Annotated in this window: 36 protein-coding genes and 4 pseudogenes; 24 read left to right on the plus strand and 16 right to left on the minus strand. The window is 63.1% G+C overall.

The features are described 5' to 3' along the window. Nucleotides 1–207: 207 nt before the first annotated feature. Nucleotides 208–1,317: a mannose-1-phosphate guanylyltransferase gene (locus tag BLIN9172_RS14180; RefSeq protein ID WP_101555635.1), complete on the minus strand. Its 1,110-nt coding sequence runs from the start codon at nucleotides 1,315–1,317 to the stop codon at nucleotides 208–210. Between the two features lie 345 nt (nucleotides 1,318–1,662). On the opposite strand from BLIN9172_RS14180, the gene sdhC reads away from it, so the two are divergent. The 6 genes from sdhC (at nucleotide 1,663) to BLIN9172_RS18195 (ending at nucleotide 7,183) form a co-directional block, all read left to right on the plus strand. After that, nucleotides 1,663–2,040 carry a succinate dehydrogenase, cytochrome b556 subunit gene (gene sdhC / locus BLIN9172_RS14185; RefSeq protein WP_081770431.1) on the plus strand — a complete coding sequence of 126 codons (378 nt, stop codon included), beginning with the start codon at nucleotides 1,663–1,665 and terminating at the stop codon, nucleotides 2,038–2,040. 1 nt (nucleotide 2,041) lies between these two features. Next, nucleotides 2,042–2,491 (plus strand): succinate dehydrogenase hydrophobic membrane anchor subunit, encoded by a 450-nt coding sequence (locus BLIN9172_RS14190; protein ID WP_025778711.1) that lies wholly within the window; start codon nucleotides 2,042–2,044, stop codon nucleotides 2,489–2,491. Between the two features lie 9 nt (nucleotides 2,492–2,500). Further along, nucleotides 2,501–4,261 carry a succinate dehydrogenase flavoprotein subunit gene (gene sdhA / locus BLIN9172_RS14195; protein ID WP_101555636.1) on the plus strand — a complete coding sequence of 587 codons (1,761 nt, stop codon included), beginning with the start codon at nucleotides 2,501–2,503 and terminating at the stop codon, nucleotides 4,259–4,261. Beyond that, nucleotides 4,261–5,049 (plus strand): succinate dehydrogenase iron-sulfur subunit, encoded by a 789-nt coding sequence (locus BLIN9172_RS14200; protein WP_025778715.1) that lies wholly within the window; start codon nucleotides 4,261–4,263, stop codon nucleotides 5,047–5,049. The genes sdhA and BLIN9172_RS14200 overlap by 1 nt, the downstream gene beginning before the upstream one ends. 375 nt (nucleotides 5,050–5,424) lie before the next feature. Further along, nucleotides 5,425–6,651, plus strand: a complete 1,227-nt coding sequence (locus tag BLIN9172_RS14205) for a D-alanyl-D-alanine carboxypeptidase family protein (RefSeq protein WP_101555637.1) — start codon at nucleotides 5,425–5,427, stop codon at nucleotides 6,649–6,651. Between the two features lie 361 nt (nucleotides 6,652–7,012). Further along, nucleotides 7,013–7,183: a hypothetical protein gene (locus BLIN9172_RS18195; RefSeq protein WP_009885231.1), complete on the plus strand. Its 171-nt coding sequence runs from the start codon at nucleotides 7,013–7,015 to the stop codon at nucleotides 7,181–7,183. A gap of 206 nt (nucleotides 7,184–7,389) precedes the next feature. Here BLIN9172_RS18195 and BLIN9172_RS14210 read toward each other — a convergent pair. Continuing rightward, a pseudogene (locus BLIN9172_RS14210) lies at nucleotides 7,390–9,720 on the minus strand (FdhF/YdeP family oxidoreductase). Between the two features lie 618 nt (nucleotides 9,721–10,338). On the opposite strand from BLIN9172_RS14210, the pseudogene BLIN9172_RS14215 reads away from it, so the two are divergent. Next, nucleotides 10,339–10,818, plus strand: a pseudogene (locus tag BLIN9172_RS14215) (IS1380 family transposase); the annotation flags it as partial. A gap of 217 nt (nucleotides 10,819–11,035) precedes the next feature. Here BLIN9172_RS14215 and BLIN9172_RS14220 read toward each other — a convergent pair. From BLIN9172_RS14220 to BLIN9172_RS14230, 3 genes are all read right to left on the minus strand, one after another. After that, nucleotides 11,036–11,260: a hypothetical protein gene (locus BLIN9172_RS14220; protein WP_009885226.1), complete on the minus strand. Its 225-nt coding sequence runs from the start codon at nucleotides 11,258–11,260 to the stop codon at nucleotides 11,036–11,038. Between the two features lie 105 nt (nucleotides 11,261–11,365). After that, nucleotides 11,366–11,818, minus strand: a complete 453-nt coding sequence (locus tag BLIN9172_RS14225; protein ID WP_145997972.1) for a hypothetical protein — start codon at nucleotides 11,816–11,818, stop codon at nucleotides 11,366–11,368. Beyond that, nucleotides 11,815–12,555, minus strand: coding sequence for a GAP family protein (locus BLIN9172_RS14230; RefSeq protein ID WP_009885224.1), 741 nt, complete (start codon nucleotides 12,553–12,555; stop codon nucleotides 11,815–11,817). The genes BLIN9172_RS14225 and BLIN9172_RS14230 overlap by 4 nt, the downstream gene beginning before the upstream one ends. Nucleotides 12,556–12,640: 85 nt before the next feature. On the opposite strand from BLIN9172_RS14230, the gene BLIN9172_RS14235 reads away from it, so the two are divergent. Beyond that, nucleotides 12,641–13,249, plus strand: a complete 609-nt coding sequence (locus BLIN9172_RS14235; protein WP_029417751.1) for a TetR/AcrR family transcriptional regulator — start codon at nucleotides 12,641–12,643, stop codon at nucleotides 13,247–13,249. A 50-nt stretch (nucleotides 13,250–13,299) separates the two neighbouring features. Here BLIN9172_RS14235 and BLIN9172_RS14240 read toward each other — a convergent pair whose 3' ends face one another. Further along, nucleotides 13,300–13,608 carry a hypothetical protein gene (locus BLIN9172_RS14240; RefSeq protein WP_035279680.1) on the minus strand — a complete coding sequence of 103 codons (309 nt, stop codon included), beginning with the start codon at nucleotides 13,606–13,608 and terminating at the stop codon, nucleotides 13,300–13,302. Nucleotides 13,609–14,026: 418 nt separating this feature from the next. Between BLIN9172_RS14240 and BLIN9172_RS14245 the strand changes: the two genes are divergently transcribed. The 7 genes from BLIN9172_RS14245 to BLIN9172_RS14275 all read left to right on the plus strand — a co-directional run bounded on the left by BLIN9172_RS14245 (nucleotide 14,027) and on the right by BLIN9172_RS14275 (nucleotide 23,480). Next, complete coding sequence (locus BLIN9172_RS14245; protein ID WP_101555638.1) at nucleotides 14,027–14,557, plus strand: glyoxalase superfamily protein; 531 nt, start codon at nucleotides 14,027–14,029, stop codon at nucleotides 14,555–14,557. Nucleotides 14,558–14,797: 240 nt separating this feature from the next. Further along, nucleotides 14,798–15,346, plus strand: a complete 549-nt coding sequence (locus BLIN9172_RS14250; RefSeq protein ID WP_009885220.1) for a PadR family transcriptional regulator — start codon at nucleotides 14,798–14,800, stop codon at nucleotides 15,344–15,346. 61 nt (nucleotides 15,347–15,407) lie between these two features. Further along, entirely contained in the window at nucleotides 15,408–16,157 is a 750-nt protein-coding gene (locus tag BLIN9172_RS14255; RefSeq protein WP_009885219.1) for an ABC transporter ATP-binding protein, read from the plus strand. Beyond that, a complete protein-coding gene (locus BLIN9172_RS14260) occupies nucleotides 16,154–16,939 on the plus strand; it encodes an ABC transporter permease (protein WP_101555639.1) in 786 nt (261 codons plus the stop codon). Before BLIN9172_RS14255 ends, BLIN9172_RS14260 begins: the two co-directional genes overlap by 4 nt. Before the next feature lie 731 nt (nucleotides 16,940–17,670). Then, nucleotides 17,671–18,942 carry a DDE-type integrase/transposase/recombinase gene (locus BLIN9172_RS14265; protein WP_233429231.1) on the plus strand — a complete coding sequence of 424 codons (1,272 nt, stop codon included), beginning with the start codon at nucleotides 17,671–17,673 and terminating at the stop codon, nucleotides 18,940–18,942. Between the two features lie 244 nt (nucleotides 18,943–19,186). Continuing rightward, nucleotides 19,187–19,987 carry a Hachiman antiphage defense system protein HamA gene (locus BLIN9172_RS14270; protein WP_196776656.1) on the plus strand — a complete coding sequence of 267 codons (801 nt, stop codon included), beginning with the start codon at nucleotides 19,187–19,189 and terminating at the stop codon, nucleotides 19,985–19,987. Further along, a complete protein-coding gene (locus BLIN9172_RS14275) occupies nucleotides 19,980–23,480 on the plus strand; it encodes a DEAD/DEAH box helicase (RefSeq protein ID WP_025388056.1) in 3,501 nt (1,166 codons plus the stop codon). The genes BLIN9172_RS14270 and BLIN9172_RS14275 overlap by 8 nt, the downstream gene beginning before the upstream one ends. A gap of 289 nt (nucleotides 23,481–23,769) precedes the next feature. On the opposite strand, the gene BLIN9172_RS14280 is transcribed toward BLIN9172_RS14275, so the two are convergent. The 4 genes and pseudogenes from BLIN9172_RS14280 to BLIN9172_RS14290 all read right to left on the minus strand — a co-directional run bounded on the left by BLIN9172_RS14280 (nucleotide 23,770) and on the right by BLIN9172_RS14290 (nucleotide 29,929). After that, nucleotides 23,770–26,337: an AAA family ATPase gene (locus BLIN9172_RS14280; protein WP_009885242.1), complete on the minus strand. Its 2,568-nt coding sequence runs from the start codon at nucleotides 26,335–26,337 to the stop codon at nucleotides 23,770–23,772. Beyond that, nucleotides 26,334–28,139: an AAA family ATPase gene (locus tag BLIN9172_RS14285; RefSeq protein WP_240812162.1), complete on the minus strand. Its 1,806-nt coding sequence runs from the start codon at nucleotides 28,137–28,139 to the stop codon at nucleotides 26,334–26,336. The genes BLIN9172_RS14280 and BLIN9172_RS14285 overlap by 4 nt, the downstream gene beginning before the upstream one ends. Before the next feature lie 9 nt (nucleotides 28,140–28,148). After that, nucleotides 28,149–28,274: pseudogene (locus tag BLIN9172_RS18870) on the minus strand (AAA family ATPase); the annotation flags it as partial. Between the two features lie 1,025 nt (nucleotides 28,275–29,299). Then, nucleotides 29,300–29,929, minus strand: a complete 630-nt coding sequence (locus BLIN9172_RS14290; protein WP_009885244.1) for a hypothetical protein — start codon at nucleotides 29,927–29,929, stop codon at nucleotides 29,300–29,302. Nucleotides 29,930–31,170: 1,241 nt separating this feature from the next. Between BLIN9172_RS14290 and BLIN9172_RS14295 the strand changes: the two genes are divergently transcribed. From BLIN9172_RS14295 to BLIN9172_RS14325, 7 genes are all read left to right on the plus strand, one after another. Continuing rightward, nucleotides 31,171–32,892 (plus strand): ABC transporter ATP-binding protein, encoded by a 1,722-nt coding sequence (locus BLIN9172_RS14295; protein WP_169731182.1) that lies wholly within the window; start codon nucleotides 31,171–31,173, stop codon nucleotides 32,890–32,892. A 97-nt stretch (nucleotides 32,893–32,989) separates the two neighbouring features. Next, on the plus strand, nucleotides 32,990–35,521 hold the full coding sequence (gene lanKC, locus BLIN9172_RS14300) for a class III lanthionine synthetase LanKC (protein WP_025388061.1): 2,532 nt from the start codon (nucleotides 32,990–32,992) through the stop codon (nucleotides 35,519–35,521). A gap of 259 nt (nucleotides 35,522–35,780) precedes the next feature. Continuing rightward, on the plus strand, nucleotides 35,781–36,515 hold the full coding sequence (locus BLIN9172_RS14305; protein ID WP_009885246.1) for an ABC transporter ATP-binding protein: 735 nt from the start codon (nucleotides 35,781–35,783) through the stop codon (nucleotides 36,513–36,515). Between the two features lies 1 nt (nucleotide 36,516). Continuing rightward, nucleotides 36,517–37,902, plus strand: a complete 1,386-nt coding sequence (locus BLIN9172_RS14310; protein WP_009885247.1) for an FtsX-like permease family protein — start codon at nucleotides 36,517–36,519, stop codon at nucleotides 37,900–37,902. A gap of 9 nt (nucleotides 37,903–37,911) precedes the next feature. Continuing rightward, complete coding sequence (locus tag BLIN9172_RS14315) at nucleotides 37,912–39,768, plus strand: prolyl oligopeptidase family serine peptidase (RefSeq protein WP_009885248.1); 1,857 nt, start codon at nucleotides 37,912–37,914, stop codon at nucleotides 39,766–39,768. Nucleotides 39,769–39,841: 73 nt separating this feature from the next. Continuing rightward, the gene (locus BLIN9172_RS14320) at nucleotides 39,842–40,786 is read left to right on the plus strand and encodes an NAD-dependent epimerase/dehydratase family protein (protein WP_009885249.1); all 945 of its coding nucleotides are present in this window, start codon (nucleotides 39,842–39,844) and stop codon (nucleotides 40,784–40,786) included. Nucleotides 40,787–40,800: 14 nt separating this feature from the next. Next, complete coding sequence (locus tag BLIN9172_RS14325; RefSeq protein ID WP_170286927.1) at nucleotides 40,801–41,481, plus strand: ScbR family autoregulator-binding transcription factor; 681 nt, start codon at nucleotides 40,801–40,803, stop codon at nucleotides 41,479–41,481. On the opposite strand, the gene BLIN9172_RS14330 is transcribed toward BLIN9172_RS14325, so the two are convergent. Next, on the minus strand, nucleotides 41,469–42,383 hold the full coding sequence (locus BLIN9172_RS14330) for an AvrD family protein (RefSeq protein WP_009885251.1): 915 nt from the start codon (nucleotides 42,381–42,383) through the stop codon (nucleotides 41,469–41,471). The two genes, BLIN9172_RS14325 and BLIN9172_RS14330, sit on opposite strands and share 13 nt — an antisense overlap. A 162-nt stretch (nucleotides 42,384–42,545) precedes the next feature. Here BLIN9172_RS14330 and lanKC (BLIN9172_RS14335) point away from each other — a divergent pair, with 162 nt between their 5' ends. Beyond that, nucleotides 42,546–45,149, plus strand: coding sequence for a class III lanthionine synthetase LanKC (lanKC, locus tag BLIN9172_RS14335; RefSeq protein WP_009885252.1), 2,604 nt, complete (start codon nucleotides 42,546–42,548; stop codon nucleotides 45,147–45,149). Nucleotides 45,150–45,173: 24 nt separating this feature from the next. Then, nucleotides 45,174–45,290 (plus strand): class III lanthipeptide, encoded by a 117-nt coding sequence (locus tag BLIN9172_RS18875; protein ID WP_180957271.1) that lies wholly within the window; start codon nucleotides 45,174–45,176, stop codon nucleotides 45,288–45,290. A gap of 217 nt (nucleotides 45,291–45,507) precedes the next feature. Here BLIN9172_RS18875 and BLIN9172_RS14345 read toward each other — a convergent pair whose 3' ends face one another. The 5 genes and pseudogenes from BLIN9172_RS14345 to BLIN9172_RS14365 all read right to left on the minus strand — a co-directional run. Then, on the minus strand, nucleotides 45,508–48,876 hold the full coding sequence (locus BLIN9172_RS14345; RefSeq protein ID WP_009885255.1) for a DNA polymerase III subunit alpha: 3,369 nt from the start codon (nucleotides 48,874–48,876) through the stop codon (nucleotides 45,508–45,510). A 7-nt stretch (nucleotides 48,877–48,883) separates the two neighbouring features. Further along, nucleotides 48,884–49,180, minus strand: a complete 297-nt coding sequence (locus BLIN9172_RS14350; RefSeq protein ID WP_009885256.1) for a DUF6504 family protein — start codon at nucleotides 49,178–49,180, stop codon at nucleotides 48,884–48,886. A gap of 121 nt (nucleotides 49,181–49,301) precedes the next feature. Continuing rightward, nucleotides 49,302–52,868 (minus strand): MobF family relaxase, encoded by a 3,567-nt coding sequence (gene mobF / locus BLIN9172_RS14355; protein ID WP_225868470.1) that lies wholly within the window; start codon nucleotides 52,866–52,868, stop codon nucleotides 49,302–49,304. Between the two features lie 206 nt (nucleotides 52,869–53,074). Then, on the minus strand, nucleotides 53,075–53,710 hold the full coding sequence (locus BLIN9172_RS14360) for a hypothetical protein (protein ID WP_009885258.1): 636 nt from the start codon (nucleotides 53,708–53,710) through the stop codon (nucleotides 53,075–53,077). 219 nt (nucleotides 53,711–53,929) lie between these two features. Next, nucleotides 53,930–54,406: pseudogene (locus tag BLIN9172_RS14365) on the minus strand (IS3 family transposase); the annotation flags it as partial. Between the last annotated feature and the right edge of the window lie 127 nt (nucleotides 54,407–54,533).

A 54,533-nucleotide genomic window follows, 5' to 3' on the forward strand; every position in this document is an offset into this window, starting at 1 on the left:
ACGGGACCAGCGAGTCAACGTCTGGTGTTCTTCATCGGTGAGGATCAGTTCAGCTTTCGGACGACCGGTGCGAGGCATACTCCATTCTACAACTTCTTACACGAATTTACGGCGCAGGACACTAGGCACTCGATGTCATAAATGTGCCCATTGCGACCAATTTCGACATACTTCCCGCTCCACTCCCCCGGGAGCGCCGACTGTGGATCAGAGCAGTTCGTCGAGTCCGCGCTCACCGGCGAGGGACACGGCCTTCTTCACGTCCTGGGCGTGTGAGCGGGAGGTGATGAGCAGGACGTCGTCGGTGTCGACGACGACGAGGTCATCGAGCCCGACGATGGCCACCGTCCGCGGTCCTTCGGAGAACACGACTCCCGAGGCATCGACCTCGAGCAGGTCGGTGTTCCCGCCGATCGAGATCACTCCCCGCGGTTCCCCGGGAACCGGCTGGCGCAGCCTGGCCACCGAATCGAAGTCGCCGACGTCGTCCCAGCCGAAGTCACCGGGGATGACGATGACACGACCGGCTGCGGCTGCCGGTTCGGCCACCACATAGTCGATGGCTCGCTTCTCCAGTCCGGGCCACACGGCACTGAGGACCTCGTCATGGTCTGGGGTGTCCCAGGCCTCGGCGATCCGGGCCAGCCCCGAATAGAGGGGCGGGTCCTCCTCGGCGAGGATGTCGAGCAGGGCGGAGGCCTTGGCGATGAACATGCCCGCGTTCCAGCGGTAGCGGCCGGAGTTCACATACTGACGAGCCGTGCTCGCCTCCGGCTTCTCCGCGAATGCCAGCGCCCGCCGGGCCGTGGGCGCCCCGTCGAGCCCGAGCAGGTCACCGGTCTCGATATAGCCGTAGGCCGTGGCGGGATTGCGGGGCATGATGCCGACCGTGACGATGTCTCCGGTCTCCGCGGCGGCGACGGCCTGATCGATGACGAGCCGGAATTCGTCGACGTTCGTGATCGAATGATCGGCGGAGAACGATCCGACGATGGCCTCGGGATCCTCACGGGCGATGAGCATGGCGGCCAGACCGATGGCGGCAGCGGAATCCTTCGGGGAGGGTTCGGCGATGATCTGGCCGCGGGCGATTTGCGGCAGCTGCTCGGCGACCTGATCGAAGTGGCTCTCGCCTGTGACCACCCAGACTCTGTCGTCGCCGACGATCGGCGCGACGCGGTCCCAGGTGGCCTGGATGAGGCTGCGACCGAGGCCGAGGACATCGTGGAGGAACTTCGGCGTCGCCCGACGCGACAGCGGCCACAGGCGCGTTCCGGATCCGCCGGCGGGGATGATGGCGTGGAAGTGCGTGTTCACGATCTCAGTGTCTCAGAGTTCGGGCACACCTTCCCCGAGGTTGCCCGCCGTGTCGGATGAGCCGATCCCCAAGCGCCCGGTGGGGATCTCCCCACCTCAGGACCGCCTCGGCGAGGGTGTGCCCGTGTTCCCGGGCTGACCAGGTCAGAACGGGAACGAGACAATTTAGAGCACACGACTGTGATGTAAATGAAATTCCGTGAGACGGTGAATCCCAGTTTTGAGGGAATTGCCAGGGTTGCGGTGTGATCCGGGACGCTCACCCGTGTCTCGACTGGCACGGAAGCGGTCTTCGGCGTAGTTTCTAGACGTACACACCCGAATTATCAAGATGGAGGATGCTCCGTGGCCAAAGCGTCTACGGGCACTCTGTACCGAGGAAACGAAGGAATGTGGTCCTGGGTCGCGCATCGCGTCACAGGCGTCGGAATCTTCTTCTTCCTTCTGGTCCACGTGCTCGATACTGCCCTCGTCCGCGTCTCGCCCGAGGCCTACAACGCAGTGATCGGAACCTACAAGACACCGGTCATGGCATTCGGTGAGATCGCGCTCGTCGCCGCCATCGCATTCCATGCGTTCAACGGTCTGCGCGTCATTCTCGTCGATTTCTCGAAGAGTGGCCCGAAAAATCAGAAGAAGCTGTTCTGGGGAGTCATGGTTGTGTGGCTCATCATCATGATCGCCTTCATTCCCCGCCAGCTGATGCACACCTTCGGAGGCTGACATGAGCACAACATCCATTCCGGCTCCGCGGACCGGCTACTCCCGGCACAAGTCGACGCGCTCGAAGTTCGAGATGTTCGCATGGCTGTTCATGCGCATCTCCGGCGTCGTGCTCGTCATCCTCATCTTCGGCCACCTGTTCGTGAACCTGTGGGCCGGCGACGGCGTCCAGGCCATCGACTTCGGATTCGTCGCAGGCAAGTGGGCCAGCCCGTTCTGGCAGATCTGGGATCTGCTCATGCTGTGGCTGGCGATGCTGCACGGCACCAACGGTCTGCGAACCATCATCATGGACTACTCCGAGAAGCCCGGCACACGCATGTCCCTGCAGGTGATCCTCTACATCGCCTCGGTCATCGTCATCGTGCTCGGCACGCTCGTCATCTTCACGTTCGATCCCTGCCCGGCCGGAGCGGACCCCTCGGTCCTGGCTGAGTTCTGCAAGGCCTAAAGGAGAAACATGCAGGTACATCATTACGACGTCGTCATCGTCGGCGCCGGCGGCGCCGGCATGCGTGCGGCGATCGAGTCGGGCCAGCGCGCCCGCACCGCCGTTCTCACGAAGCTCTACCCCACCCGTTCGCACACCGGTGCCGCCCAGGGCGGAATGTGCGCCGCACTGGCGAACGTGGAAGAGGACAACTGGGAATGGCACACCTTCGACACCGTCAAGGGCGGTGACTACCTGGTCGACCAGGACGCCGCCGAGGTGATGGCCAAGGAAGCCATCGACGCCGTCCTCGACCTCGAGAAGATGGGGCTGCCGTTCAACCGCACCCCCGAAGGCAAGATCGACCAGCGTCGCTTCGGCGGACACACCCGCGACCACGGCAAGTCCGCCGTGCGCCGCTCCTGCTACGCCGCAGACCGCACCGGTCATATGATCCTCCAGACCCTGTACCAACAGTGCGTCAAGCACGGCGTGGAGTTCTACAACGAGTTCTACGTCCTCGACCTCCTCATGACCGAGGTCGACGGGGTCAAGCGCCCGGCCGGAGTCGTGTCCTACGAACTGGCCACCGGCGAGATCCACGTCTTCCAGGCCAAGTCGGTCGTCTTCGCCACCGGCGGTGTCGGCAAGGTCTTCAAGACCACCTCGAACGCGCACACCCTGACCGGTGACGGCATGGCCGTGACCTACAACCGCGGGATCCCGCTGGAGGACATGGAGTTCTTCCAGTTCCACCCCACAGGTCTCGCCGGCCTGGGCATCCTGCTCTCCGAGGCGGCACGTGGTGAGGGCGGCATCCTCCGCAACTCCGAGGGTGAGCGCTTCATGGAGCGCTACGCCCCGACGATCAAGGACCTCGCTCCGCGTGACATCGTGGCCCGTTCGATGGCCAACGAGGTGCGGGAGGGCCGCGGCTGCGGACCGAATAAGGACTACGTCCTGCTCGACCTCACCCACCTCGAGCCCTCGCATATCGACGAAAAGCTGCCCGACATCACCGAGTTCGCTCGCACCTACCTCGGTGTGGAGCCCTACACGGAACCGGTGCCGGTCTTCCCGACCGCGCACTACGCGATGGGCGGCATCCCGACGAACGTCGAAGCCGAAGTGCTCGCCGACAACGACACCGTCATCCCCGGCCTCTACGCCGCCGGTGAGTGTGCCTGCGTGTCCGTGCACGGTTCGAACCGTCTGGGCACGAACTCGCTGCTCGACATCAACGTCTTCGGCAAGCGCGCCGGCATCGCCGCCGCGGAATACGCGCAGACCGCCGAGTTCGTCGAGCTGCCCGAGAGCCCGGAGACCGAAGTCGTCGAGATGCTCGAGAAGATGCGCACCTCGGACGGCACCGAGCGCATCGCGGCGATCCGCAAGGACCTGCAGGACATCATGGACGCCAACGTCCAGGTGTTCCGCACCGACGAGACGCTGCGTGAGGCTCTCGACGAGATCGCCAAGCTGCGCGAGCGCTACAACAACGTGGGCATCCAGGACCGCGGCAAGCGCTACAACCTCGATCTGCTCGAGGCCGTCGAGCTCGGCTTCCTGCTCGAGCTCGCCGAGGTCATCTCTGTCGCCGCCATCCACCGCAAGGAATCGCGTGGAGGACACTTCCGCGAGGACTTCCCGGATCGTGACGACGAGAAGTTCATGCACCACACGATGACCTACCTCGATCCCGAAGCGGAGACCGACGGCATCAAGGGCATGCGTCTGGAGACGAAGCCCGTCATCGTCACCCGTTACCAGCCGATGGAGCGTAAGTACTGATGAGCACCGATACCACCCCAGAGCCAGCGTCGAAGATCGACCTGCCGACCCACGTGTCGGGCGAAGGCGGAACCATTCCTTCCTTCGACTGCACCTTCCGGATCGCCCGCTTCGACCCCGAGGTCGATTCGGAACCGCACTGGGAGGAATACAACGTCACGATGTACGGCACCGACCGAGTGCTGGATGCCCTCCACAAGATCAAGTGGGAGATCGACGGTTCGCTGTCCTTCCGCCGGTCCTGCGCCCACGGCGTCTGCGGTTCCGATGCGATGCGCATCAACGGCCGCAACCGCCTGGCCTGCAAGACGCTGCTCAAGGACCTCGACACGTCCAAGCCGATCACCGTCGAGGCGATCAAGGGTCTTCCGCTCGAGAAGGACATGATCGTCGACATGGAGCCCTTCTTCCAGTCGTACCGCGAGGTCATGCCGTTCCTCGTCACCTCGGGACACGAGCCCACGCGTGAGCGTCTGCAGTCGGCCGAACAGCGTGAGGCCTTCGACGACACCACGAAGTGCATCCTCTGTGCAGCCTGCACCTCGTCGTGCCCCGTGTTCTGGACCGACGGCCAGTACTTCGGTCCCGCCGCGATCGTCAATGCGCATCGTTTCATCTTCGATTCGCGTGACGAAGGCGGAGACATGCGCCTCGAGGTCCTCAACGACAAGGAAGGCGTGTGGCGCTGCCGCACCACCTTCAACTGCACCGAGGCCTGCCCGCGCGGCATCGAGATCACCAAGGCCATCGCCGAGGTGAAGCAGGCGATCCTGCAGCGCGCGTTCTGATCGCGTAAGCGCAAGTCAGACCGCAGCGGCCCCGCACCACACGGTGCGGGGCCGCTTTCGTCTGCGTCCCTTCTGAGCGGGTTGGCGGCCGTCTAGCGGGACCTCCTCGGTGGGATCGGGCCGCCTCGGTGGTGGGAACAACTTCCTCAAATACACGGTTGAAGTCAGACAGCACTGATTTGAACATGTGCTATTGGACTTCAACTATGCATTTGCGGAGGTGGCCCAGTCGAGGGTGGATAGGCCACATTTGAACGTGGGCTATCCGCTTCAGACTGGGCTGCCGGCGGACGCTCGCTTCTCGTGTGGGCCGCCTCGAAGAGGGTGAGGGAATCCTGAGGACGAGCTGCCTGCGGCGAAAGTAGACTGGGGCGCATGCGTTTCACCCGCTCGACTGCTTCCTCACCGCGTGCCGCGCTCCTGCGTGTCCTCGGCTTCGCTGCCGCACTGCTCGTGCTCGCGGCCCAGCTCGTCCACTCCCCCGCCCCCGCGCAGGCGGTGGCCCAGCCGGCGGAGTCGACAGCACCGGCGTATGTCAGTCCCGACGACCTCGGTGACGGTGCGAAGCCGCCGAAGCCGACGGGCACGTCCTGGCTTGTCGGCGACCTCGACTCCGGGGAGCTGCATGTGGCGAAGAATGTGGAGAAGCGGCACGCTCCGGCGTCGACGATCAAACTGCTCACGGCTCTCGCGCTCGTCGACGGGTTCGACGACAAGAAGAAGAAGGTGACCGCCGAGTTCGAGGACATGGAAGTCGATGGGACGAAGGTCGGTCTCATGCAGACGAACAAATACTCCATCGACCTGCTCTTCCATGCGATGCTCATGTCGAGCGCCAATGATGCGGCGAATGCTCTGGGTCGTGCAGCCGGCGGGCAGTACAAAGCCGTGGACCTGATGAACGAGAAGGCTGCCGAGCTGGGCATGTCGAATACGCAGGCGAAGAACACCTCGGGACTCGACGCAAAGGGCCAGTACACGACCGCCGAGGACCTCATGAAGCTCGCATGGGCGGTGTGCGAAGACGACTACCTCATGAAAGTCATCGGCACAGAGACTTATCAATTCCCGGGCGGGACGAACCCGGAGACGAAAGAGAAGTTCAAAGGCTACGAGATCCAGAACCACACGAAGATCGTCGGCCAGGTCGACGGCGGGCTGGGTCTGAAGAACGGGTTCACCCGGGCCGCGAAGGGTTCGTATGTGGCCGTGGCCGAGCGTGACGGACACCGTGTGGTCGCGACGATGCTCGGCATCGACAACAACTCGCGTCAGGCCGCCGTCGACCTGCTCGAATGGGATTTCGCCCAGACCGACCCGAAATCGCTGCAGACCGTTCCCGTCGGGGTTCAGGCCACCGCCGAGGCGGTCCCCACCGCCACCGGCAGCTCGAGTGATGCCGGTGGCGCGGATTCGGATGCGAGCGGTGCGGCGGAGTCCAAAGTGACGGATGAGTCGGAGCCGTCGATGGCCGCCCAGACCCTCGGTGCGGCACTGGACAACCCCCTCGCGCTCGGCCTCCTGGCCGGTGGAGTGGTCCTCTTTGTCCTCACCGTGGTGCTGTGGGCACGTCTGCGGGCGCGCATGCAGGGGCGACGATAAGGATATTTCGCGCCGCCTCGGCGAGGATTTCGGAAATCCGGGGCGCCGCCTCGGCGAGGTTTTCGTTGTCCTGATTCGTCGACTCTGCGCTCAGGTGGACAATCCGAGCTTGGGCGCGCTATGCTGTTTCTTTACGTTCGAAGTTGTCCGCATTCATCGAACCGATCGTTGCGTTGCTCCTGACGACAAGCTTTTGAGGTCGTAGGCCCCGATCACGGTTCGACTTTGCAGATGAATGTGCCGGACACTGTGTCTCTTCGACTCGCAGATCCCCATGGCGACCACCCAATCGCCGACTTGAGAACCTGAAGAATAGCGCGCGTCGTTGCCTGCTATTCACAATTGAAGAAAGGAGGGAACCATGTCTGAGTTCCCACAGTGGGTCCAGCGCGGACTCGCACACGCAGGAATGATCGATCCCCAGATCAGCCGACGGGCTCCTGGTGAGATCACGATCGAGGATGCGACCGGCCGCGTTGTGCTGTTCACCGGCACTTCGCTGCGTGAGATCACGCCGATGGCCGCCGCCTGACCTCCAACGAGGTCACCCTGATCTGCAGGGATCAGCACGGCCTATCAGGGCCTGATCCGGACTGATTGAGTAGACGCCCACTTGCTGCCGGGTTTTACGCAGCGGGTGGGCGTCTGCCATTCACCCGGGAGTCGTCCGGGCCCGGCGACGGGCGACAGAGACACGGCGCTCGATCAGACCTGCAGATCCGTCGGCTCGAGCGCGTTTCACGCCTGTGCGTCGACGAGACTGTGCACCTCTGCGGGCTCCTCGTCATCGGCGCGTGGCTCGAACCGCACCATGACGGCTTTGAACCCCGGAGTGTTCGATTCTCTGGCCACGAGGTCCCGATGAACCAGAGCGTTCGCCTCCGGATAGTAGGCAGCGACACAGCCGCGCGCCGTCGGATAGGCAACCATCCGGAATTTCTCCGCCCGTCGCTCCTCCCCGTTGAAGACCGAGACGACATCGACGAGCTGGCCGTCGTCGACACCGGCGGGGCCGAGGTCGGCAGGATTGATGAGAATCACCCGGCGCCCGCCCGAGATGCCCCGGTACCGATCGTCGAGCCCGTAGAACGTCGTGTTGTACTGGTCATGTGAGCGCATGGTCTGCAGAACGAAGTGGCCCTCCGGCGGCGGCAGATACTCGAGTTCGCGCGTGCTGAACTGCGCTCGTCCTTCGGCTGTCGCGAAGGTGCGGTTAGGCAGAACGAAGCCGTACCTGTCCCGCACTCGCCGGTTGAAATCCTCGGCGCCTTCCACGACCTGCGAGATACGGTCACGGATGACGTCATAGTCGTCGGCCATCGCCTTCCAGTCGATGACGTGGTCGGGTCCGAAGACCGCCTCGGCCATCCGGGCGAGCAGCACCGGTTCGGCCAGGAGGTGGTCGGAGACCGGTTCGAGCCGCCCCTGGGTGCGACTGACGACCGACATCGACTTCTCGACCGAGAGGAACTGCGCTCCCCCGGGGTGCTTGTCATCCTTGTCGGTGCGTCCGAGCGTGGGGAGGATGATCGATGTCTTTCCGTGGACGACATGCGAGCGGTTGGGCTTGGTCGAGATGTGCACGGTGAGGCCGGTGCGTTTGAGTCCGGCCTCCATGGCGGCGGTATCCGAGTTGGCCATGGCCAGGTTCCCGCCCAAGGACACGAACACGTCGACGTCGCCTCGCTCCATCGCGTGCATCGCCTCTGTCGAGTCGTACCCGTACTGTAGTGGTGACGTGATTCCGAATTCGTCGTCGAGGCGCTGGAGGAAGTCCTCCTGCGGCTTCTCCCAGATCCCGAAGGTGCGGTCGCCCTGGACATTCGAGTGCCCGCGCACCGGACAGGCCCCGGCCCCAGGCTTTCCGAAGTTGCCCTGAAGGAGGAGCAGGTTGATGATCTCCTTGATGGTATCGACCGAATGTGGCTGCTGCGTGATGCCCAGAGCCCAGCAGAAGATCGTCGCCCGGGAACTCGCCAACAGTTCCGCGACGTGCTCGATCTCGGCCCGCTCGAGGCCGGTGGCCAGTTCAGTCTCTGCCCAGTTGAGCTCCTGCCTGGCTTCCGCATAGGCGGTGAAGCCGTCGGTGGAGGATTCGATGAACTCCCGGTCGACGACCGTTCCCGGGGCCTCTGCCTCTTTCTTCAGCAGCAGATGCCCGAGCGCCTGGAAGAGTGCCTGGTCACCGCCGACCCGGATCTGCAGGAACTCGTCACTCGTCCGTTCTCCATCGGCCAACACACCTTTGGGAGTCTGCGGATCTTTGAAACGGAGCAGTCCCGCCTCGGGCAGCGGATTGACCGCGATCACTTTCCCGCCGTTGCGGCGGCACTCCGCCAGGGACCCAAGCATGCGCGGATGGTTCGTCCCCGGATTCTGGCCGACGACGAAGATGAGTTCGGCCGTCTCGATGTCCTCGAGGGACACTGTTCCCTTGCCGATGCCGATCGTCGGAGACAACGCAGTCCCTGAGGATTCGTGGCACATGTTCGAACAGTCGGGAAGATTGTTCTTGCCCAGGCTGCGTGCGAACAGCTGGTAGAGAAATGCCGTCTCATTCGGGGTCCGACCGGAGGTGTAGAAGACCGACCGGTCAGGGTCGGTGGCGCGGATGTGGTCGGCAATGGTTTCGAACGCCTCGGCCCAGGAGATCGGCGAATAGTGCGACTCGCCTTCGCGGATGATCATCGGATGAGTGATGCGACCGGATTGGCCGAGCCAGTACTCCGTCTTCTCTTCGAGTACGGAGATCGGGTGCTGTTCCCACCAGCCGGGTGTCGCCACGCGGGTCGTGTTCTCCTCGGCGAGAGCCTTCGCGCCGTTTTCGCAGAATTCGATCGTCTTCCGGTCCTCGGTGATCGACTCCGGCCACGCGCATCCGGGGCAGTCGACGCCGTCGGGTTAGTTGACCCGGAACATCGACCGTACGGTCCGGCTCGCGCCGCCTTGTCTGAGTCCGCGTTCGAAAGCCACTTCGCCGGCTTTGAGTCCGGCTGCCGCAGTCTTCGGTTCGCTGATGACGAGGTCGTTCTCGTCGATATCATCGAATTCGACTCGACGTCCACGCACGTTCGACACTGACGATCACCTCTGACCTCGGAGAAAAACTGTTGAACGATCCTATCCGAGCACGGTCGGCGACTCAGAGCCACGGAGTGATCATCTCGCATTCCGGTCAGACTGTCGGGAGTACGCCCCTTCGTCGAACACAGTCGGACGACAGCGACGAATCCGCACGCCTCGGAATCCAAGTGGAACCCCTGTCACCAGCTTGTGAGGCAAGCGGTTGCAGCGGAAGCACTTGAACCTACGACCCGTGGGGGTCGTAGGTGCAGATCCTCAACCCGGTCGTCTCGGAATCCCTCGATTTCCCTCGTGGTGACGGGGTCTGGACGGTTCGCCTGCTCCGAGAGCGCAGTCGCTCATCGGCGGGCCTACCCTGGGTGATTCTGGTGGGTCTCCGGTGGGCGTCTGCGTTCATCTCGCCCGCCGCGGAGCAGCCGATCCCGGACGACTGCCAAGGCCTCCTGCGGGGACATGCCGTCCTCGACAGCCCTCGCACCAGCACGGAATGTGTCATCCAGAGCCTCTTGCCGATAGAGCGTCAACCCTGGCGTTGCCCGGATCGCAGAAGCCGACATGCGAGCTGATCGTACGTCGGATCGGTGATGAGGTCGTCGAGGGCCGCCTGCACCGCCCAACCGGCTGGTCCCGGGAATGGCTGCCGGAGCGGACTCGATCGATGACATGAACATCCTCCGCCACGGCAGCATGAAGCATCTCTTCGACCGTGTCCACGCGCCCTCGACGCTGGGCTCGTTCCTGCGCTCATCTGCCTTCGGTCACGCCAGGCAACTCGACGCGATCTCCTCCCGCTACCTGACCACCCTCAACGAGCACACACCGCTGCTGCCTGCCAGCGAAGACACCGATTAAGCGATGGAGTTCGTCGATGTCGACGACACTGTCATCGATGTCAATACCGCGTCGGAGCAGGGAGCCGGGTTCGACTGCCAAGGCAGTCGTGGACTCAACGCACTGTCAGCCACCACGACTCGAATCCGCTCTGGCACTTCGGTGTCGGTGCGCGGTGATTCGACGTACTACTCATCGACCGTGGCCAAAGCCGCCCACAGTGACGGGGCTCATGTGTCGATCACAGTACGCGCGGTACCGTTCACCCCTTTCACCTCGATAAAGGCGCGGCATGCCACCGGTCGGTGGCGACGGTCGCGAAGATCAATGTGAGCGAAGACTCCAGCATGTCGGCGCGTCCGACATAGATCGGATGGAGTCGTGACTTCTGGGGTCTCCGACAAACCGTCTGGCGAGAGTGTGACATCAATTTTGCCACCATCGAATGATGCAATGGCGCGGCTCTCCGTCAGTCATCAAGCTTTGTGGTCTTTCGTTGGCGCTGCTTCGCGTTCTTTCGTCCCAGCAGGCTTCCGCCGATCAATGCTGCACCTACAGCGGTTGCTCCTATTTGGAGTACGGTGAGCGTTGTGCCATCGGCGAGCCGGTTCAGGAGTCCGAAGTCGTCGCTCCACAAGCCGCCGACTCCGTTGATCATCAGAACGATTCCGATGATTTCTACTACTGCTCGCATGAGTTCTTTCCTTTCAGTGGTTGTTCTTCGGCCCGACCGTGACCGGCTCTGACCGTTGGCGGTGTATGGGTTGTGGGCTGATGGGTCTGCGGCTGTGAAAGTTCATCAGTCCCGTTCGACTTGGAGGTCCTGTGGCACCTCGACTTCAAAGCGGGCGTCGCAGATCGCGATGCCGTGACACCCGGCATCGATCTCCAGGGTGTTGCCGTCGAGTTCCCACTTGAGCCGTTTGACGCCTGCCGTGTGCTCGAACCAGCGGGTGACCTGGATATCCGCACGGTCGGTTGCGATGACATCTGTGGCAACTTCATTCGTCTTGAGAATCAAGGTCTCGCCGGACCAGGGGAAGGTCTTGGTCTCTGGATCGGCATTCGACGCTTCTGTGGTGCAGCCGACCAGGCCAAGTACTATGACGAGGGGCAAGGTAGCCGCGACAGGGAAGAACCTGTTGGCCGGTCGGATGGGGAGAGCGCGTGTCCTATTCATCGATAGTCTCCTGATAGTTCGGTGGGTGTCGACGGTCGGGGCAGCTCTGGATGAAGACGGCGTGTTGCTCATCCGCCGATCCACTCCAGCGCGGATATGGCTCGGAGGGCGAGGATCGCGCCGGCGATGCCGATGATCCATGCCGTCGTGGAGTGGGCATGCCGGGTGAGCCAGCGATCGAGCGTGCTCAGCGGCCCCTCGAGAGCGGAGTTGGCGATGCCTCGCCCGATCGTCAGGGCGAGAGCCGGGGCGATCATGACGAGGCAGTACCCAGCCAGCAGGGCAGTGTCTCCGGGCCGACCCGGACCCTGGACGGTGATGATTCCGATTGCCGCGAGGTAGGGGACCATCGTCGCGGCTTCCGCTAGGACTGCGGTGGCCGCCAGTGCCATCAGGGTTGCTGTCGAGCGGGCCGAGCTCGCGCCCTCCCCCATCGCTTTCGCCCGCCACCGTGAGATGCGCCCTTCGCCGTTCGCCGCCCGTTCAGCGGCTCGTTCCCTCGCGCCCTTGTTGTCCATCCGGATGCTGATGACGAACAGGCCGACCCCGACTGCGAGCTGAACGATCAGGAAGGCATCTGAGGACTGCAGCCCTTTGACCGTGTCGATCAGCGCGGTGGCACCTGCGAGGAGAGCCACCCCGATGGCGAAGTAGGTCGCCGTCACAGTGAGCAGGAACAGCAGCACTCGCCCCGGGCGCATCCGGCCCGGTGCCAACAGCAGCCAGATGGGGATGAGCAGCGTGCCGAAGCTCATGGAGTCGACCAATGCGAGCACGAGCAAGGTGCCCAGGCTTGTGGCGTCGGGCATGGGCGACCCTCCCTTCTCTACGCATTAGTACGAGTGTGCTTCTATTGCTGACGCCAGCGTAGCACGACCGTGCTAGAGTGTGCATATGCCTCGGACAATGGACAGGGATGCACGCAAAGCTCAGCTCGCCGAAGCGGTCTGGCAGGTAATCCTCGATCAGGGCATTTCGGCGGTGTCGGTCCGCACGGTCGCCGAGCGAGCCGGTGTCGCCGTAGGCTCCCTCAGGCACGTCTTTCCGACACGCGCGGAACTCGTGCAGTTCTCCGCCGAACTCATGATGGAACGTGCGACTGAACGCCTTCTCGCCACCACGCCCCGAGATGACCCGCGCGAGTACGCGCTTGCGATCATCACGAACGTCCTCCCTCTCGACTCGGACAGCCGAGCCGAATACGAGGTCAACCTCGCGCTCCTCGCGGAGCGCGCTGCGGTGCCGAGCCTGCAGCAGGTGAGCTTCGACGCACATCAGCAGCTCGCCGACCTCTGCACCCGTCTCGTCGAGATGCTGACAGGGCAGGCGGGGACGCCGGACGGGGCACCACGGGCGCGTCGACTCCACACCCTGATTGACGGGCTCGCGTTCCACCTGTTCCACCAGCCCGCCCACGGCGATGCCACCTGGGCGCTCGACATCATCCAGGACGAGCTGACCGCTACCGCCGGCGATGCGAACAACGACGGAGCCTCGCGCTGAGCCAACAGCCCTCGCTGAGCTCCTTCAGTCGCGAGTCGTGAATCGGGTAGCTATTTCGCAACGAGCAGCTCGGCCCATCGGGACCTGTAATCGGGGTGGTCACTCCACGTCGCCGCAAGAGCCGCCAGGAGCTGATCACTGAAACGGGCGGCTTCCGTCTCGGCATCGGCGCCGAACACATACTCGCCCGCCTTGACCAGTGCGCTGGTGCCGGTGATCCAGGACATCAGGTCGCCGTCTGCGCCGGCCCTGCGCATCTGCCGCGTGATCCTGAGGATGTGCTCATAGGCCTGCAGCACCTCGGTAGGAAGGCCCTCCTCGACAAGCCGGTCTTCCACGAAGCTCATCAGATCGCTCATTGCACAACCTCCCCGACATCAACTGCAGACCCCTGAGGATGCAAACGGCACGCCTCGGGGTGGACAGACCCCAGCCTAGCACGACCGTGCTAGTTTGAGCGTGCGTGAGACCGTGTCATGTTCAGGGCCCTTGTGCACAAGGAGGACTCGACGATCTCGGCGATCTTCCTGCAGGCGAATCCGAACGGCAGTGCGTGAACCCGAGCGCGGAGCCGGCTCGGTCGGATTGCTGGACCCCGGTTCTTGATACACTGCAGGCAGGGTTGCTCGATGGGCCTGCCGCCCGCGCCGAGATTCTCGGTCCGGTGAACACATCGAATGCATCTCCTGCCAGAGGTTCTCGTGACTGTCACGGTGCCCCGGACGGCAACGCGGGCACCGACCACGCCGGCGGCACCAAGAGAGCGATGAACAACTCATGCACCTCACCCTGAACGATGCCAAGACAGCCGCGCGGACGCTGCGACGATGCCTGGCTGCCGCCGACGCCACCATCAGTCACAGCCGCGCCCTGGAAATCGTCGCGCAACAGCTCGGCTTCACCGACTGGAACACCGCATCGGCTCGGCTATCCGCCGTGCACTCCGGTACGGGCGTTTCGGTTCCGGTGCTCCGCATCCACGACGCAGCTCTCGCCCGAGATTTCTACCTGGACTACCTGGGCTTCACCGTCGAGTGGGAGCACCGCTTCGAGCCCGGGATGCCCTTGTACCTGCGAATACATCGCGACGAGACGACTCTCGACCTCTCTGAACATCACGGCGATGGCACGCCAGGAACCGTGGTCTGGGTGCCCGTGGTCAACGCTGCCGCTCTCCTCGCCGAGATCTCTGCACGACCGCACCCACGCCTCAGCCCCGGCATCGACCGCCACGCTCCCGGTGGACCCACGGTCGAGGTCACGGACCCTTTCGGCAACGTCATGCGCTTCTGTGAGACGATCGAGTGACTCGGGCCCCTGAGCGGCAGAAGACCACCTGAGCGAAGCAGGAGCTGCGCACGTCACGACCTCGCCAGCACTGCAGTCGTTGTCGCCGCAGTTGAGTTAGGGCCGGCGCCCGCCGTTGGTCTGCTTCACTCGCCCCTCGCCGACACCGCAGGCAGCAGTCGTGCCGTGCCGAACCAACTTCAGCAGTCAGCGTCGAAACGATAGATGCATAATCATCTAGATGTGTAGTAGACTATCGTCATGGAGCTGAAACATGCGATCCTCGGTCTGCTGTCGATTCGTTCGCTGAGCGGCTACGACTTGAGCCGCGCCTTCGCCGGCACCGTGGCGCACTTCTGGCATGCCGACCGATCCCAGATCTATCGGACACTGGACAGACTCAGCGCGTCCGGGGCGATCACGACCGAGGTGGTTCCGCAGGACGGGAAACCCGACCGCAAGGTGCACTCCCTCACCGACGCAGGGCATCAGGAACTGACCGACTGGCTGTCATCCCCCGTGGAGGCAGACCAGCCCAAGGAGCCGTTCCTCGCCCGGCTGTTCTTTGCGACCCCGATCGGCCGCGATGGAGTGCAGCGACTGCTCGACGAGCGAGACCGACAGGTGAACGACTCGTTGACCGAACTGGCCTCGATCACGATCGAAGACGATGACATGAGAGCGCTGTTGCAGAAGGCGACTCTGCGCAACGGCCTCCTCCACGCCAGGGCCGAACGGGAATGGCTGCGCGAGACGCGACAGCTTCTCGGAATAGCCGAGCCACCCCAGAACCCGGAGGAGCGACCATGACCAGAAGAAGCACTCATACCGCCCCGACTGAGCACGATCCGCGGCCAGAGAGGAAATTAGCATGACAGATACGACTCCGCCTCTGGCCGTTGAAGCCCAGCAGCTGGTCAAGCGATACAAGAACAAGGCAGCGGTCGATAGCGTCAACCTGCAAGTCCCTGCCGGAGAGACCTTCGGTGTACTGGGAACAAATGGGGCGGGCAAGACCACCACGATGGAGATGATCGCCGGGTTGCGCAAGCCCGACGATGGCTCGGTTCGGATTCTGGGCTTGGATCCTTTCACCGACCGATCCGAGGTCCGTCAGGTGCTCGGCGTTCAGCTGCAGCACGCAAATCTGCATGATGCGTTGACGGCTCGTGAGCTCGTGGACCTCTACCGCAGCTTCTATCCGGACCCCCTGGACGCTCACCAGGCCTTGGCCATGGTCGAGCTGCAGGAGAAAGCCAGAACTCGCTTCAGCAATCTCTCCGGCGGACAGATGCAGCGCCTCTCGATTGCTTTGGCGCTGGTGGGTCAGCCACAGGTGGTGATCCTCGATGAACTGACCACCGGGCTGGATCCTGTGGCCCGGCGTCGAGTGTGGTCGACGATCGAGGCCCTTCAAGACCAGACGGTGATTCTCGTCAGTCATGCCATGGATGAAGTCGAACGACTCTGTGACCGGGTGGCGCTCATCGATGCCGGGCGCGTCATCGCCCAGGGCACCCCGGATGATCTGAAGGCTCAGGCCTCAGCGGCGACCCTGGAGGATGCCTTCGTGAAGCTGACCGGCAGAGCGCTTCCGAACGAGGAGGACCACGGCCGATGAGCACCATGACCATGCCTACCGTTCATGCCCGCCGGCCAGGGCCCAGCGCCTGGATGCGGATGGTCCAGGCCGAAGCCAAGATGATCACCCGCTCTACGGCCAACCTCATCGTTCCGCTGGGCCTTCCCATCCTGCTGCTGGTGATGCAGGGCCTGAGAACTGACGACCTCAGTCAGCAAGTGGCTCCTGGCGTCACCGCGATGGACTACTACGCACTGCCAGTCGTGCTGAGCATCGTGGTGACCTATATAGGGGTGATGAACTTCCCCAGTTTCCTCTCGACGTACCGCAAGACCAAAGTTCTGCGCCGCCTGGCGGTCACCCCTGCTTCTCCAGCCATGGTCATGGTGGCGCAGATGGTGGTCGGCCTGGTTCAGGTGCTCGTGGGCATCGCCCTCGCCTTCGGGGTCGCGATGTTGTTCTTCGATGCCAGTCTCCCCGCCGATACGTTCACGGCCCTGCTGGTGCTGCTGACGTGCTGCGTGTCGATGTACGCATTGGGCATGATCGTGGCCTCAGTGGCTCCCACGCCGAACACGGCTGCGGCTATCGGCTTGATCGCGTTCTTCGCTATGGCCGCGCTCGGCGGCATGTTCGGCCCCATGGAGAACCTGCCCGATCAGTTGGCTGAAATCGGCTCGTGGCTGCCTTTCGGCGCTGCCGTCGAAGCGTTCCAGTCCACCTGGATCGGCGAGACAGTGGACTGGGAGAACTGGGTCACCCTAGGAGCCACCACCGTCCTCGGCGTCGGTGTAGCGTCCGCGTTATTCCGGTGGGAATGATCAGGTAAGCGTCGTTGATAAACCGCCACCGACTGCTGGCCTGCCTCCCAAGAGGCGACTCAGGCCTGCGGACGGGCCGAAGCAACCATTCAGGCGGGCTGAAAATGATCAAGGATACGAAATCGGATACCCGGCAGAACGAGGGTTCCGGCGTGTCCTGCCGCCGATGCCAAGTGGCGCGACTTCGCCGGCAGGCCCATCCCGAGTTTCCTGCGGCGGACATTGTCGTTCCCACGTCGTGGGTGGGTACGTGCCACTCGCGTGCCGCTGTGAATGGGTGTTGATGTGCATCGTCGTCCTCTCCTGTCGTCCCGGAGAGGGCACGAGGAAGCCCCGGACCTGCGAAAACTCGCAGATCCGGGGCCCTTGACTACCCCCGAGCGGTCAAGAGGGGACTGGTATCTCTAGAAGTCCCAGTTCTTGTTCTCTCGGGATGCCCAGTCCTCGTCCTCCCTGATGAGAGGCGGAAATCCTGCGGATCCTCCAACTCCAATGGCCGCTCGTGCCATCTACGTGCCACTCGCGATCGAAGCCCCTCTCGCCGACAAGATCGCTGCCGTCGCACATGCCCAGCTTACCGCCGGGCGGCTCCATCCGCACGGGAACGACGAGACTCATAGATAGTCCCCGCGTAGCCAAGGGTCGTGCCTCACATAAATTTCCCCGCCAGACTCTTCACCCGGGGACATAGACACGACGACGATGGGGTCATGGTCGACAAGGACGTTTCCATGAACACCAGAATCGAGATCACGAAGAAATACGCCACCGCGTATGCCAAGGCCGGCAGGCAACAAAAGTCGGCCATCCTCGATGCCGTCACCGACATCACTGGCTGGAACCGCGACCACGCTCGCCAACAGCTCATGCGTCGGACTCGCCAGCCCAAGGGCAGAGCCAACGCCACCGTGGCCGTGATCGATCGACGCAAGACTAAGGCCCGTAAGTACTCCTACGACGCGATCAAGATCCTGCAGTATGTGTGGTCAGTTGCCGGTGGAATCTGCGGCAAATACCTCGCCCAAGCTATGGTCGATCTCCTCAACTCCCTCGAAGCCCACAACCACCTCGTGCCTGGCCAGGGCCGCTACAGCACGAACGTACGCGACGAGCTGGTGTCGATGAGTCCAGCCACGATCGACCGATACCTGGCACCAGCCCGGGCTAGAGACACCCTGCGTGGGAAGTCGGCAACGAAGCCTGGCACACTGTTGCGCAACTCGATCCAGGTTCGTAAGGCCGGTGATGAAGTCGAAGCCGAACCCGGATTCTTCGAAGTCGATACCGTTGCCCACTGCGGACCGACGTTGAAGGGCGAGTTCATCCGCTCGGTCTATTACACCGATATGCACACCGGGTGGGTCTACACCCGAGCAGTCAAGAACAATGCTGCCGTACACATTGTTGCCGCGTGCACTCATTTCGTTGAAGCGGTGCCCTATCTCGTGACCGGGCTCGACTTCGACAACGGTTCAGAGTTCATCAATCACGACCTCATCGACTGGGCGGCCCAGCGGAAGATCTTCTTCACTCGCGGCAGGCCTTATACGAAGAATGACCAGGCCACGATCGAGTCAAAGAACAACCATCTCGTGCGTCGGTACGGGTTCTACTACCGCTACGACACGACAACCGAACTCGGACTCATGACGACGCTCTGGGCACTGGTCAATGACCGGTTGAACTACTTCACTCCGACGAAGAAACCCACCGGGTATTCCACTGATTCGGTGGGTCGTCGCAAACGTGTTTATGACACCCCGCGGACCCCGTTCGTGCGTCTGCTGGATTCCGGGATCCTCAACAGAAAGCAAGTCGCTGAGCTCAGGGCTTACAAGGCTGGTCTTGACCCGGTCCATATCGCGGCCGAGATCGATCGGATCCAGCAGAGGCTGATCAAGCTCGCTGCCGGGAAGACCGCGCGTATGAAACGTGAGATCGAGGCCAAGCAGGCATTGCCCGATTCCTCGGGTATTCGGGTCAGGCCGAGTCGGGTGGGGTGAGAGTTGTTCCCGGGGATAATTTGTGTGAGGCACGACCCTCATTAGCCGGGGGTATTGACATGAGGCACTCCGGGGAACTTGCGCGGCCCACAGGCAGCACGTCGCACGTTCTCCCTCCAGTTAAGTGCCCCTCCCAGGTGGGTCGGTTGCTCGTCCCATCGTTCGGAGTACCACATGCCGCGTCTGCCACCCCTTCGCCAGCTGAGCAGCAAGCTCGCGTCCCCCTCGCCCCAAAGGTCAACCATTGAGTTCAGAGACTGAGACCTCTGGCACCATTGATGACATGGCACCACTTTCATCGTGGACGACTTCCACACACGAGCCGCTTAATCGGCACTCGATGGTGCACATGGTTGCCCCATCGGCGACCATCGGATCGGGAGTCGACTGGGCTGCGTCACAGATCCCAAACCAATACACGGATCCGGATCGCGTCGCCACGATCCTCGCCAAGCTGGGGAAACCTAAAGCAGCCAAGTACCTGAAGGGAAAGCTTCCTACAAGCAAGCGCACCCGCTCGGGCGACCTCGGAGAGATCATCGGAGCGCAGTACGCAACGCTTGAACTGGGCTTTCGAGTGGTGGAGCGGCTGCGGTGGAAGGACCACCGCGAGATGTCGATGCGTGGCGATGATTTGATTGGTGTGCGCGCGAGTACGAACGGAACGCTGGAACTATTGAAGGGTGAGGCAAAGAGCCGTGCAAGGCTCGGAACTGCAACGGTCACGGACGCAGATGATGCACTTAAGCGCGATCGGGGACGACCATCACCTCATGCTCTCAGCTTCGTCGCTGACCGACTCCACGAACTCGGTGAGCACACGTTGGCGGAGCTCATCGACGACGCCCAGTTAATTTCTGGAATCAGTCAACGGCAGGTGGTCCAACTGCTTTTTACCTTCACTGGTAATGATCCGAGGGCCCTCCTCCGCGCAAATACGACAGCGTACCGGGGACGTGTAAAGCGTCTCGCCGTCGGTCTGCAGGTCTCAAAGCATCAGGCGTTCATCGCGAAGGTGTACTCCAAGGCGATCGCTGATGCCTGAAACAGTTGATGAGATTGAGGCAGCGATCGGGCAGGCGACTGCACCCGGATTTCGTGAACAGCTTCTCGCGCGAGGAGAAGCCCGGTCGATGATCTGGCGGGACGGTGTCCTGCCAGAGGACGCGCCCGAATTCGACCAGCTGCTCAGCTACGACCTTCTCTCCTACGGCTACTCGCTCCTAAGCCTGGGGCTGCGCCTCGTGGAGGCGAATGGATCGCGCAGCCTCGCCCAACGCGCCTTTGAGGGCGCAGCCACAGCCATCGAATCAGTGATCGCGAGGGGACCCAACTCGCGCGAACGAGGCTTCCACCGCGTCGTCGCGGCAGCCGCCTACCACCTCGGCGGCTACTCCGCGCGTGCATACTCGCTGCTTCAGACAGCGCTCGATTCCGGTGAAGTCACGATTGGCGAGCGATCCCTCATCCACATCATCCGCAGAGAACTCGACACCCTGGCTGCGCTCATCTTGAGCCACCGCTACGAGGACGCGGCAGCAGACGCCAACCTGGTTGAGACGTTGCGCGGGCTCCTCGAGCCGACGAGCGATGAGGACCAGGCTGATGACAGCGGCGACACCGATGTCGTTGACGTCGTCGACCTCGCACTGACGGACGCGTTCGTCGGTGCGATCAGCATGGCGCTGCTTGCGTTCGAACGGGGCGAGCAAGCGCTGCTGGATGAGGCCCTCAGCACGCTGCAGGTCGGTCTAGGAGCCGCCGGCGAACTGAACATGGTTCCGCAGTGGTGGTGCCATCGACTTGCGATTCACCTGCTTCGCGGTCTGTGGGAGGCCAGTTTCCATCGCCTGCTCCCGGACGCCCCAACCGACGGTGGTGGTGGCGACTGGGCACAACTGCGTGCGACGTTCATCGCATCCCTCTTCCGGAGGCGACGCTCGGAGATCGACCTATGGCCGTCGCAGCTCGCCGCAGCAGAGCGGGTGCTGAATACCAGCGAGAACTTGGTGCTGTCTCTTCCGACGAGCGCCGGCAAGACCCGGATTGCCGAGCTTTGCATCCTCGCATGCCTAGCCGAGGGCCGGCGGGTTGTGTTCGTAACCCCATTGCGGGCGCTGTCAGCTCAGACCGAAACCGCCCTGCAACGCACTTTCACCCCTCTGGGGAAGACCGTCTCATCCTTATACGGCGCGATCGGGGCCAGCAGCGCCGACGAGGATTTGCTGCGAGAGAGGGACATCGTCGTCGCTACTCCCGAGAAGCTCGACTTCGCCCTGCGCAACGACCCAACACTCCTCGACAGCGTAGGGCTTGTCGTCCTCGACGAGGGGCACATGATCGGGGCGGATGAACGTGAGGTCCGATACGAAGTTCAGATCCAACGACTGCTGCGCCGTGGGGATGCGGCTACCAGACGTATCATCTGCCTCTCGGCGATACTGCCAGACGGAGATGAAGTCGAGGACTTCGTCAACTGGCTCACCGATGACCAGCCCGACGGTCTCATCGCGAGCTCGTGGCGGCCGACGAAGCTTCGCTATGGCGAAGTGATCTGGCAAGGCGATCGAGCCCGCCTGAGCATCATCGTGGGAGACGAGGAGCCCTTCGTGCCCCGGTTCCTCGAACCCTTAGTTCCACCGATCGGTCGCAGGAAGACGCCCTTCCCCAAGAATCAGCAGGAGCTGACGCTGGCTACCGCCTGGCGGCTCGTCGACGACGGGCAGACTGTCCTGATCTTTTGCCCACTCAAATTATCGGTGAACGCATTTGCCAGAGTCATCGTCGACCTTCATACACGGGAAGCACTGCGAAGTGTCTTCGAAGGAGATCCGGGCGACCTCGCCTCGGCCATCACGATCGGAGAGGAATGGTTCGGCCGAGATCACCCGATCCTCGCCTGTCTGAGACTCGGCGTAGCGATTCATCACGGATCGCTGCCCGCACCCTACCGACGAGAGGTCGAAAGGCTGCTGCAGCGAGGGGCGCTGAAGGTCACGGTCTCTTCGCCGACCCTCGCCCAGGGACTAAATCTCTCAGCCAGCGCGCTCGTAATGCACAGCCTCTGGCGCAACCGAGAACTGATCAAGGCGTCTGAGTTCCGCAACATCGTCGGCAGAGCCGGCAGAGCGTTCGTAGACTCCGTCGGCCTCGTCGTCCACCCAATCTTCAAGGACGTGTCCCGAGGGAGGCGGAACTGGGGGCAGTTGGTCAAGGACACCGCTCTGCGCGACATGGAAAGCGGCCTACTGCAACTGGTGGCGAACCTGTTTGCCCGGATGCAGGCCAAGCACGGTCTCCGGGACCTGGACTCGCTGCTGGAATACGTCGCCGGCGCAGCGGCGTGGGATTACCCAGAAGTCGCCGCCGAGAGCGAGGAGGAAGCCGAGCGCTCCCGATTTGCGTGGCGCTCGCAGCTCGCTAGCCTCGACAACGCCCTCCTCAGTCTGCTCAACGACTCCGCGATAGCGGAGGACGGAATCGAGGGGGCTCTCGATGACGTGCTCGCCTCGTCTCTTTGGACCAGAAGCTTGGCTCGACGGCAGGAGCCCGTTCAGACAGCGCTTCGAGCCGGCCTGACCGCGCGTGCACGCTTCCTCTGGAGCCAGTCGACCCCGGCGCAGCGCCGAGGGTACTTCCTTGCCGGGGTCGGTCTCGAGACCGGACGCCAACTCGATGAGCACGCCAGCATCTTGGAGCAGCACCTGCGCGACGCCGACGAGGGCATCCGAATCAGCGACCCCGGTGCCGCAATCGACGCCCTGACCAGCTTCGCTGGGATCGCATTCGACATCTACCCCTTCGCGCCCCGCACTCTTCCTCCGCAGTGGGAAGGCATCCTCGCCGCATGGCTTCGCGGCGAGGATGCCACGCAGATTGCGGGAGAGGAGGTCACGGACACGCTGGAATTCATCGAGGATTCGCTGGCCTACCGGCTTCCATGGGCGCTGGAAGCGGTCCGGGTCCGAGCGACCGCCCACGAAGAGCCTGTCAACGGTCTTTGGGCGTTCCTCGCCGATGAGCACGGGCTCGCAGTTGCATCGCTAGAGACAGGGACGCTGAACCGATCCGCCGCGCTGCTCATGCAGGCCGGATTCTCCTCCCGAGCCGGTGCCCTCGCCGCCATCGCAGCCGGACGCGGCACCTTCACAACCGTGTCGGAGCTTCACCAGTGGCTGAACTCGGAGGAGGTGCGGCAACATGCGAACGACCCGCACTGGCCGACCGTGTCATCGCACGATCTCTGGGTCGATTTCATCAGCCGTGGCGCTGCTGCACCGGAGAGAACCTGGATCAACACAGTCGAGGATGCCGCGGTGACGTGGCTTCCCGATCACCAGCCGAGTAGCGGGACTCCCTATCGAGCCGTGTCCCTTGCGAACGGTGAGACCATCCTCCAAGCCGCGGACGGTCGACGAGCCGGTTCGCTTGAGGAACCACTCAATCCGAAAAGGCGCGGGTTGCTCATAGTCACCGGGACGAACGCCGCCAACAGCGTCGAACTCCGCTATCGAGGCCCATCCGACCTTCATGCGTAACTGTGTTGCATGATTCTCAGATCATGTTCGGATTTCTACGGGACAATGGGATTGCAACGGATACCACATGCTTTGCCTGACACCACTACCCAGCGGATCTGGACAGGGATCCTGGTCCGGGGCCGCAGGGCGGTGCCTCTGGAGTAGGAATGGGGCTGCCTGAGCGTGCAGCGTGAGCATGGTGTCTATTCACCCGTCCGTTCGGTGCGCATCGAATGACGGTGTAGGAGTACACGAGCGGATCACGAAGAGCCAGGTAGTCGACCTGCGCACGAGGATGCTCCAAGTCTCACTTCTTATAACCCTTAATCCTTCTGACCCATTCTTTGAAGCGGACCAACTCCGCTTCGAGTTCGTCGGGCTCCGGTGCGGTGAAGTTGGTCTCGGGGGCCTGATCGTGGCGAGGCGCCCACTCCGATGCCTTAGCGTAGCCAGATTGGTAGTCGTTGTCGTCTTGTTCCGTGATTCCTACGAGCATCTTGAACATGCGTGGCCGCACCTCGTTAGTACCGCGATCCACCAGCTCGTTCACAACATCGAGGTTGACCACGCGTTCCCATGCTTGAGACAACCGCCCGCCCCACTCCTGAGCACGCCGCGTGTACTCATCGGAGTCGAGCTGGCCCCGCTCCTTCTTGAGTCGTGCGATCTCGGCTTCCAGGTGGTTGATCCGCGACGGGATGTCTTTGACGCTCCAAGGATGCTTGTCAGCAGTTAGCTCTGGACGCTCGCCCTGTCGTAGAATTGCGCGCTCAGCGACGTCGACCCCAAGGTCCCGTGCCGCCTTGTTAAGGGCGTTCACGAAAGTTGCCTCGTGCGTGAAAACAACGACTTGTCTCGACCGTGCCAGTTCCGCGAGGCGGCGGGCCACGCGGGAACGGCGGCTGGCGTCGAGCGACGACACAGGGTCGTCGAGCACAACGGCTGACTTCGACTCATCAAACTCGACTTCGGTGAGGAATCCGGCCAACCCGAGAGCGGTCTGTTCACCCTCGCTCAGTACATCGTCGATATCGGCGTCCAAGATGGCTCCGAGTAGACGGGGCCGATGCTGGAGCGTGACGTCGCGTCTACCTTTAGTGGGAGCGAGTGTGACCCGGCGCAAGTAAAGCTGCTCAGTCTCGTGAGTGAACTGGTCTCGAACGATGCTCGTCACGTAAGCCGTGGTTAAGGCCGTTGCCTTGCGGGTAATCCCAGTAGTGTCAGTGAGTCGGCGAGCTTCTTCAATCTTGGTTCTCGCCTGGAGCCGCACCAATTCTTTGACAAGATTATCTTTGGCCTTCGCAAATTGCTCTGCCGCTTGGAGATCGGCAACCTCGGATTTCAGCGCTCGGACAGAATCGTTGAAGCTTGTTGAATCAATATTCGCGCTGGCGGTGATCAGCGTTTGTCGCCTCTCGCCGATGGTTGTGCCCGGAGCCACTCCAGAGGTCGTCGGACGCTCCTCTCTGGTGCCGTCAACCCACGCTACTATCTCAGTGGCGACCGTTGCCGCTTCGGTCATCCATGTCTGGCTTGCTGTGACATCCTCGCCACCAGCCTGCAGCTGGCTCAAGGCGGTAGTCACAGCCGCCGGCGCGGACTGGAGACGAGCAATCTCATCGCGACGCTGAATGACGCGACGCTCGGCAGCATCGGCATCACGCGAGGTGGTGTCCTTTATGAAGGCATCGAATCGCCCCAATCGGTTTGATCCATCCGGGCTCAGCGGTTGCTGGCATAGAACACACACGGCGTCATCGGTAGTGACTGGGAAGTCGTGTTCGTGATACGCCTCGGTCGTCGAATACCGACGTGCCGCATCCCAGAGGGCCCGCCACGTCGCCGACCCGACACCAGGCAATGGCTCGGCGTCGAAGTTCTTCGCTGACGCGATCTTTGCCGCCCCTCGGAGATCGATTGCACTTTTCGCGAGCGCGGCCACATTGTCGAACGACTGGTTCGTTACGGCCTCAGCCAGTTGATCGCTATGACTCTTGACTGTCGCCCAATGGGCTGCGAGCTGAGCGAGGCGTGTCTTCTCTGCATTAAGATCGCTGGCTTGCAAGCGCGTGAGTTCCCGCAGTTTGGCGGAGAGCGATACGTCGTGATCCGGGGACAGCGTCGTGGCCTCGTCGATCTGCTCACGCGTGGTGGTAGCACTGAGCTGATCAAGAAACTGCTTTGCCTTCGTGCCTTCCCCAAGGAGCGGAAGTTCCATACGGAGCGCCGCATTGTCACTCAGGCGCTGTGAGAGAGCTTGCCGCACCTGATCGCACGCGGCCGAGAGCCGATCGAGCAGAGTAAGCGCGGATGGGCGATAGCTGATCTCTGAGGCTGTGGTGACATAGGCGTCGCCGCACTCTTCGTCGTAGAACCGTACCGATGACAGATCGCGGCTGGTCCCCTGTGTGAGCGCCCAGGTCGTAGCCGTAGAGCCAACCACGTACTCGAAGACTGCCTTCTGATCGTGCACGCTCTTTGCGAAGACATCACCGAGAAGATCACCCTTGATTCGGGCAGTAACGGCCTGCCGAATGAGACGGGCGTAGCCGGACTTCCCGCTGGCATTGTCGCCGTAGATGATCGTCAGGCCCTTGCTGGCGAAGGTCAACCGCTGGCCCGTGATGAGCGCGTTCACGCCCTCCACGTCGGCTACGGCTGACAGCCGTATCGACTCTCCGCTCTCGGAGGTACCAGGGACATCGGCAGCGGTGATGGCGGCGACGGATGGATACGTCCCTGCGATCAGGTGATCGGCGATCTCGTTGACGGCGTCTTCAGACAGATTCTCGTTCCGGCAAAAGCGCCCGACGGCATCCTTCTGCCAGTCGGTGCGTTCAGCCACCCAGGTCGCCAGGTCGTTCGCGAGTGTCACGGTGTGATCCCCAAAGCGGTGAGTAGCGCAGCATGCGCCTGTTTCAGGGCGAGGATACCCTGCGGTCTGAGGGCCACCTCGTCGAGTTCAATGAGGTGGTTCGCGATCTCCTGCTTCGTCGGTGCCCGCCATCCCTGACTGGCAGCCCAGGCTTCCAGAGTCGTGGACCACGGTGCTGCCGTCGCATCGGGCAGGCTTGGTGGTTCACCTATGGTGACTCCGGCGTTGACGTCGCGGAGCAGCGCGGTAAAAGTGTGCAGGTAGAGATCCGAGTCCAGGGTGTTCTCAATGCCGTGCACGTCGAGGGCGACAATCCGGTCACCAGGTATGGCGCGACCGATCGTCTCGGCGAGCCTTTGTCCCCCGCCGTCGCCGTCGACGAGGAACGCGACCCTAGCCGCCTGGAAGTCGAGCTCCGGGTACGAGTCCTTCGGCATCTCTGAGAGGCCAGGTGCCACCTGATACGGCAGGCTGTCTTGTCCTATGGCGGCGCGCATTAGGGTCGGGAGGAGGATCATGTCGGTGGCGCCTTCCGCGATGACCGCGCAGCGTGCTGGTGTAAATGCTGCGGCCGAGGCACCCATCGCGAACATCAGGGAGGTGAACCCGCCGCCCTCTTGTCGCCAGAAGCTGTTTTCTACGTGGCTCGTCTCGTCGCTGTCGGGCACGACGGCTCGGATACCGACACCAAGATCGGCGGGTAGACAGCCCGGCGAGTGGGTGGTGTAGATGATCTTGTCGGCTTTGTCCTGTTTGGCGAACATCTGCACGAGATCGGCCTGCGCGTCGATGTGAAGGCGGGTTTCCGCCTCATCGATCAGGAGGATCGTCGCGCGTCCACTGTTTCGCGCAGCAAGGAAAGAGTTCAAAGCGACGAACATTCGCAACCCAGCGCTTCGTTCGTCGAACACGGATGCGTGTACACCGTCTTCGACGATGCCAATTCGGAGAAGCTTGTTCTCGACGTTGAGTTCGACCTTTAGGTCGGACTGCTGCCATGCGTTCTTGAAGTAGTTGCCGAGTGTGATGTTCGCCTTGTTCTTGATTGTGTCTCGTCGGGATACCTGTCCGGTCTGCACGGCCTGGGTTAGAGCATTCAGGTCAAGTCCGGCCAATCGCGCCAGGTTCGCAAGCGCTGTTGGCACGTCGCCAAGCAGTGCGTCATCAAGGGTGTAGGCAGAAGCCAGCGTGCGGTCGGCCTCAGTGAACATGACTACGTCGGGGGTGAGATTCCAGAGTGCCTTCTCGGTCCTCTCCGTGGGGTCCTCACGATCAACCCACGCTCCGAGTGAGAGAAGCAGTCGCTGCAGAACGTCGGTTTCGGCGAATGCACTCAATACCTCGACGTCTTTGTCAGCGCGTTCGCGCAAGGCGTCAATCGGTTCTCGCTCCCCGAGCGGGTTAGCGAGGTGGGTATCGAGATCTTGTCGCAGCAGGCGAAGTTCATCGAGCAACGGCGAACCATCCGGGGGCTCTGGTATTTCGTCTTCCTCGGCCATTTCGATGGGAAGCGGTTCTAAGACGCTGATTGCTGACAGGGATTCACCCAGGTCGGCTGCCAGTTGCTTCAGCTGCGCCTCGGACTTGCGAGGTGCGGGCTTGACAGTGAAGTTGGGTCCATCACCGTCGGCACGACGACTAACGAAGAATTCGATTGGAGTGTCCTCGAGTTCAAGGTCCTCCAACTCCTTACGGTCCTCGTCGCTGACGCGGTAACGCAAGCTGACGACCGGGGTGGAGTCGGCGATGCCCGTCGATGCGCGCGACCGCTGTGCGGGTCCGAGAGCGTCGGAGGCGTCCACATAGGCAAGTGACCTGAGGAGCGTCGTCTTACCTGCCTCGTTTGGCCCAACGATTGCGACAAGCTTCTGGTCTAGCTTGATCGTGGTATCAAGGAGCCGGCCGGCACCACGCACTCGTGCAGAAACAAGCCTCATGCAGCATCCCCCGATCCGTTGCGCTGGTCAGTCGCATCCTCTCGATCGGCGGCGTCGACGCTCAGCTGGTCCTAGCCTCGATGGGTGCCCCCAGAGCGTCGGCTCTGGAACCTCGTGGCTCATTGACGAACTCTACCGGCTAGGTCCGACTCAGCGATGCATCTCTGCGCACTCGGTGCTGTCGTTCCGCATGGGCATCGCTGACAAGTCATCCGCACGGCAAGGCTCTCGACCGGCCGACCCCGCGCTTGACCGGAAGGTGCGCTCGTGACACCCCGTGCCATACCGAACGGGTAATGATGTTCATCGGTGCTGTCCTCAGTCCTTCGGACGGAGACACGAAAAGGAGGCCGGACCTGCAGAAACCCGCAGGTCCGGGCCTTCCATCAGCCTTTTCGGGCCTCGGGCAAGCTCTGATCTTTCAGAACGCCCAGTCCTCGTCCTCCCTGATGAGAGGCGGAGAATCCTGCGGCTCCTCCAGCTCCAATGGCCGCTCGTGCCATCTATGTGCCACTCGCGATCGAAGCTAACGGTCACCGGCTCCAACGCTGTTGTCGCACAGCCCAAGTTTACCTCCGGCGCTCGGCACACTCAACGCGTTCAGTATTAAACACAGGCACGTTGGAGGACGATCAGCCGAGCTGCTCTCGCTACGTACGCGGCTAAGCCAAGCCGCTGGAAGTCTATCAACGTGGTGGTCTCAATGCTGCGCAAGTCGTGTCACGGGACGTACTCGACGGCGCCTGGGAATCCGGCAACGAGGGACGTCGACCAACATCTGTCGGCCGACGCGCTCGAGGGTCATTGTGCCAAGAAACAGGCTCCAGTTGAAGCCACCCAATTGGCTCTCAAGACGCTGGCGACCCACCCTCAGCCACCTGCTTACGTCCGATCGCCAACGCTCACCAATCCGGCACGTTCTGTGGTCACTAATGAGCGAGAGCGAAGCGGCGGACAATCCTAGCATCGCGAGCACCACCCTGGAGCAGGCTTGCCCCCGCCTCAAGCCCCGGTCACAACGAGCTTTAGAAACCCAACTCTATCAACGAATCAATTTGCATCCGGAAGGTAGGTAAAAACCCCTGATCTTCGGTCGACCTCTGGATCCTCCTATCTTCCCTGAGGCTCTCTCGAGCTACAGCAATTGCCTTATCTGCGTGGAGCAGAATGGCGCTCAACTCTATTAGGACACTATTGCTTGGAATTTTTGCAATCCTGATCCTTGAGTCATAGCCACGAATGTCAAAATTGGGATCCTCCGACTCGGCAAGAACCAGAGCCTGATTAGGCTGTATAGTTCCAGCCAATTGAGTAAAATCTTGCCTTAAATCCTGCGAATCGAGCTTCTCTGGCGCAATAAGGGGCGCCGCACTCCAGCCGAATATCGGCCCTAGCGGACCCGACATGAGTTCGACAAAAGGTCCTACAAGACCAGATTTGACTATTTCGCTAATGCTGCCCGGATCTTGATCGCCCCTCATTGCCTGTTCGACGATTGGAGGCGCCGTGCAAGATACCTTCTCGAGTTTCCCATCAGAGTTTCGCCCTAGAACCGCCGTGGCAAACACCGATGCATCCTCACGAAATTGCTCGGCAACTAGCTTTGCGTCGGCGTAGGTAGCTGGTGCCGATAGGATCATTGTGCTGGATTTCATCTTTCGCGCTCCTTCATCTCACTCGCACCAGCCTCGCCTGGCGCTCCGTCTTCGTAAGTACGGGATGGCCAAAAGTAGCTTCTGCCTAGAGTATTTGATCGCAGGTAGTTTGCGACCTTCGTGGTTGACATCGACGTTGCATGTCCATCAGGGAGCAGACCTTCACGCATTCTAATTAGTCGCATTAAGAACTGTTGCTCGCAGTCCCAAACGATCCACCGCCCGCCTGGCGCGAGCGAGGCTCGTGCAAGTCTGCTCTGAACGGTGGCCTTGACGTGGACTCTACACGATCGTAGGCTTCGATTAAGTGAGGCACCTCACTTATCGCACTCAGCACACACTCAAGGAGGAGACATGAGACGGCTCGCTACGATCCTGATCTCAGCTTTTACGAGTCTTGGATTGGTGACCTTCGGCGGCTCGACGGCCCTTGCATCAGAGCCCGCGGCTCAGTCTGTTACAGCGCACGTTGCGCCTGCATCGGTGGCCGCCCCGGCAGAGGTCGAACCTGAGATTGATTGGGGGGAGGTAATTAGAACATTTCACGATCAGGGAAGCTGCAACGCCGTCAGGGTCGTTTACGAATCAGTTCGGCCAGATCTTCCCAAGCTGAAATGCATCAAGGGCGACAATGGACTTTGGCACCTCGTTCGCAGGTAGTTCTATCACTAGAAACCGCGTGCGTGGCTGGATCGTACTTCCTGATGGGAGGTGCGATCCAGCTATTTGCCTACGCCCGCACGAGGCATTACCTCGCTCGTCTAGCCATTGTAGGTGCCCACTTCTTGAACGGCCTCCGCGCGAGTCTATTGATACAAGCTGCCACTATCCAGGACCAGTGACCAGTCGTTAGGGCCCCACGAATATATAGAGGCACCTCAACTGGGTGGTGACGTCTCTCGCCATGGCCATCAACCACGGTGCCGCCGTAATGAAGAGGTGTCGGTGCCGGTTCTAGACGCGGCCGTTTGGCCACCGTGGCCACATGATCGTCTGGCAAGACTGATCCGGTCCCCCTCGTTACGAGACTCCCCGTGCTCATCGATTGCCAACGCACGGGGGTCAGCGGCACCGTGTTTCTGATGCTCACATGCCGGGCCAACACGCGAGTCTTGGCCTGTGCTTGGAGTGCGGTCAAAAAACTGCCAGGACCGGTTCGTAGAAAAAGGAGCCATATGCGCAGGAGGAAAGCCAATGCCGACCGTAAACGAGTTGCAGGATTCCGGCAAGCATTCGGCGTGATGAGACCGTACCAGGCGGTGCTATGGTGGGCGCTGCTAATCGGAATATGCGCCGCGGGGATCTCCACCATCCAACCTATTTTCGTTTCCAGGGTCGTCGACGAGTTCAGCGGCGGAATCACCATCGGTCTGCCCATGCTCATCGTTTGCCTGCTTATTGTCGGCGCGGGGTTGACAGGAATGAAGGAACTGCTCATCGAGAGAGCCGGAGAGCGGTTCGCCTACGACACCCGAGTAGCCCTCGTCGAACTCATCTACAACCTACCAATTCCTAGACTCGAGAAACACGACAGAGCCGACATCGTCTCAAGAGTCACCTCCGACGTCACTGCGGCGCGAATGCTTCTGACGTCCGGCATTATCGACCTGGCGGTGGGGGGCGCCACTGTTATCGTCTCGGTGGTGATGATGGCGACGATCGACCCTCTCCTACTCTCGCTCGCCCTCGTCGCTGTGCTCGTCGTGGCGATCGCCGTCTACAAACTGGGCGAGAAGGCGCGCCCCATCGGTCTGAGCATGCAGGACTCGATCGGGACGCTCGCCGGGCACCTCTCTCGAGCGATCGGCTCCATCAAGACGATCCGCGCGGCGAGAGCAACCAAGGCAGAAGGACTGGGAGCGCAGGAACAGGCGGCGGCCGTTCGGCGAGCCGGGCTTGAAGCCGCCAATCTGCGGGCGATCATCCAAGCCACGACCGGCGTCGCAGTTCAGCTCTTGATCGTTGTGGTCGTCGGCATCGGTGCGCTCCGAGTCTCCGTGGGAGCCGTGTCAACAGGCGATCTTGCCGCATTCATCATGTATCTCATGCTGATCGTCACGCCCATCACGATGATGGCGACCATCGTTTCCACGCTGGGTGAGGCCTTCGGGGCGCTCTCGCGAATTCTTGAGCTTCAGAGAGAGCCGATCGAAGACCCAGGTCCCGACCAGGAAGCGGCGGCGGCCGTCCGCCCTCGGCTGGACTCGCCGGCGTTAGAGTTCGACACCGTCTCGTTCGCATACTCCTTGACGCGGGCGTCGAACCAGCCCGTTGCATTGACACTCGACAACGTAAGTTTCGCCGCTGCTCCGGGCGCTGTGACGGCGCTCGTGGGGCCTTCTGGGGCCGGGAAGACCACGGTCTTCTCGCTCATCGAGCGATTCTACGACGTCACGGAGGGAACGATTCGCATCCATGGGCGCGACATGGGATCGATGTCCCGCGACGAGGTGCGCTCGCGCGTCGCCTACGTCGACCAGGACGCAGCAGCGTTGTCCGGCACAATCCGCGACAACCTGCGCCTCAACGCTCCATCGGCCGACGACGAGACCTGTGCGCAGGCTCTCTGGAAAGTTGGCCTCCTAGCCGAGCACGAACAGGCACGCGAAGTGCTTGACAGGAGCGTCGGCGAGCTAGGGTCGCGCCTCAGCGGTGGCGAGCGCCAGCGCCTGGCCTTCGCGCGGGCCATACTCTCCCAGGCGGAGATCCTTCTCCTTGACGAAGTCACCTCTCACCTGGACGGTAGGAACGAATCGGCGATCCAAGACGTGATGCGGTCTGGCGACGACCAGACCGTTCTCGTCATCGCCCACCGCCTGTCAACGATCGCCGACGCGGACCGCATCATTCTCTTCGACGAGGGTCGGATCCGGGATGCCGGAACCCACCGCGAGCTGCTCGGGCGGTCGGAACTCTACCTCAGCCTCGCCCGCACGCAGTTCATCACCAGCGATCCCGACTGAACCAGAGCTCCCACGAACGGGAGGGTTGCCAAGATGCGATCCGGCTGCTAAGTTGGGTAGTCACCTTACTCTTACGCCTAGAGGGGAGGACGGACAGATGCCGCTCGACACTCGCTACCTGCACTACTGTCAGGCGGGGAAGCCCTTCTATCAGCCAGCTGACAATGCGGGCTCGTCCCCGGCGCTGGGCTCAGACATCGTCCAACTCACCGAGTGGACCGTCACCAGGAGTCAGCCATGGACCGTCTACGTCCCGTCCGATAGGCGATTGCCGCGCCAGGGTTGGAAGATCCATCTCTCAGCGACGAGAAGTAATCGCGCAGCAGTCCTCCGCGCAGCCTCTGAATATTGCTATCGCCACGACATTCCCTTCAAGCACCTGTCGACCGAGGCGGACTTCAAGTCGCAGAACAGCAAGTACGCGAACCGGGCATCGTCGGGGAAGTTTGTCACCGTCTATCCCGAATCCGTCGAACAGTTCGAGAAGACCCTGCGCGACCTCGACTCGACCATCGGACACCTCGAGGGGCCCTACATTCTCTCTGATCGACGATGGGGAACCGGCCCAATCTTCTATCGATACGGTGCGTTCGTACAGTCGAACTCGGAGACCACCTTCGTCACGACGCTCATTGCTCCCGACGGTACAGAGGTCGAGGATCCCAGGGAGCCTGCCTTCACGCCCCCCGCCTGGCTCGACTTCCCGACGTTCCTGAGCGAGCAGAGGGACCAGGCGGGTGGGCCTGAATTCCCGTTCGAAATGGTCAAGGCTCTGCATTTCTCCAACGGAGGAGGAGTCTACCTGGCTCGGGCTCTGACCAACGAGTTTGTCGGAGCCGGGACCGATGTCGTCCTCAAAGAGGCACGACCCCACACTGCCGTCGACGACGACGGCCTCGACGCCGTTGACCGCCTAGCACACGAGAACCGAGTGTTGCAGGACCTCGCATCAACCGGATTCGTCCCGCAGGTGCATGGAATCTTCCGGCACTGGGAGCACATGTTCTTGGTCCAAGAGCATGTCGATGGGCTCGACCTCAAGCGCGAGTGGATGAAGCGGACGCCGGTGCTCAAACCGCGACCCTGGACTCTGCAGGAGCCCGATTACCTCAAATGGCTTGAGAGAACGATCGGGCGCCTCGAGGCCGCCATCGGTGCCTTCCATCGTAAGGGCTGGCTCATCGGCGACATCCATCCAAAGAACATCATCATGAGAAACGGTGCGCACCCCGTCTTCATCGACCTCGAGTTCGCCCATGCGATGGACGAGCGGTGGCGGAGCACAAACGGTGCACCCGGATACGAGCCATCCAAAGGCCTGACGGGAGCTGCAGCTGATAGATGGTCGCTGGGCATCGTCGAGCTGGACCTCGTGCTCCCGCAGGCGACGATCGCCGACCAAGGGAACCACCAGAAGATCGTAGATCTAGTAGCGTTCGGGCAGGAGGAGCTCGGAGTTCCGGAGGCAGCCGCTGCCCGAATTCTCCGGAACACCGTCGAGGCGCTCCCTCATTCTGAATCGGCTAGGCCGACGATGCCGCCGCTGGAGATCGACCAGTTGCAGAGACGGTTTGCGACGGCTATCCTCTCGACGATCGACCTCGAGAATCCGCTTGCCCCGGTTCCCTCGGACATTGAAGTGTTCGAGGAGGGAGGAGACGAAGCCAGGATCGGCTATCCATACGGGATCGTCGGAGTGCTGGCGGCCTTAACCGTCTCAGGAGTACCACTGGAGGATCGACTGATCCGCCGCTCCACCGGATGGATTCGTGAACGGCTTTCTCAAATCCGCTCTAGCGGCTTCAAGGGAAGAGAAGGCATCCAGTACGGCCTCGAGCAGATCGGCTTCCACGCTCTGGCCGCCGAGGTGGAGCGGCTTGACCTTGCGCCGCCCTCGGACCACACCTATTGGTCGGGCTGGGCAGGAGTCGGGCTAGGCGCGCTGTCCCGAGACAGTGTCCATGCCAAGGAGATAGAGGCCGCGTCCGACGCACTGAGCCGACTGCTCGAGACCGACGTTGAGACCCCGGTGGCAGGCCTTCTCCACGGCTGGAGCGGCCCGGCGCTCTTCTGGACAACTGCTTTCCGACGCCATGCTCAGCGACCCGAGTACAAGGATCTTGCGAGACGAGCGATCGAGCGCGACCTCAGTGCGTGCGGCGAGACTCTCAACGGCACCATTGAACTCGACGAGGGTTGGCGCACCCTGCCTTATCTGGGCACTGGCTCGGCAGGCGTAGCCCTGGCCATTGAAGAGCTCAACGCCATCAGCGAGTCGCCGAGATTCACGCAGGAGCTCGACAAGCTTCGCCTTGCCTCGACGTATTTTCAGTGCGGCCAGGGCGGCTTCGCCCACGGCCTCACGGGCTTCATCACAATGCTTGCCCGCTACCCGGAGATGCACTCTGGCGCGAGAGAGGTTCTCGAATCTCACATGCGATCGCTCCAGCTGCACGCAGTCCCCTTCGGGGAGGGCCTACTCATCCGGGGGAACCAGAATCTCCGGTTGTCCTGTGATTTCCTGACCGGTTCTGCAGGTGTGCTCGGTGGGCTGTCCGCAGTCCAGGGCCGCTGGTCAGGTGTTCCGTTCCTACCTGGGACGGACGGATCGAGAATGGAGAGGAGGTGACTTTAATCGTGGACAAGATTCTTGCATTCCAGAGCATGGCCGGTGAGACCGAAACCCACGACGGAGCGCGCGTGAGCACTGTCAGCGTGATTCCGCCGTGCCCGGGTTGGCCGAGCGCCGTGACGTTCGGAAACTGCTGACGCAGTTTCGCGTCGGAGATGGCGGCCGAAGTGTGCTTCGGCCGCCTCTTCGTGCTTCCTGACAGGTCGCCGCAGCATCGGCGATTGAGCAACCCGAGAGCGAAAGCGACGGACATGACATGAACACCGCACCCACTATCCATGCCGAGCAGATTGTGAAGCTCCCCAGCGGCAACGCCTCGGCGCAGCAGCTACCGATCCTGCGCGACTGCTCAGTCGACCTCGGCGGCGGCCTGACCGCCGTCGTCGGCCCGTCCGGCGCGGGAAAGACGTCTCTGCTCTACTGCCTCAGCGGCCTCGATCGCCCCGATCGGGGCCAGGTCTCCATCAACGGTACCGACCTCTACGCGATGAGCGACGAGAGGCGCACCCGGTTCCTGCGCCAGACCGCGAGCTTCGTCTTCCAGCAGTACAACCTCATCGGCTACCTCACCGTCGAGGAGAACGTCCGGCTCCCTCACGCCCTGGCCAAACACCGAGTCGAGGTAGCCGCAGTCGAGGAGATCCTCTCCCGCTTCGGTCTGCTCGAGAAGAGGGCGGCGAGGGTAAACACCCTCTCCGGGGGCGAGCAGCAGCGAGCCGCCCTGTGCCGGGCGATCCTCATGCGGCCGTCAGTGATCTTCGCTGATGAACCTACCGGCGCCCTTGACACCGCCAACACCGCCGTCGTGCTGCGGGTCTTGCGCGAACTGGCCACCCAGGAGTGCTCCGTCATCATGGTCACCCACGACGTCGAGTCCGCGGCTCTGGCCGATCGGATCGTCTTCATGCGCGATGGAACGATCGCCCACGTCACCGGACAGCTCGGCGTCGACGATATCCTCCACACCATGGCGCGCTTGGGAGGCCGGTAGTATGTACAGGTACGCTCGCCGTATTCTCCTAGCCGACCTCGGCAGCTGGTGGCCGGCCATCGCCACTGTCGCCGCCGTGACTGCGCTCGTCGGCCTATGCGCCGCGCAGTTCGCCTGGACCCATGACGACCGCTTCGTCGCCGCCACCCAGGCGCAGGGCCACGCGATCACCGAATTCACCATCGTCTCCGAGACGATCTACATGCTCGTCGCCGTCCTTGCGTTGTTCTCGCTCACCGTCGTCGGCACCGCGACCGTGGAGTCGACCCGGCGCACTTTCTCCCAGTGGCGTCTCGTCGGGGCCAGTCCTGGCGACGTGCGCCGCAGCACCTGGGCGCTCGTCGCCACCGCCTCGCTCATCGGGGCAGTGCCCGGCTCCCTCGCGGGGATCGGCCTGAGCTACGTCGTCGTGCCCGCCTTTAACCAGATGGCCGCCCCTGGCTTCAACGCCCCGGTCTTGCCGCCGTCCATCCTCGCGTGGCTGGCCTCTCTTGTCCTCGGCGTGGCCACCTGCCTGCTCGGGGCGTTCGGACCGGCGCACCGAGCCTCGCGGACGCAGGCGATCGAGGTCTTCCGCGACATCCCCGGACGTCACAGGAAAGGGTGGTGGTGGCGAGTCCCGCTGGCGGGGCTCCTGCTGCTGTTTTCCCTCGGCATGGTCGTGACAGCGGCTGCGCTCGGCGCACATTCCGCCGGCGTAGCGGTGATGTTCAATCTCGCCCTAAACGCCGGAATTTCGGCCGTGTTCTTCGCCTACATCGTCGGCCCACTCTGCGTCCCTGGGCTCCTCGCAGGGCTCGGCCACCTTGCGGGCACGTTTGGCAACGTCACCGGCCGACTCGCGGCTCGGGCTGCCGTCGAGAGGGCAGGCACCAGCGCGAACACCGTCGCCCCGCTGGCCGCGGGCATCGGCGGGGTCGGCGTCATCCTCACCTCCGTCGAATCTGCGGCGGCCGTGGTCAGGGTTGTCGACAGCTCGGCGGAGACCAACCTCGCCGACACCGTGGTGATGGCCGCCCTGATTTCCTTCGTCCTCCTCGTCACTTCCGCCGCCGTCGTCTCGCTGGTCTCGCGCGACCTTGAGCGAGAGCATTCCCTGCTGCGGATCGCAGGGATGCCGAGCCGGCGCATCACTGGTTGGTATGCCTGGCAGGCACTCCTCCTCTCCCTGACCGCCATCCTGCTCGCGGCCGTGCCGATTATCGTCACGGTGGCGACGACCGCCATCAGCTCGGCCGCCTACGTCGGCTACCCGATCGTCGCGGTGCCGTGGACGACACTTCTCCTCGGACTCGTCGTCAGCTGGCTCGTCCTTTTCCTCGTCCAGTGGTGGCCCGCCCGGGCCTCGCTACGCGCTGACGTCGCCGTCGGCCTAAGGTCGGCGTGAGGGACCGGCATGGCGCTATCCGGCTCGGAAATCGCTGAACTCGCCTATGAGGTCGAGCGCAGACGGCTGCAACCCTGGCTCGACGAGCTACGCGAGGTCAAGGAGACGACGACCGCGGAGGTACTAGGCGCCAGCGACGAAGACCTCAGAGCTCACCTTCGGGTTGGTGATACCGGCGGCCTGGTGGCGCGCTTCCCAATGCCCGACCGGAGCTGGCAGGAGATGCCGCTGCCAGCTGTCGTGGCAACCGATCTGGCGGCGTGGGCGCCTGCTGCGGACCACCGGTCCGTGGCCCTGATCTCGCGAACTCTCGACGACAACTATTCGCTATCGATTTACACGGCCGGGACGAAAGTCGGAGCATCGTCTGTGACGCACACCGAACGACGAGTCTCTTCCGGTGTCTGGGCGTTCGGAAAGGGCTTCATCTGGGTACGCAGGGATGCCTCGCAGCGCCCGAGATGCGTCGTCTGCTGGAATCCTGGTGCTGTCAGGACATTGTTCGACGAGCCCGAAGCGCGTCGTCGGGTTTTCATCGCGGGAGTCCGAGAAGGCCGGGCGGTCATCGTCAGCCGGGGATCGGGTTCGTCAGCGATCTTCTTGACAGACGACGCACTCACTAAGACGGTCGAGATTGTGCCTCGATCCGCAGAGGACGACGCCATGGCGCTTCTCGTAGCCGGCGGCCTCGCCGTGCTCGACCGTCGGGCGCAGACTGTAACGATGCACCTGGCTGAATCGGCGCATGGGATCAAGCTCCCGCCCGACTTTGTAGCGACTGATCTGGGCGAGCAACACGGCGAGCTCTACGTGCGCGGGCGGCGCAACCACACAGCAGCAGTCTGGCTCCCGGCTGACGGGCCCGATGCCGTCTGGAGCGCACCCGAGGCAGGGGTAATTGAGATTTCTCAGATCTCCGATCGGACGATCGACCTCGCGGTCGCTTCCATGATCCACTCCCCGCAAACAGTGTCGGTCGAGCGCAAGACAGTCCCCTCGACGAACGCCGCCGCCCTTCCTGGGCTGATCAGCTGGACCGAGTGGGCCGTGGCGGAAGATGGGGTGCGGATTCCTATCACCCTCTGCGGACGGGTCGACACGACCGGCCCATCCCCTGTTCTCACCATGGTCTACGGATGTTACGGTCTTTCCCTCGACGCGATGCACGATCCATATCTGGAGCATCTCATGCGAGCCGGGATCGTCATCGCCATATGCCATGTCAGGGGCGGGGGCGACTTCGGACCACGTTGGCACGATGCAGCACGGGGATCTACGAAACTGAAGTCGATCACGGACTACGAGGCGTGCTTGTCGACGATTACGCAACTCGACATGGCCGATGCGGGGCGTATCGGCGCCCTGGCCTCGAGCGCGGGCGCACTCATCGCCACTAGCGCCGTCCTGCGGCAGCCCGGACTGGTCTCAGTCCTTCAACTCGTCCACCCTTTCCTGACGCCGGAGCGAATACTCGCCGATACACACGCGCCTTTGGCCGCAAGCGACTGGATGGAGTTCGGCGACCCGACGAAGAATCGCGCTGGAGTCGAGTCCATCTCGCCACTGGCTATGCTGGAGAGTAGTTCCGCAACCGGAATGGCAACGCCTCCGCTCTGGATCCGGGCAGGAAGCCACGACGATCGGGCTCCTCTCAATGAGATCAGGCTTTGGCTCGACGTCTACGCGAACCGACTTCGTGGTCGACAACCGGATCGGACGTCGGATACAGTGCTGCAGATTGGTGACCATGGACACCGAGGGCATGCCAATGCCGACGACGCCTCCGAGGCAAATGTGGTCGCCATGGCCTGGCTCAAGCGTGAGCTGCTGGCCGGCCCGAGCTCTCCAACAGCTGTCATCGATTAGTCGAGCATGGGATGATGAGTTAGGCGCACCACTTAGTCATGACAGCCAGAAACGGTCCAGGAGGGCAACGATCATGAACGCAACAATCGGTCAGGTTCCGATGACGGTTGCGGTTGCGGGATCGACGGGCTTCATCGGCAGCGCCGTTGTTGACGAACTCGTCCGAGTGGGACATCGGGTTCGAGCACTGCGCAGGCACAGTAGCAAGGCAAGCCCTGGGGTCGAAGAGATCGTCGCGCAGGACGGCGTCGCCGACCTTCGGGCGCTCGACCGGCTCCTCACGGACAGCGATGTCCTCGTTCACGCCGTCAGTTACACGGGCGAGGACGAGGAGCTCCAGCGAACGACGAACATATCGGGCACGCGCACGCTGTGCGAGCAAGCCGCTGAGCACTCGATCAGGCGCATAGTCCACATCAGTACGGCTGGCGTCTATGGAACGGCCTTCGCGCCGGGGGTCGATGAGTCAACGCCACCTGTTCCTCGTTCAATGCTGAGCCAGTTCCGCCTGGAGGCAGAGCGGATCGTCATCGATGCCGGCGGCATCGCACTGCGCCCGCAATTCGTTCTCGGAGCCGGCGACACTTGGGTCCTCAGTCGGCTCAGCGCTCTGATTAGGGCATGCGGTGCTCAAGGCGTCGCGAGCGGGGCACACGCCTCGGTAATCGGGCGGTCTAGCCTGGCAAGCGTCGTCGGCATTGTCGCCGCGGGGTCTGCTCGGCACCAGATCTACAACGTCGGAACTGCGGTTCCGGTGTCGATGGGTGACCTGGTAGAACAGGTTCTCACAGGCACAGGAGAGTTTCGCGAGGCCCCACGTCGAGTCTCCGTCGACGAAGTCCTGATTGCAGCCGACAAGATTGGTGTCCCGCGGCGCGCGGTCGCCCTGGCACTGGAAGAGTCAGTACTCGACTGTTCGAGATTGTGGACGGAGTTCCCGGAGACGTCGCGGCCGGCACAGATTCTCTCCGCCAATGACATCGCATGGTATCGCCGGTGGCTCGGCATCACGAACTGACAAGAGGAGATCGAATGGTGAAGGCACGACAGACGACACGCCGCACGGCGAGCCAGGACCGCGGGCGCAAGACGCAGTCGCAGATCATCGAAGGAGCGTCCGCAGTCTTCGAGGAGCAGGAGTACTCGGCGGCGAGTCTCGAGGATATCAAGGAGGCCTCTGGCGTGTCCCAGGGGTCAATGTACTTCCACTTCAAGCGCAAGGAACAGATCGCTCTAGCGATCATCCAGGAGCAGCACAATCGCATCTACGCCGGCGTGGACCCGGCGATCGCCGACCATGCCGATCCGCTCATCCGTTTAATGGCGATCTCCAAGATGATCTGTGAGCAACTGCGTACGGACTCCGTCGTGCGCGCGGGCATCAATCTCGCCCTCGGCCAAGGCTCACTGCGGGAAGCCAGCGCGCGCTCGTACGCGACCTGGGTCGATGGCGTCGGTCAGCTTTTAGGCAAACTCGACCGGGACGGCATGCTGAACTCGGACATCCCGGTCGACAGGCTAAGTGCTTCGCTAGTTAGCCATTTCACCGGCGGGAACCTCATGTCCCAGGCGATGACTCAGAGAGCTGACATGACCGACTACATCAGCACCATGTGGAGAGTATTCATCAACGCTGCTATCGCCGAGGCACACCGGGAGCGGTACAAAGCGGAGCTCGACTCGATGTTCGGCGGATTCGCTCAGGCGGAGTAGGCGAGTGATGCGGTACAGGCGAAGAGGCCGTCGAGCTCGAACTCCATGTCGAACGTTCGGAACCTCGTGTCGCCGCGGGCGAGCGACCTGGAACCGGCGATGCGCGACCGCATGCGCGCGGGTCCGTCGTGAAATTCGGCCAAGGGATTGAGCGCGAAGTCGGCGCTCCTCATCCAAACGTTAGTTGACACGTCCCGATCGACCCCGTCGAATGAGTAGATGAGGATCTGGGCCGCCTGGGCGGAGAGGCGAAGAAAGTCGTCATACCCGAGTGCGAGCTCGTTGCTCGATTCGGCCGCCTTGTGCTCAGAGGTGAGCGTGCCCTGCGCAGGGTCGAGGCCGACGATTTCCGATTTGATCTCTGTTGCTCGCGCCTCGCTGCACGACGGATTGGACCATCGCTGAACGCCGATCCTCTCGACGGCCGCGTCAGTCAGCGAAGGAAGCGCAGAAGCGGCCTCGACACCGGTGCTCACCGACATACGTCCGAATCGCATGTTGGTGAGCCGCTTGCCGGAGCCGATGGCTTCATTCCACTTGACCGGAACGGCTTCGAGGTCGGTCTCCGGCAACGCTCCCGCCCTGATCCGGATCGCGGTCAGGACCGGCGGGCCGGCCGGATCATCAGTAGGCGCGCCCGCCCGGGAACGGAGACACGTGAGCATGGCGCCGAGCGTCAAACCGTCCAGCGACGAGAGATGCGGAGGCATCGAGCCACCAGGTTTTTCCGACCAGTTGTCTGGATAGGCCACCGAGCCGATCACATTGCGGCGCTCTGAGGCAGCCAGGCTGTCGACAGCTGAAGAGCCGGCGAGGATCGTGTGGGTGACCAGTCTGTACCGATGCGACAGGTACCGCTTGGTTGGGTCACCAAGGATGTCGTCGAACGAAGCACGGCTCACGACTCCTCCCCTCTGCGGATTCGCAGCGCCAGCGGGTGCTGGCCAGGTCACGCGAAGCCGCAATCTCTAGATTAACTAAGGTGCCCATGTTAGTCTAGCTGAACCTCTCGGTGGCTCGAGCAGTGAGGGCTTCCATGCAATGGCGCAGGTTATAGGAGGGCAATGGACCAGAGCTACTACCTCCATCTTGGGGATCCGCAGTTCTATGCACCCCTGCCCGAACCCGACGATGCATTCGGCGTGCCGATGCCGCCAGGTTGGGTGTCGCGAGCGTCGTCCGACTGGCTGGCCTTCGCGCCGGCCGGGCATGAGGGCCCGAGGCAGGGCTGGAAGATCCATGTCACGGCGACCGTGGACGACGCGGCTGCCTGCATCAAGCAGGTCGCGGACGTCCTGTTCGACAAGGAAACCCCCTTCAAGGTTTGCCGCACACGGCAACGCTACGTGCGGTCGAATTCGAAGTACGGAAACCGAGCGGGGTCCGGCAAACTCATCACGGTGTACCCGGCGGACGACAACCAGTTTGTTGCTTACCTCGATTTGCTCGAGGCGTCCACAAGGAACTTCAGACCCGGTCCGTACATACTCACCGACCGTCGTTGGAGAGACTCGAACGTCTATTACCGATACGGTGCATTCGTCAGGCAGGAGTTCGAACACGAAGGGAAGACCCTTCTCGGCATCGCCGACGAGTCCGGCCAGATGGTCGAGGACCAGAGAGTTCCCGGGTACAGCGTCCCCGACTGGGTGAACGTCCCCGCCAAAGTCCGCGAGGAGGAGCAATTCCGCGACCAGGAAGAAGGCTCTGGGCGATTGATCAACTATGGCATCGAATCGGCACTGCACTTCAGTAACGGTGGTGGCGTGTACTCGGGCCGCGACCAGAGGACCGATGAATCCGTGGTGCTAAAGGAGGGCCGACCACGGGCGGGTCTGGACGGCACCCTCGTCGACGCATTCGACAGAATCGGGCACGAGGCTCGCATGTTTCACCGGCTCGGAGCCTGCGCATACGTGCCGCGGAACATCGACGATTTCGTGGAGTGGGAGCACCGATTCCTCGTGATGTCGCACGTCGAGGGCACACACATGGGCAGGTACATTGCTGAGAACTACCCGTTCCAGCGGTCTCTGGACCCCTGTGACTACGTCGAATCGATCACGGAGATCGTGGCAGATGCGGTCGCGGGTCTCACCTCAATCCACTCCCGCGGCGTCGCTCTCGGTGATGTCCAGCCGACAAACATCATCATCCGCGAAGACGAGAGTGAGACTCGCGTGTGCTTCATTGACCTGGAGGCGGCCGGCAACCCTTCCAGCCCGGGCTCGAAAGCCCTCGCCACTCCGGGGTATTTCGCCAGGTTCGATGACCCGTTAGGGCACAGGGACTGGGTCGGGCTGCTGCGCGTGATCCGAATGGCGCTGCTGCCCATGGCCACCATGGAATTCATGGCCCCCGAGAAACTGCCGGCGATGCGCGCTTGGATACGCGCAAATCTCGGTGCAACAGCCGACGACTGCTTGCAGCAGGTGATCGACGCCGCACTGCACGAGGGCTACTCGATCACGGATCTTCCGGAGACCGAACCCCGAGCCTGGAACCGAGACGCCCAGAATGCTGATCGTCAGGCAAGCCTCCTAGACCAGCTCGGAGGAATGGTCATCGACCACTGCGATCCGACGACGACGCGCCTTGCGCCCGGAGATGTCAGGCAGTGGACGCGGGCCGGCGGGGACCTCAGCGTGGCCTACGGCGGTGCGGGCATCGCGATGGCCCTGTGGCGCAGCGGGCTCTCCTCCCGCCTTCCCCAGCAATGGGCAGAGCACTTGGCGGTCGAGGATCTGCTGGACACAGCGCCTGGCCTGCTTGCCGGTCGAGCGGGGATTGCATGCGTTCTAGCCGAAGTCGGCGACGAGGAGCGGGCCAAGGTGGTTTTCGACAGCCTGCGCCACGGCGACTCGCAATCGCTGGGCATCGATCTGGACTCCGGGCTGTCCGGAATCGGCCTCGGTCTCCTCGGCGCTTCCGAGCACTTCTCGTCCGAGGCGTACCTCGAAGCCGCTTGCCAGACGGCGGACCTCATCATGGCGAAGGGAACCGAAGAGGATGCGCTTCGACTTGACGAGACTGACGTGACTCCCACAGGACTGTTCTACGGGTGGGCTGGCCCATCGCTGTTCCTCTCCTGCCTGTCACGTAAAACCGGGTCAACGAAGCATCGAGAGGCAGCGGAGTCGTTCCTCGACAAGGAACTCGACCGACTAGACGCCCATCACGAGACGCGCTTGATCAGAGCGCCCGACGGGCGGCTGATGTCATATCTCTCCTTGGGCAGCGCCGGACTGCTCCTGCCGATGGCAGCGCTGGAACCGGATGCGTTCGATCAACGCTGGGCTGACGAGGTCGCAGGCATCATGCACGCCTCTACAACTCGGCCCTGCGCCAACTTCGGGCTCTTCCGCGGATTCGTGGGGCTGCAGTGGGCTACCAATTGGCTGGAGGCAACTGGCGCGACGAACAGCGATGAGAATCTGACGTCAATCCTCGCCGACGAGCTCGATCTCTACCTTATCGACGACAAGAGCGGCATAGCGACTCCCGGCGACTTCATGCTCCGCCGGTCGTGCGACCTCGCGACCGGGGCCAGCGGGTTGATCTGCGTCCTCAATGACATCGGAACTCGTCGTCTCAGCTGGCTCCCAGTGCTGTGCGGTGAAACCTTGATCACCGCAGTTCCAGGCCATCAACCACAGCGAACGGAATGAGAGGAGGTGAGAAAGGTGAACAATGTGCTCGAACTCCAGAAGTTGGAGCTGAAGGATCATGCCATGGCCGCACATCCGATCTCGACGTCGAGTCTCTTCAGCTGCACTGAAAGCACGATTAGCTTCCTCAATTGCGGCTGAGTAAGCACAAGGCGTGGCGATGCCCTCCCGTTCAATAGTTCGAGAGGGCATCGCCACACTCGCGGGGTGGCGTGGAGGCTACCCGGGACGGCTACGAGGCCCTCCGGCAGGCCGTCGACGTGAACAGCCTGGCGCTGCCCGCGACCGACGGCAAGATGATCCGGCACCTAGACACCGAGTAGGCGGATGACTCGGCACACCTTGGGGTCGTAAGAATTTACTCTTGCATCTCGGGGCGAGATCGCGATTGGTTCCAATCTCTCCAAAGTTTCATGAGATCAAATGCCTCCTCGGCTTGGATGGATATTCCTCGTTCCCCTGTGCGTCGGGTGCGACCTCGAATTGTCATCATGCGCGCAGTGAAGAGGCCCGAGGCCGCCTCCTGTTGGGCTTCTTGGAAGAACGTTACGTCGATGCATCCGGTGCCATCGTCGAGGCTGATGAACACCGTTCGCCTCCCGCTGCGCATGGGAGGTGTCTGAGTGGCGACTCGGACTCCAGCGACGAGCACCTCCGTCCCTGAGCGAAGGCCCAGCAGCTCGGATGCGTGGGTGAGGCCGAGGCCCTCGAGCATCGGCCGGTACAGGTCCATCACGTGGCCATCGACTTCGGTGGAGAGCACCTCGAGGTCAGTGGCGATGCGCTCCTCAGCGCTCGGGTCGGGAACGGCCGCGTCCACGAGCACCTCGTCACCGAAGAGCGGAACCTGATTCGGCTGCGGCATTACGGCCTTCTTATGGGTGCGGGCCGTGAGTTGGCGGACGTAAGCGATGATGCCGCCGCGGTGGGCTTGCCCGTGTTCGTCGCGGGTGAGGCTGTCGAACGCGCCGATGCGGGCCAGGCGCATCATCAGTGGCCGCGACGGGCGGGCACGTTCATAGAGGTCTGTGATGGAGGTGTACGGCTGGCCGTCCAGGATTCGGGTGAGCTCGACATCGGTGATGCCGGAGATGTCTCGGAAGGAGAACCGGATCGCCTTGATCCCGGGCGAGACCTGTTCCACCCGGTATTGGTCGGAGGATGCGTTGATGTCAATTGGCAGCAGCGTGATCCCGAGGCGACGGGCCTCTGCGACGAGGAGCCGGCGCGGGTACATGCCCGGGTCGTGTTCGAGGATGCCGGTGAGGAACTCGACCGGATAGTGCTGCTTCAACCAGGCGCTCTGGTAGGTCGGCAGCGCAAAGCTGGCCCCGTGTGCTTTGCAGAACCCGAACGATCCGAACGCGGCCACGTTGGTCCAGATGCGGTCGATCTCGCGATCCCGAAACAACCGCCGCCCCCTCTCATCGACGCGGCCTGCGGTCCGGGCGCGGAAGCGAGCTTCGATGGCGGCGGAGTCGGTGGCGAGAGCACGGCGGATCTCGTCAGCTTCGGCGAGACTGATGTCCATGCAGTCAGCGAGAACCCGCATCAGCTGTTCGTGGTAGATCAGCACCCCGTACGTCTCGGCGAGAAACGGCCGGAACCTGGGGTGCAGGTAGATGATCGGGGCGTAGCCGAGTTTGGCGTTAATGAACGGAGCGACCATGTTCGCCTGAATTGGGCCAGGCCGGAACAAGGAGATATCGGCGACGAGGTCCTCATATTGATCGGGCTGCATCTTGCCGAGGAGTTCCCGCTGCCCGGGTGATTCGATCTGGAAGCACCCGAGCGTGTGCGTGGACCTGATGAGCTCGAACGTGGGCTCGTCGTCGTGCGGGATCTGCTCGAGGTCGACTCGACCATCGGCGGCAACATACGGAGCATCGACGGGCAGCCTGCCTTCGACCGCGGCGGTCGCTCCGTTGACGCGAGCGATCTCGGTGAGGGTGTGAGCGATGGACGATTGCATCCGGACGCCGAGGATATCGAGTTTGAGGAGTCCGGCGTCGTCGATGTCGTCCTTGTCGAACTGCGACATGGGCAGCCCCATCCCGGACGGCTGGGTCGCGGTCAGCGAGAGGAGGTCGCTGTCGCCGAGGATCACTCCACAGGGGTGCATCGAGATGTGCCGCGGGAGCCGATCGAGACGCGCAGTGAGGTCGACGAGCAGATCGAGCTGCGCATCAGTCTTCACCTGGGCGGCGACATCCCGCAGCTCTGGTTTCGTCTCCAGTGCTTGTCGGAAGTCCGCCGGGTTAAAGCGCCAGATGTTCTTCGCGATCCGGTCGATCTGTGCGAGGTCGAGACCGAGGGCGGCGCCGGCGTCGCGAACAGCTCCGCGGGCACGGTACGTCGACTGCATCGACAGCAGCGTCACCCGGTGGTGGCCGTACCGGTCGAACACGGCCCGATAGATGTCGTGGCGGCGCGCGGACTCGACGTCGATATCGATATCCGGCAGCGTGGAACGGGCGTTGCCGAGGAACCTCTCGGAGAGCAGGCTGTGTTCGATCGGGTCGACGGCGGAGATGCGCAGCAAGTGGTTGACGAGACTGCCGGCGCCGGACCCGCGCGCCTGTACCCGGACCCCCATGTCTCGGATGAGGTCGACGACATCGGCGACGGTGAGGAAGTAACTCTCGAACCCGAACCCGCCGATGGTGGCGAGCTCATCACTGAGCCGGTCCCGCACCCGGCGCAAGCCGGTGCCGTACGCGTGCGGGTACCTGTCGGTGATCGCGGCCTCGCAGCGCTGCCGCAGCACCCGCACCGGATCAGCCCCCGCGAGTCCGATCGCCTCCAGCTCAGGCACTTTCGGGTGTCGCCATCGCAGATCCGTCTCCGGGCCGAGACGACACCAGTCGGCGACCCGCTCGGTGTGAGCAAGCAGATCGATGGCGTCATCGCGGCGCAGCCCCGCGTAATCGCAGATGCGGTACGCCAGATCGTGCATGACCGAGGCCGGCTTCAACCACGCCTGAGCAGAGTGAGGTTCGAACGCGCCAAGGGGCAGGAGGAACGCGGCTGAGTCGAGGACATCGCCGGTGATCGCGTCGTCCGGGCGGAGAAATCGGACCACGTTGGTGAGCACCACCGGCACCCCCTGGACACGGGCCAGTTGGAGCATGTCGGCGGCTTGCTGCAGGCTCGCCGCCGTACCGGGGCGAGTGTGGTGGCAGACGATCTCCACGGCGATACCGCCGGGCAGCCTCCGCTCCCACGCCTCGAGCAGGGCCCGGGCACGCGGGCGGTCGCCGTTGAGGACGGCGCGGCCGACATCGGAGCCGGGGCCGAGGAGCACCGTGGCGACGGGACCGGTTTCGCCGCTCAGGAATGCGGGTGCTTGGTCGGGGGTGATCCAGGCGCTGCGGTGGGCGGTGCCGTGGAGGGTGTGCTGGCGGCGACGCGGCGAGTGGGCGGCCGAGATGAGCCGGACCAGGCCGGCCCATCCGGCACCATGGTTGTGGCCGTGCGCGAGCACCGTGACCGTAGAGAGCTGACCGTTATCGTCGCGGGTTTGGAGGTTCGCGCCGACGATCGGGTCGATCCCGGCGGCGAGGCACGCGCGGACGTGGCGGATCGCCCCGAAGATGCCGTCATGATCGGTGATCGCTGCCGCATCAGCGCCGGCGACGACAGCTGCAGCGACGAGAGTCTCGGGGTGGGCGGTGCCGTGGTGAGCGGTGAACGCCGAGGCAACATGGAGATGGGTGAAGGAGGGCACGGACGCTCTAGTCGGAGACGACCCGGATCGACCATTGCGGCCCTGCACCAACCGCGAGGTCGAAGATGAGCATCTCACCGTCATCGAGCGCCTTGGCTTGCACCTGCCACATCGGCCGCTCGACCATGAGGGCGTTCTTCGTGCCCACGAGGTCCGTGTTGTCCTTCCACCAGCGGACCCGGGACATCCACGGGATGGGGCGGGCGCAGACAATGAAACGGCGACGGTGCCAGATGAACCGCTCCGGGGCGCCAGAGGAGGTCGTCCAGACGGTCGCGACTTCCTCGCGGTGCATCGTGTCCATGGCCCACTCCCTCCAAATCGAACAAATGTTCGATGATTCAGTGTAGATCCATGCACCGACATAGCCAAGGGCACCACCGTTGTGATCGGCTGACCCACGCCTCTGATCTGCTGCGACCGTTCTACAGTCCACGCTCGGAAGTCCGTCGCGCAGAGGTGCGCTCTGGCCGTGGGAGCGAGCTCGAGGAGTGCTGCGTCCGCAGCCGCGAGTAGGCGACCTGCGCGGTTCGCCGTTCGTCTGCCTGCTGCGGGGACTCCACATCTTTGTCTGACCCGAGCGGCGCCGCGCTTTGGATGTCGTAGCGCTGTCGATACAAGGCGATCGTCACTGCATGGGCCCGCCACCACTCCCGCTCTCGGGTGCTGGGCCCCGGTGCTCCGAGCTGCGTCGCCCAGCCGACCTTATGGTCCACCGCCTCGTCGAGAGCGGCACCGGCCGCCGCGTCGATGAGAGCTTCACGTTGGCGTAATGCGGTGCGCATGTCCTCGTCCAAGGGCTCAGCGGGGCGGGCGATGAGGCCTCCGACTCGTCCCGGCGTCGAGGTTCTGCCGTGGGTCATCTGGGCCGTGGCGGTATCGATCATCGACGCCAGGTGTGCGGCGGGGTCGGCTTCGTCGCTGGTCGGTTGAAGGCGTGGAGCCAGCGCGGTCAGGACGCGGGTGGGCGAATGGCCTGTTGCCTCGTGGCGGGTGATGGCGGCTTCAAGTTGTTCGTAGTGCGGGCTGGTGAACACATCGTCCGCAACGGCTTCAGGGAAGGGTGCGACGTCCAGATAGGCGGCGCTCCGCTCGACCTGTGCTTCCCGGGCGAGCACGTCGTACTCGTGCACCAGCGTGGCCAGAGATGCGTGCCGATCGACTTCGTGCTTCAGGGTTTCGGTGGCCGAGAGGTCAGCATCACTGCGGGCCAGCACGCGGTGCAGTTGCTCGATTCGAGTCAGCGGTTCCGCCGTCTCCAGGTGGGGTTCGATCTCGTGGGGGTCGGGCTGGATGATGTAGGCGGTGTTGTTCTGCTTGCCGCGGGTCATTGCCACGTAGAACAGCTCGCGGGACGCGGTCTCGGGATCGACGAGGGCGTGGACGGTGTCCACGCTGGCACCCTGCGCCCGGTGCACCGTGGTGGCATAGCCGAGCTCGACGTCCTCGGCGACATACTCCGCTGGCAGGACCAGCTCAGCCCCAGCAGGCTGGTCTCCGGGGCCGAGGCGGCGCACGGCCAGCGCCCCGTTCTCGAGCCTGCGGGCGACGGACCAGCGGTCGCCGTTCTTCACCCAGGACCGGCCGAGACTCAGCTGGCGGTCGTTGCGCCGTGTCACCACCAAGTCCCCTACCCCGGCAGTGGTGCCATCATGCAGCCCGATCCCGTCGCGCTCGACGCGCCCGTCCGCGATGAGGTCCTCGCGGGCGCGGGTGTTCAGCTCGGCGACCATCTCGGCGTTGCCCGCGATCATCAGCGTCGCCAGGCCTTCATCGCGGTCCTGCTGCCAGGCAGTGTAGGCGGCATCAAGCATCCGCTCGATGCTCCCGTCGACCAGCCGGCCGTGGTTCTCGTAGTCCTCGAGCACGGCGGTCTTGCCGCGGCGCAGGTCGAGGCTGGCGGTCTTCTCCCACTCGTGGACGAACCGGCGCGCGTCGGTCAGCGTCGGTGGGCCGGGACGGTGGCGCACGAGCATCCCGAACGCCCCGCCGGTTTCTACGGAACTGAGCTGAGCCGGATCACCGACGAGCACCAGCTTCGCCCCGGCCTGCCCCGCGTGTTCAGCGATCCGATCCAAGGTCAGCGTCCCGGCGAGACTGGCCTCATCGAGCAGGATCAGCTGGCCGGGCTGGAAGTCCCACCGGCCTCTCTCGTGCTCGTAGAGGAACTTGGCGGTGTTCTCGGCCTGCACGCCCAACGATTCCCCGAGGACTTCCGCCGCGGCCGCCGAGGGAGCCAAACCGATCACGGAGCCCTGCCCATGGCGGGCAGTCCAGGCACGGTGCAGCCCGCGCAGCGCGGTGGTCTTCCCCGCACCGGCGGGGCCGACCAACAGGTCCAGGCTCCGCCCCGAACAAGCGATGCGAGTCACGGCGGCGGCCTGATCATCGGCCAGCCTCACGCCCTGGATCTTCCGGGAGACGTGCCGGGCAACCATCCGGGATGGCAGTCGCGGCGCGGATGTGTCATCGGCGTGTTTCAGCAGGCGGTGTTCGGCGTCGAGGATCTCCTGACTGGAATAGGCGACCTGGTCGCTGGACTGGAAGCGGTTCCCACTCCCGTCGACGTAGTGCCCCGGCACCGCACGGTCATATTCGGGTGTCAGGCGCAGCGACTGGGCTTCCGCCCCGGCCACGATCTGATCCAGCACTGCGGTGCGCTCGGCCGGGGTGGTGAAGCGGGTGGACATGAGCTGACGCATGGCTTCAGCGTGCAGATTCCACCGCGTCCAGGTCGAGCGCCGATCCGCGACCGTCATCACCACCACCGCTGCCAGGTCCTCGACCTGTTGCGCGCCGAGGTCCTCGGCACGCAACCGGGACGCATCGGGTGTGCGGGTGAGCACGTCTTGCGCCCAGGTGGTTGCATCGGTGCCCAGCAGCCGGGTTGCACGCTCCCGCCAGTCTGCGGTGAGCTCAGCCAGCGAATGCAGCTCTTTTTCGGGCCGAGTTTCCAGGGTTGCTTGCTGGCGCAATCGTGCGATGGTGTCCGGGCTGGGCGCGTGCCCGTGAGCGTCCCGGTAGTCACGGATGAGCCGGTTCTTCGCCTGCTCGATACCCTCCACTCCCCCACTGCTGCCGGTGGAGCGTCGGGAGAACTCCGCGATCAACTCGGCAGGGATGCCGGTGATTTCCCAGCCGGTGTTCCTGTCCTTGCCTCGGTCGACGGGCTCCCAGGTCAGGCCGAGCAGGTCGGCGGTGTGGTCGATGAGGTAGGCGTTGTAGCTGGCCGAGAGAGCGACGGTGGCCTTGTGCAGCCGCCGCGAGTCCAGGCTCCTCCACTTCCCGTCCTCGCCTTGGACCTTGTTCGAGACCACCAGATGCGTGTGCAGCTGCGGGTCGGCGGCTCTCGAGTCGTAGTGGTCGAAGGCGGTGGCGATGACGCCGGTGATCGGCATCCGCGCGATCCCACCCTTGCCGACCCGGGTCGAGGCCACCCGCTCTTCCAGCATCGCGACGGTGTCGCGCATCGCGGCGTGATGGGCCTGTGCCAGCAGCTCTTGCATCGGTGCATCCGCAACACCCCAGAGGGTGCTCAGGGACTTCGGCGGGGAGAACGTCAGGTCGAAACCTGCAATGGCGCTCTTGGGCTTCCGTGCAGCCTCTTCGTCGCGGATGTCCTGGATCATGACCTCACGTTGCGCCGCCGGCATGTCCGGGGCGAGCTTTGCAACCCGGTCGGCAATCCGCTCACGCGGTGGGCGCAGGCTCGGGTAGGCGTGGCCGAGTTTCGCGCCGGTGACCGGGTGCACGCCCTGCCCGAGCAACCGGGCCAGGTGCTCCTCCGTCACGGTCGACCCCTCATCGACTCCGGTGCCGGTGCCGTCGTCCAGGGATGCCAGGCCGGTGCCGAGCCAGGTCCCCGGTGGGCTGCCGGACTCGGTGTAGTAGCGGGTCAACGGGGTGCCCAGGTCGCGGTCGCCGTCGCCGGCGGCGACGGTTTTCAGGAGGTATTCGTAGCCGCGGCCGGCGGACATAGGGCGGATCGTCATCACCACGATGGCCCCCTCCCGAGACGGGCTCAGGAAGGGGCCGCCTCAGCGGGCAGGTGCGCGCAGCGCGCCGAGTCGCACCCTGGTGCCAACCGTGTGAGTGGTTCTCAAAGGCCTGGGGACCTCAGAAGCATCGGATGATCCAATGGGTCTATGGGGGCGTCCGGAGGCAGGACTGTGAGCGAGAAGCTCGTGAGGCGAACGGCTTAGGTGACTGACCCGGCTGGGGTCAACAAGTCGTCAACGACGCCCGCGAGGATCGTCCGCTCGACTCGGGCTGCGCACTTGACAACCTCCGAATGATCCCCCGGGATTCCGCCGTCCTGCTGCGATGGGCAGAATCCAGTAGCGGCGAGGTCCGCAAGGAGCCCGACCTTCGCCACGGGGTTGAGGGCCGCCGAGACATCGTTGAGTAGCCGTCGTGTAGCGGCTGCCGCCAGTTTGCCTGCGATTGCGCTGCCTGTGGCGCTCTGAACCTCTTTGCCGACGGCGGTGGCGATGTCCCCTGGAACGCTGGTGAGGGTTGCACATGCTTCGCCGATGGCCGCGGCTACGGCGCAAAGCAGATGGCTCTCGGAGCGTCGGAATCCGGCGGCAGCCTCACGACGACGCCTCGCCTTGGACCTCGCTCCGAGCACGTCTGCGACGCCTTCTGCAACTGATGTTCGTGCGCGTGCTGCGACCTCACTCCAGTCCTCGGTGCTCTTGGGATCGAGCTCGCCCGCTGCGAATGCGACGCCCACGTCCGCAGCTGCATTTGAGAGCCTGTCGAGGAACTTGCCCGTCGTCAGAGAACGCCATTCACAGCGATAGTAGTTCGGGTCAGACTTGGCTCGACACATAAGTCCCTCTCCTCACCAAACGCGGGACCAGAATTGACGGCCAGTCGTTGGCGCGTTCGGCGATGAAACTATCGCAACATCACCGGAGGAGGCCAACCACACCCTGTGAGTGACAGGCTTCGCTCGCAAGCCACCACTGCACATAGCGGTGACTCGATGGACAACAAGCCTGAACATCTAGGTACGGGACTGATGCAAGGAGAGGTGACAATTCGGGTGTCACGCTGCGACTGCAGGTGACTCAATAATTGCTTCGTACTCGACAGGTGTCAAACGACCCAACCGGGCTTGCCGCCGACGACGGTGATACGTCTGCTCGATCCACGTCACGATCGCGATTCTCAACTGCTCCCGACTCACCCACCGGCGACGGTCGAGAACGTTCTTCTGCAGCAGGGCGAAGAATGACTCCATGGCCGCGTTGTCGCCAGCAGCACCGACCCGGCCCATCGACCCAACAAGGCCGTGGCAAGCCAGACTCTGAGTGAATTTCCTTGATCGAAACTGACTGCCACGGTCGCTGTGTACCGTGCATCCGCCCACATCACCACCCCTGCGGGCCACCGCCATCTCGAGAGCGTCAACAGCCAACCGGGCCTTCATCCGCGCACTCATCGAGTAGCCGACGATCCGGCCCGAGTAGACGTCCTTGGTCGCACAGAGGTACAGCTTGCCCTCATCGGTGTGGTGTTCCGAGTAGGGTCGGACCGGGGCGCTCTGCCAGCCTCACGACTGGTAAGTTTCCCCGGCCCGCCCTCCGAACCGGACGTGCCCATTCCTGAGCATCCAGCTCTCCATGCCAATCAAGCCGCAGCACTGTCCC

Source organism: Brevibacterium linens ATCC 9172, assembly GCF_900169165.1.
Classification (GTDB): domain Bacteria; phylum Actinomycetota; class Actinomycetes; order Actinomycetales; family Brevibacteriaceae; genus Brevibacterium; species Brevibacterium linens.

What these genes read in the sequence shown, in the direction of transcription:
- BLIN9172_RS14190 (WP_025778711.1), top strand. Translation starts at nt 2,042, where the DNA reads ATGAGCACAACATCCATTCCGGCTCCGCGGACCGGCTACTCCCGGCAC.
- sdhA (WP_101555636.1), top strand. Translation starts at nt 2,501, where the DNA reads ATGCAGGTACATCATTACGACGTCGTCATCGTCGGCGCCGGCGGCGCC.
- BLIN9172_RS14200 (WP_025778715.1), top strand. Translation starts at nt 4,261, where the DNA reads ATGAGCACCGATACCACCCCAGAGCCAGCGTCGAAGATCGACCTGCCG.
- BLIN9172_RS14205 (WP_101555637.1), top strand. Translation starts at nt 5,425, where the DNA reads ATGCGTTTCACCCGCTCGACTGCTTCCTCACCGCGTGCCGCGCTCCTG.
- BLIN9172_RS18195 (WP_009885231.1), top strand. Translation starts at nt 7,013, where the DNA reads ATGTCTGAGTTCCCACAGTGGGTCCAGCGCGGACTCGCACACGCAGGA.
- BLIN9172_RS14220 (WP_009885226.1), bottom strand. Translation starts at nt 11,260, where the DNA reads ATGCGAGCAGTAGTAGAAATCATCGGAATCGTTCTGATGATCAACGGA.
- BLIN9172_RS14225 (WP_145997972.1), bottom strand. Translation starts at nt 11,818, where the DNA reads ATGAGCAACACGCCGTCTTCATCCAGAGCTGCCCCGACCGTCGACACC.
- BLIN9172_RS14230 (WP_009885224.1), bottom strand. Translation starts at nt 12,555, where the DNA reads ATGCCCGACGCCACAAGCCTGGGCACCTTGCTCGTGCTCGCATTGGTC.
- BLIN9172_RS14235 (WP_029417751.1), top strand. Translation starts at nt 12,641, where the DNA reads ATGCCTCGGACAATGGACAGGGATGCACGCAAAGCTCAGCTCGCCGAA.
- BLIN9172_RS14240 (WP_035279680.1), bottom strand. Translation starts at nt 13,608, where the DNA reads ATGAGCGATCTGATGAGCTTCGTGGAAGACCGGCTTGTCGAGGAGGGC.
- BLIN9172_RS14245 (WP_101555638.1), top strand. Translation starts at nt 14,027, where the DNA reads ATGCACCTCACCCTGAACGATGCCAAGACAGCCGCGCGGACGCTGCGA.
- BLIN9172_RS14250 (WP_009885220.1), top strand. Translation starts at nt 14,798, where the DNA reads ATGGAGCTGAAACATGCGATCCTCGGTCTGCTGTCGATTCGTTCGCTG.
- BLIN9172_RS14255 (WP_009885219.1), top strand. Translation starts at nt 15,408, where the DNA reads ATGACAGATACGACTCCGCCTCTGGCCGTTGAAGCCCAGCAGCTGGTC.
- BLIN9172_RS14260 (WP_101555639.1), top strand. Translation starts at nt 16,154, where the DNA reads ATGAGCACCATGACCATGCCTACCGTTCATGCCCGCCGGCCAGGGCCC.
- BLIN9172_RS14265 (WP_233429231.1), top strand. Translation starts at nt 17,671, where the DNA reads ATGAACACCAGAATCGAGATCACGAAGAAATACGCCACCGCGTATGCC.
- BLIN9172_RS14275 (WP_025388056.1), top strand. Translation starts at nt 19,980, where the DNA reads ATGCCTGAAACAGTTGATGAGATTGAGGCAGCGATCGGGCAGGCGACT.
- BLIN9172_RS14290 (WP_009885244.1), bottom strand. Translation starts at nt 29,929, where the DNA reads ATGAAATCCAGCACAATGATCCTATCGGCACCAGCTACCTACGCCGAC.
- BLIN9172_RS14295 (WP_169731182.1), top strand. Translation starts at nt 31,171, where the DNA reads ATGAGACCGTACCAGGCGGTGCTATGGTGGGCGCTGCTAATCGGAATA.
- lanKC (WP_025388061.1), top strand. Translation starts at nt 32,990, where the DNA reads ATGCCGCTCGACACTCGCTACCTGCACTACTGTCAGGCGGGGAAGCCC.
- BLIN9172_RS14305 (WP_009885246.1), top strand. Translation starts at nt 35,781, where the DNA reads ATGAACACCGCACCCACTATCCATGCCGAGCAGATTGTGAAGCTCCCC.
- BLIN9172_RS14310 (WP_009885247.1), top strand. Translation starts at nt 36,517, where the DNA reads ATGTACAGGTACGCTCGCCGTATTCTCCTAGCCGACCTCGGCAGCTGG.
- BLIN9172_RS14315 (WP_009885248.1), top strand. Translation starts at nt 37,912, where the DNA reads ATGGCGCTATCCGGCTCGGAAATCGCTGAACTCGCCTATGAGGTCGAG.
- BLIN9172_RS14320 (WP_009885249.1), top strand. Translation starts at nt 39,842, where the DNA reads ATGAACGCAACAATCGGTCAGGTTCCGATGACGGTTGCGGTTGCGGGA.
- BLIN9172_RS14325 (WP_170286927.1), top strand. Translation starts at nt 40,801, where the DNA reads ATGGTGAAGGCACGACAGACGACACGCCGCACGGCGAGCCAGGACCGC.
- lanKC (WP_009885252.1), top strand. Translation starts at nt 42,546, where the DNA reads ATGGACCAGAGCTACTACCTCCATCTTGGGGATCCGCAGTTCTATGCA.
- BLIN9172_RS14350 (WP_009885256.1), bottom strand. Translation starts at nt 49,180, where the DNA reads ATGGACACGATGCACCGCGAGGAAGTCGCGACCGTCTGGACGACCTCC.
- mobF (WP_225868470.1), bottom strand. Translation starts at nt 52,868, where the DNA reads ATGACGATCCGCCCTATGTCCGCCGGCCGCGGCTACGAATACCTCCTG.
- BLIN9172_RS14360 (WP_009885258.1), bottom strand. Translation starts at nt 53,710, where the DNA reads ATGTGTCGAGCCAAGTCTGACCCGAACTACTATCGCTGTGAATGGCGT.